This window comes from Streptomyces sp. NPDC088745 (assembly GCF_044751045.1).
In the GTDB taxonomy this organism is placed as follows: domain Bacteria; phylum Actinomycetota; class Actinomycetes; order Streptomycetales; family Streptomycetaceae; genus Streptomyces; species Streptomyces cremeus.
In genome coordinates this window covers 1-57,671 of sequence record NZ_JBIVLB010000017.1, presented here as the reverse complement: position 1 = coordinate 57,671, position 57,671 = coordinate 1, and the positions used below count along the sequence as shown (strand labels likewise).

41 protein-coding genes (1 of these 41 running past the window's edge) are annotated in these 57,671 nt (G+C 73.0%); 19 read left to right on the top strand and 22 right to left on the bottom strand.

Features of this window, described 5'->3' with window-relative positions; all coding sequences use genetic code 11:
* Nucleotides 1-681: the 5' portion of an aromatase/cyclase gene (locus ACIP93_RS32040; RefSeq protein WP_401764588.1), read on the bottom strand. Its footprint begins 300 nt before the window's first position; 681 of the gene's 981 nt are visible here — the first part of the coding sequence; the start codon lies at nt 679-681; the stop codon falls past the left edge of the window.
* 186 nt (nt 682-867) lie between these two features.
* On the opposite strand from ACIP93_RS32040, the gene ACIP93_RS32035 reads away from it, so the two are divergent.
* Nucleotides 868-1,332 carry a nuclear transport factor 2 family protein gene (locus ACIP93_RS32035; protein ID WP_345219946.1) on the top strand — a complete coding sequence of 155 codons (465 nt, stop codon included), beginning with the start codon at nt 868-870 and terminating at the stop codon, nt 1,330-1,332.
* A gap of 71 nt (nt 1,333-1,403) precedes the next feature.
* Here the strand turns inward: ACIP93_RS32035 and ACIP93_RS32030 are convergent, their stop codons facing one another.
* From ACIP93_RS32030 to ACIP93_RS31985, 10 genes are all read right to left on the bottom strand, one after another.
* On the bottom strand, nt 1,404-1,859 hold the full coding sequence (locus ACIP93_RS32030; protein WP_345219947.1) for an ester cyclase: 456 nt from the start codon (nt 1,857-1,859) through the stop codon (nt 1,404-1,406).
* A 40-nt stretch (nt 1,860-1,899) separates the two neighbouring features.
* On the bottom strand, nt 1,900-2,991 hold the full coding sequence (locus ACIP93_RS32025) for a zinc-binding dehydrogenase (RefSeq protein WP_401764584.1): 1,092 nt from the start codon (nt 2,989-2,991) through the stop codon (nt 1,900-1,902).
* On the bottom strand, nt 2,988-3,884 hold the full coding sequence (locus ACIP93_RS32020) for an NAD(P)H-binding protein (RefSeq protein WP_401764582.1): 897 nt from the start codon (nt 3,882-3,884) through the stop codon (nt 2,988-2,990). Before ACIP93_RS32020 ends, ACIP93_RS32025 begins: the two co-directional genes overlap by 4 nt.
* 90 nt (nt 3,885-3,974) lie before the next feature.
* A complete protein-coding gene (locus tag ACIP93_RS32015) occupies nt 3,975-4,901 on the bottom strand; it encodes a 4'-phosphopantetheinyl transferase family protein (protein ID WP_401764580.1) in 927 nt (308 codons plus the stop codon).
* Between the two features lie 14 nt (nt 4,902-4,915).
* Nucleotides 4,916-6,646, bottom strand: a complete 1,731-nt coding sequence (locus tag ACIP93_RS32010) for an acyl-CoA dehydrogenase (RefSeq protein ID WP_401764577.1) — start codon at nt 6,644-6,646, stop codon at nt 4,916-4,918.
* Nucleotides 6,643-7,575, bottom strand: a complete 933-nt coding sequence (locus tag ACIP93_RS32005; protein WP_401764576.1) for an SRPBCC family protein — start codon at nt 7,573-7,575, stop codon at nt 6,643-6,645. Before ACIP93_RS32005 ends, ACIP93_RS32010 begins: the two co-directional genes overlap by 4 nt.
* 117 nt (nt 7,576-7,692) lie before the next feature.
* The gene (locus ACIP93_RS32000; RefSeq protein ID WP_345219953.1) at nt 7,693-8,451 is read right to left on the bottom strand and encodes an alpha/beta fold hydrolase; all 759 of its coding nucleotides are present in this window, start codon (nt 8,449-8,451) and stop codon (nt 7,693-7,695) included.
* 42 nt (nt 8,452-8,493) lie between these two features.
* Nucleotides 8,494-9,315: an AfsR/SARP family transcriptional regulator gene (locus ACIP93_RS31995; protein ID WP_345219954.1), complete on the bottom strand. Its 822-nt coding sequence runs from the start codon at nt 9,313-9,315 to the stop codon at nt 8,494-8,496.
* A gap of 402 nt (nt 9,316-9,717) precedes the next feature.
* Nucleotides 9,718-10,554: a BTAD domain-containing putative transcriptional regulator gene (locus tag ACIP93_RS31990; protein ID WP_401764572.1), complete on the bottom strand. Its 837-nt coding sequence runs from the start codon at nt 10,552-10,554 to the stop codon at nt 9,718-9,720.
* 371 nt (nt 10,555-10,925) lie between these two features.
* Nucleotides 10,926-11,546 carry a ScbR family autoregulator-binding transcription factor gene (locus ACIP93_RS31985; RefSeq protein ID WP_401764570.1) on the bottom strand — a complete coding sequence of 207 codons (621 nt, stop codon included), beginning with the start codon at nt 11,544-11,546 and terminating at the stop codon, nt 10,926-10,928.
* A gap of 614 nt (nt 11,547-12,160) precedes the next feature.
* On the opposite strand from ACIP93_RS31985, the gene ACIP93_RS31980 reads away from it, so the two are divergent.
* Nucleotides 12,161-13,030 (top strand): ScbA/BarX family gamma-butyrolactone biosynthesis protein, encoded by an 870-nt coding sequence (locus tag ACIP93_RS31980; RefSeq protein WP_401764567.1) that lies wholly within the window; start codon nt 12,161-12,163, stop codon nt 13,028-13,030.
* A 96-nt stretch (nt 13,031-13,126) separates the two neighbouring features.
* A complete protein-coding gene (locus ACIP93_RS31975) occupies nt 13,127-13,822 on the top strand; it encodes a ScbR family autoregulator-binding transcription factor (RefSeq protein WP_401764564.1) in 696 nt (231 codons plus the stop codon).
* 31 nt (nt 13,823-13,853) lie between these two features.
* On the opposite strand, the gene ACIP93_RS31970 is transcribed toward ACIP93_RS31975, so the two are convergent.
* On the bottom strand, nt 13,854-15,362 hold the full coding sequence (locus tag ACIP93_RS31970) for an FAD-dependent monooxygenase (RefSeq protein ID WP_401764719.1): 1,509 nt from the start codon (nt 15,360-15,362) through the stop codon (nt 13,854-13,856).
* Between the two features lie 97 nt (nt 15,363-15,459).
* Nucleotides 15,460-16,098 (bottom strand): PadR family transcriptional regulator, encoded by a 639-nt coding sequence (locus ACIP93_RS31965; RefSeq protein WP_401764561.1) that lies wholly within the window; start codon nt 16,096-16,098, stop codon nt 15,460-15,462.
* A 171-nt stretch (nt 16,099-16,269) separates the two neighbouring features.
* Here ACIP93_RS31965 and ACIP93_RS31960 point away from each other — a divergent pair, with 171 nt between their 5' ends.
* The 4 genes from ACIP93_RS31960 (at nt 16,270) to ACIP93_RS31945 (ending at nt 21,622) form a co-directional block, all read left to right on the top strand.
* Nucleotides 16,270-17,208, top strand: a complete 939-nt coding sequence (locus ACIP93_RS31960; protein WP_345219961.1) for an ATP-binding cassette domain-containing protein — start codon at nt 16,270-16,272, stop codon at nt 17,206-17,208.
* Nucleotides 17,205-18,047, top strand: a complete 843-nt coding sequence (locus ACIP93_RS31955; RefSeq protein ID WP_401764558.1) for an ABC transporter permease — start codon at nt 17,205-17,207, stop codon at nt 18,045-18,047. The genes ACIP93_RS31960 and ACIP93_RS31955 overlap by 4 nt, the downstream gene beginning before the upstream one ends.
* Nucleotides 18,048-18,160: 113 nt before the next feature.
* Nucleotides 18,161-20,566: an ATP-binding cassette domain-containing protein gene (locus ACIP93_RS31950; RefSeq protein WP_401764555.1), complete on the top strand. Its 2,406-nt coding sequence runs from the start codon at nt 18,161-18,163 to the stop codon at nt 20,564-20,566.
* Nucleotides 20,567-20,788: 222 nt separating this feature from the next.
* Nucleotides 20,789-21,622 carry a N5-glutamine methyltransferase family protein gene (locus tag ACIP93_RS31945; RefSeq protein WP_401764552.1) on the top strand — a complete coding sequence of 278 codons (834 nt, stop codon included), beginning with the start codon at nt 20,789-20,791 and terminating at the stop codon, nt 21,620-21,622.
* Between the two features lie 120 nt (nt 21,623-21,742).
* On the opposite strand, the gene ACIP93_RS31940 is transcribed toward ACIP93_RS31945, so the two are convergent.
* The gene (locus ACIP93_RS31940) at nt 21,743-22,612 is read right to left on the bottom strand and encodes an NAD(P)H-binding protein (RefSeq protein WP_401764549.1); all 870 of its coding nucleotides are present in this window, start codon (nt 22,610-22,612) and stop codon (nt 21,743-21,745) included.
* Between the two features lie 170 nt (nt 22,613-22,782).
* Nucleotides 22,783-23,223 (bottom strand): helix-turn-helix domain-containing protein, encoded by a 441-nt coding sequence (locus tag ACIP93_RS31935; RefSeq protein WP_345219966.1) that lies wholly within the window; start codon nt 23,221-23,223, stop codon nt 22,783-22,785.
* Nucleotides 23,224-23,650: 427 nt separating this feature from the next.
* On the opposite strand from ACIP93_RS31935, the gene ACIP93_RS31930 reads away from it, so the two are divergent.
* The gene (locus ACIP93_RS31930) at nt 23,651-25,150 is read left to right on the top strand and encodes a phage/plasmid primase, P4 family (protein WP_401764716.1); all 1,500 of its coding nucleotides are present in this window, start codon (nt 23,651-23,653) and stop codon (nt 25,148-25,150) included.
* 408 nt (nt 25,151-25,558) lie between these two features.
* Here ACIP93_RS31930 and ACIP93_RS31925 read toward each other — a convergent pair whose 3' ends face one another.
* Complete coding sequence (locus ACIP93_RS31925; protein WP_401764546.1) at nt 25,559-26,662, bottom strand: hypothetical protein; 1,104 nt, start codon at nt 26,660-26,662, stop codon at nt 25,559-25,561.
* Nucleotides 26,663-27,453: 791 nt separating this feature from the next.
* A complete protein-coding gene (locus ACIP93_RS31920; protein WP_401764543.1) occupies nt 27,454-28,236 on the bottom strand; it encodes an aminotransferase class IV family protein in 783 nt (260 codons plus the stop codon).
* A gap of 159 nt (nt 28,237-28,395) precedes the next feature.
* On the opposite strand from ACIP93_RS31920, the gene ACIP93_RS31915 reads away from it, so the two are divergent.
* On the top strand, nt 28,396-28,623 hold the full coding sequence (locus ACIP93_RS31915; RefSeq protein WP_401764540.1) for a hypothetical protein: 228 nt from the start codon (nt 28,396-28,398) through the stop codon (nt 28,621-28,623).
* The gene (locus tag ACIP93_RS31910) at nt 28,620-29,348 is read left to right on the top strand and encodes a 4'-phosphopantetheinyl transferase superfamily protein (RefSeq protein ID WP_345219971.1); all 729 of its coding nucleotides are present in this window, start codon (nt 28,620-28,622) and stop codon (nt 29,346-29,348) included. The genes ACIP93_RS31915 and ACIP93_RS31910 overlap by 4 nt, the downstream gene beginning before the upstream one ends.
* On the opposite strand, the gene ACIP93_RS31905 is transcribed toward ACIP93_RS31910, so the two are convergent.
* From ACIP93_RS31905 to ACIP93_RS31890, 4 genes are all read right to left on the bottom strand, one after another.
* Complete coding sequence (locus ACIP93_RS31905; RefSeq protein ID WP_345219987.1) at nt 29,341-29,961, bottom strand: LuxR C-terminal-related transcriptional regulator; 621 nt, start codon at nt 29,959-29,961, stop codon at nt 29,341-29,343. The genes ACIP93_RS31910 and ACIP93_RS31905 overlap by 8 nt on opposite strands.
* A gap of 431 nt (nt 29,962-30,392) precedes the next feature.
* Nucleotides 30,393-33,284 (bottom strand): AAA family ATPase, encoded by a 2,892-nt coding sequence (locus ACIP93_RS31900; protein ID WP_401764537.1) that lies wholly within the window; start codon nt 33,282-33,284, stop codon nt 30,393-30,395.
* A 3-nt stretch (nt 33,285-33,287) separates the two neighbouring features.
* A complete protein-coding gene (locus ACIP93_RS31895) occupies nt 33,288-36,050 on the bottom strand; it encodes a helix-turn-helix transcriptional regulator (protein ID WP_401764534.1) in 2,763 nt (920 codons plus the stop codon).
* A 77-nt stretch (nt 36,051-36,127) separates the two neighbouring features.
* Complete coding sequence (locus ACIP93_RS31890; protein ID WP_401764531.1) at nt 36,128-38,995, bottom strand: ATP-binding protein; 2,868 nt, start codon at nt 38,993-38,995, stop codon at nt 36,128-36,130.
* A 306-nt stretch (nt 38,996-39,301) separates the two neighbouring features.
* Between ACIP93_RS31890 and ACIP93_RS31885 the strand changes: the two genes are divergently transcribed.
* The 9 genes from ACIP93_RS31885 to ACIP93_RS31845 all read left to right on the top strand — a co-directional run bounded on the left by ACIP93_RS31885 (nt 39,302) and on the right by ACIP93_RS31845 (nt 53,376).
* Nucleotides 39,302-40,699 (top strand): glycosyltransferase, encoded by a 1,398-nt coding sequence (locus tag ACIP93_RS31885; protein ID WP_345219975.1) that lies wholly within the window; start codon nt 39,302-39,304, stop codon nt 40,697-40,699.
* Nucleotides 40,700-40,737: 38 nt separating this feature from the next.
* Nucleotides 40,738-41,796 carry a DegT/DnrJ/EryC1/StrS family aminotransferase gene (locus ACIP93_RS31880; protein WP_401764527.1) on the top strand — a complete coding sequence of 353 codons (1,059 nt, stop codon included), beginning with the start codon at nt 40,738-40,740 and terminating at the stop codon, nt 41,794-41,796.
* A 32-nt stretch (nt 41,797-41,828) separates the two neighbouring features.
* Entirely contained in the window at nt 41,829-43,010 is a 1,182-nt protein-coding gene (locus ACIP93_RS31875) for a cytochrome P450 (RefSeq protein ID WP_345219977.1), read from the top strand.
* Between the two features lie 36 nt (nt 43,011-43,046).
* Complete coding sequence (locus ACIP93_RS31870) at nt 43,047-43,241, top strand: ferredoxin (RefSeq protein ID WP_401764524.1); 195 nt, start codon at nt 43,047-43,049, stop codon at nt 43,239-43,241.
* A 65-nt stretch (nt 43,242-43,306) separates the two neighbouring features.
* Entirely contained in the window at nt 43,307-44,062 is a 756-nt protein-coding gene (locus tag ACIP93_RS31865) for an alpha/beta fold hydrolase (protein ID WP_345219979.1), read from the top strand.
* Entirely contained in the window at nt 44,062-46,128 is a 2,067-nt protein-coding gene (gene pabB / locus ACIP93_RS31860) for an aminodeoxychorismate synthase component I (RefSeq protein WP_401764521.1), read from the top strand. Before ACIP93_RS31865 ends, pabB begins: the two co-directional genes overlap by 1 nt.
* 119 nt (nt 46,129-46,247) lie before the next feature.
* Nucleotides 46,248-51,401 carry a beta-ketoacyl synthase N-terminal-like domain-containing protein gene (locus ACIP93_RS31855; protein ID WP_401764520.1) on the top strand — a complete coding sequence of 1,718 codons (5,154 nt, stop codon included), beginning with the start codon at nt 46,248-46,250 and terminating at the stop codon, nt 51,399-51,401.
* Nucleotides 51,402-51,523: 122 nt separating this feature from the next.
* The gene (locus ACIP93_RS31850) at nt 51,524-52,528 is read left to right on the top strand and encodes an ATP-binding cassette domain-containing protein (RefSeq protein ID WP_401764517.1); all 1,005 of its coding nucleotides are present in this window, start codon (nt 51,524-51,526) and stop codon (nt 52,526-52,528) included.
* Entirely contained in the window at nt 52,525-53,376 is an 852-nt protein-coding gene (locus ACIP93_RS31845) for an ABC transporter permease (RefSeq protein ID WP_345219983.1), read from the top strand. Before ACIP93_RS31850 ends, ACIP93_RS31845 begins: the two co-directional genes overlap by 4 nt.
* Nucleotides 53,377-53,900: 524 nt before the next feature.
* On the opposite strand, the gene ACIP93_RS31840 is transcribed toward ACIP93_RS31845, so the two are convergent.
* On the bottom strand, nt 53,901-57,671 hold a 3,771-nt coding region (locus tag ACIP93_RS31840; RefSeq protein ID WP_401764514.1), incomplete at its 5' end, for an SDR family NAD(P)-dependent oxidoreductase.

Genomic DNA, 57,671 nt, shown 5'->3' with positions numbered 1-57,671 from the left:
GGTGTGCACCGAGCCGTCGGCCGTGCGGGTGTCCATCGACATGACCTGCACCCCCGGCGTCTCCTCGACCAGGTCCAGGCGGTCCACGTGGGGTACGCGCTCGGGCCAGTCGCCCACCCGGTACAGGAAGTCGTAGACGCGCTCGGCCGGCCCTTCGACGTGCACCGAGTCCTCGAAGGACAGCACCAGGTCGTCGAGTTCGCGCCAGCGTTCGGCGAGCGCCTTGAGGCGGCCCAGTTCCGAGGTGCTGTTGGTGTCGGTGGCGCGCTGCACCCACTCGACGTCCTCGGCGCGGTCGTCGGCCACGGTGAAGTCGTGCAGCAGCGTCAGCCGGGTGGCGAGCTCGCCGGTCTCCTCGACGATCCAGGTGCCGCCCATGCCGGTCAGCGGCGCGGCCGGGATCTCCTGGCGGAACTCGATGCGGCGCCGGCCCGGGTCCAGTTCGCGGCGCGAGGTCCACGTCTTCACCGTGCCGTTGGCGGTGGCCCACATCCGCAGCCGCTCCGTGCCCCCGCCGCCCTGTGCGCCGTCGGGGCCCGTGCCCTCCAGGCGTTCGACGTGAATGTTCGGGGGGAAGTACAGCGGCCACTTCCCCGTGTCCGCGATGATCCCGTAGACGACTCCCGCGGGCGCGGCGATCTCCACTTCGTGCGACGTGCGGTGCACCTTCTCAGCGGACACCTGTTCCACCCTTCTCTGCTCTGCTTGGCGGCTTCGACGGTCCCCGGACCCGCTGGAGGCCGGGCGGAAGGCGGCTGGAGGGCGGGCCCCGCCCGGTGCGCGCGGTCGCCGGTCGAGGGATCCTCCAAGGGGGTGCGACCCGCGGCGCACAGCATGGGGGCAGTCAAGGACCGAGAGGGAGAACCCATGACCACCGCGCCCGACCTCGCACCCGCAGCCCCCGCAGCCGCCGCCTGGAGTGCCGCGCTCCACGCCGAGGTGCAGCAGTTCTACGCCCACCAGATGCAGCTCCTCGACCTCGCCGAGGCACAGGGCTGGGCCGACACCTTCACCGAGGACGCGACCTTCGCCGTACCGACGCTGCCCGAGCCCGCGCGGGGCCGGGCCGCTCTGGTGGCGGCCACCACCCGCAGTCACGCCGAGCTCGCCGCGGCCGGTCAGCGCCACCGGCACTTTCTGGGGATGCTGGACGTGCGGCCGCGCCCCGACGGCGCGGTGGACGTCCGCTCGTACGCGATCGTGTACGTCTCGGACATCGGCGGCGCTTCCCGGGTGCACCGGGTGTGCGTCTGCGAGGACGTCCTGGTGCGGGACGCGGACGGTGGACTCAAGGTGTCGGCCCGTACGGTCGCCCGCGACGACCTGGCCTGAGGCTCCCGAGGGGCCGCGTGGAAGGGCCCGTGCCGCGAACCCCCGGGGTTGCGGCACGGGCCCTTCTGCGGTCACAGGACGTCGGCGGCGACGAGCCCCAGCTCCTTGAGCATCGGCAGGTAGTTGAAGACGTCGTGGTGCTCGATGATCTGCCCGGCGTCGTTGAACTGGAGTTCCTCCAGCATGAACCAGGACACCTTCTTGCCCGTCGGGGCCTTGCCGAGGAACTCGCCGAGGTGGGTGGCGGTCACCGTGATGCGGAGGATGACGCGGTCGCCCTCGGCGACGATGGACCGTACGTCCAGGTGCAGGTCGGGGAAGGCGGCGAGGCCCCCTCGCATGGCGGCGGCCATCTGCTCGGTGTCGACCGGGCGGTCCTCGGAGTAGTGCCGGATGTCCGGGGACCAGTGCGTGAAGATGCCGTCCAGTTCCCAGCGGTTCCAGGCGGCGGCGCAGGCGAGCGCGATCTCCTTGTTGCGTTCCTGCACGCCGGATGCGGCGGGACGCTCTTTCACCGGTGCGGTCATGGTGGGTTGTTCCCCTCGTCGTCTGCTGCGGGTCGGTGGCTCAGGGCGCGGTCGTCGGCCCGGGGGTCAGGACGTGTTTGCCGATGCTGGTGCCGTCCAGCAGGGCGCGCACCGCGCGGGCGGTGTGCTCCAGCGGGTGGCGGCCCGCGATGCGCGGGGTCAGGACGCCCGCCGTGGCGAGCCGGCACAGCTCGGTGTAGTCGGCGCTGAAGGCGGCGCCGGGTTTGACGTAGTACATGCTCATCCGGCGGCCGCCGGTCAGCCCCAGGTGGCGGGCGAAGAAGCGGGCCACGGTGCGGCGCAGGGCCGGGACGTGCGGCCGGAACCACTGGCCGGGCCGGTATCCGGCCACCGAGGAGTCGAAGGAGACCAGGGTGCCGCCGCGGGCGAGCATCGACCAGCCTGCGTCGAGTCCCCGGCCGCCGATGTGGTCGAAGACGGCGTCGACGCCGCCGGGGACCAGCGCGCGCACCTGGGCGGCGAGGTCGGGGGCGCGGTAGTCGAGCGGCTCCGCGCCCAGTTGGCGTACGGCGTCGTGCTTGGCGGCGGACGCGGTGGCGACGACCCGCAGCCCGTGGTGGACGGCGAGCTGGGTGAGCAGGGCGCCCACGCCTCCGCTCGCCCCGTGCACCAGAACGGTCTGGCCGGGGCGCAATCGGGTGAGCCGGTGCAGCATCTGGTAGGCGGTGACCCCGTTGGCGACCAGGGCCACGGCCACGTCCGCGTCGAGTTCCTCCGGGACCTCGGTCAGGTCCTTGGCCGGCAGGGCGACGTAGCGCTGCCAGGAGCCCGTGCGGGGCATCGCGGCGACGCGGTCGCCGGTCTTCCAGCCGGTGACGCCGGGGCCGACCTCGACGATCCGCCCGACGAGGTCGTAGCCGGGCACGAAGGGGAAGCGCGGCGGGAACGGGTGGAGGTGCTGGAGCATCTGGACCTCGGCGAAGGACACCCCGGCCGCTTCCACGGCGACCACGACACCGCCCTTGGCGGCCGCGGGCCGGGGGCCCGTCTCGGTCTGGATGTGCTCCTCGGGCGTTCCGCTGCCGGTCATCCGGACCAGGAGGTTGGCGGTGGCGGTGCCCGACGTGCCGGGTCCGCCGGTCGCGGGGCGCTCGGCGGGTGCCGCGCTCATGCCGCACCGCCCGTCGGCTGCGGGGCGCGGTCGGCGGCGTGGCCGGCGGCCCGCTCCGCCGCGAAGTCGGCGGCGTGGTCGGCGACCCAGCGGGCGAAGGTCAGCGCCGGGCGGCCGGTGACCCGCTCGACGGTGTCCTTGGGCACGGGCGGGTGGTCGACGGCGTCGGCGAGGTAGCCCAGCACCATCTCGACCACCGGCTGGGGCATGGCCCGGCCCATGGCCTTGCGCGCCTGCGCCGGGGTGATCTCCTCGAAGGCGAGGGGGCGGCCGAGCACCTGGGCGATCTGGCGGACCTGGTCGGCCTGGGTGATGGCCTCGGGGCCGGTGAGCACGTACGCCTGCCCGGTGTGACCGTCCGTCAGGAGGGCGGTGGCGGCGACGGCGGCGACGTCGTCCTCGTGGATGAGCACGCGTGCCGCGTTGCCGTAGGGGGCCCGTACGACGCCCTCGGTGCGGATGGAGTGGCCCCACTTCCACAGCAGGTTGGTGGCGAACTCGTCGGGGCGCACGAAGGTCCACTCCAGGCCGGACTGCTCGACGGCGCGCTCGACGGCGCGGTGGTACTCGCCGCTGTGGTTGTCGCCCGAGGTGTCCAGGACCGAGGAGGAGGAGAGGACGACGATCCGGCGCACCCCCGACTCCTTGGCCAGGGCGACGACCTCGCGGGCGGCCTCGGGCACCGGGAAGAGGTAGAGGCGCTCCACGCCGTCGAGGGCGGCGCGCAGGGTCTCCGGCTTCTCCAGGTCGCCCTCGAAGACCTCGACCTGTTCGGGCAGACCGGCGGTCGCCGGGGTGCGGCTGATCGCGCGCACCGACGCACCCGCCGCGACGAGCCGGGCGACCACGAGCCGGCCCACGGCTCCCGTCGCTCCAGTCACCAAGATTGTCACGTGCCTGCTCCAGCCTGTTGGGCCCCGGGCGTCCCGGGGACTTGGCGCTCGGTAGTGCTGCCCAGCTTCCGGCGTGCCGGTGGAGGGGCCTTAGAGGGCCCTTCGAGGCGGCCCGCCCGGCTCCCGGTGCCGGGCGGTGCGCACGGCACCGGTGAACTCGGGGTCGAGCATGGTGCGGGCGGTGAGGTCGTGGGCGGGGTCCAGTCCGGTGTCCTGGCAGGCCGTGCTCACCAGGTAGCGGCCGTCCAGCACCGGGTGGGTGGTGAAGGTCCAGTCGCCGCCGGGCGCCGGGGAGCCGTCGGCGGTGACGGGGGCGCCGTCGTCGCCGAAGCCGAACTCGGTGAACCCCAGCCGCATCCCCTGCCCGAGCGCCTTGGTGTAGGCCTCCTTCAGGGTCCACAGCCGCAGCAGCCCCCGCGCCTGCCGCTCGGGCGTCAGCCCGGCCAGCAGGGCCGCCTCGGCGGGGGTGCACATGCGCCGCCCCAGTACGCCGAAGGGGATCTCGCGGCCCACGGGTTCGGCGTCCACGCCGATCCGGCCGGTGCGGCTGACCGCGACGACGAGGAGGTCGCCGGTGTGGCTGAGGCTGACGTCGAGCTGGTCGAAGCCGCGCAGGAAGGGCCTGCCGCCGATCCGGTACGCGAGTTCCAGCGCGGCCGGGTCGGTGTCCAGGACCGCGGCGGCCGTGTGCTTGACGAGCATCCGGGAGGTGACGAAGCGGTAGCGGGCCACCGCGTTCCCGGTGCGCCGGTAGCGCTGCCAGTCGCGGCCCAGCAGGGGGCGCAGCGCGGGGTCGGTGAGCGCGGCGGACAGCCACTCGCCCCAGGTCGCGGTGACGACGGCATGTCCTTCCCGCTCCAGGCGTGCGCGCACCGTCTCCCAGGACCGGGCGGGTGCGGAGCCGGGCATGTGCAGGGGCGGCGCGGGCACGGTGGTGCTGTCGGCCGCGCCGGGGTGGGGCGTCTGGCTGGGGTGGGGCGTCTCGGTCGGGTGGTGCACGTCGCTCCGGTGGGACACGTCCCGCTCCCTCCTCAGTACGCGGGTGCGCCGCCGTCCAGGGCGCAGTCGCGGTCGCCGCGGCCGCGGCGGGCGAGTTCGTCCAGGACCTGCGTCACGCAGCTTTCGGGTGGTGCGGGCGCGGTGAGGCCCAGCCTTCTGGCCAGCCGGGACAGTGCCAGCACCGCCCAGGCGGGCTCGGCGAGGAAGGCGTCGGTGCCGTCCTGGGCCTCCCAGACGCCGAGCACCGCGGCCGCGCCCTGGAGCAGCGCGAACCGGTCGCTGAGCACCACGGCAGCCGGGTCGAAGACGTCGGGCAGGGCCGTGCAGCGACGGCGCAGTTCGTGCAGTTCGCCGGTGAACGCCTGGGCGAGAGCGGCCAGTACGGTACGGGCGCCGTCGGCGCGCGGAGCGTGGGACAGGCGTTCGACCGAGGCGAGCAGAGCGGCGGTGAGGAGGTCCCCGCCGTCGGCGGCCGACGGCAGCCGGTGCTTGAGCGCGGGCAGGTCCGCGCCCGTGCGGAAGAGTGCGGGTGGCGGTGCGGTGTCCCGGAACCAGGAGTGCGCGGCCAGTGCGCGCAGTTGGGGGACGATGACGGCGTGGCAGGCAGCCGTGCCGGTGTGGCCGAGGCCCGCGTGCGGCAGGTCGCGGACCAGCTTGTCGCGGGCCGCGTGCGCGCTGCCCGGTGAGTGGCCGTGCGTGCCCAGGACGCCGATCAGGTCCTCCAGGTTCTCCCGCAGTACGTCCAGGACGACCTGGCTGAGGGCGGCGGCCGTCAGGGGGGTGCGGCCGGCCGGCAGGCTCAGCGCGCGCAGGGCGACGGTGGCCATGCTGTCGCAGGCGAGCAGGTCGGCGAAGAGCGGGGCCAGCGCGGTGTGCCGCCGCCGGACCGTCCGGGCGTCACGGCCGGCGAACACGGTGTGCGCGGCGAGGCGCAGTACGGTCTCGGCGGCGGCGACGGCGGCGCCCGCGACGAGGCAGCGGTCGAGCTGGAAGGTGCGCAGGGCGAGCGCGGTCCCGTCGCCGGGGCGGCCGAGCAGGGTGTCCGCGGGCAGGGGGCAGTGCGTGAACTCCAGTGCGGACAGCGGGATGCCGCGCAGGCCGGAGGCGGGCGCCCTGGGCAGCGTACGCACGGCGTCGACGGGCAGCAGGCCGGGTTCCAGCAGGAATACGGAACGGCCGGGGCCGGATGCGGTGCGGGCGTGGACGACCCAGGCGCCCGCCCGGCGGGCGTCCCTGACGAGGTCCTTGCGGCCGTGGAGGATCCAGCCGTCGCGGGCCCGGCGGACGCTCGGCCCGCCCCGGATCAGGGCGTTGGCGTGGGCGAGTTCGCCGGGCACGACGGTCAACCGGCCGCCGCCCAGGAGCAGTTGTGCGGTGCGCCGTCGTTGCCGGGCGTCACCCACCGCCCACACGGGCGCGGCGGCGGCCAGCGGTGCGGCGCCGAGGCCGAGGGCGAGATCGCGGCGGAAGACCGGGCGCAGCGCGGCCAGGAGCAGGTCGGCACGGGTGAACAGGCCGCCGGACGCGACCGGTACGCACTCGGCTCCGACGCCCGCCTCGCCGAGCAGGGCCTCGGTGGGCTCCGGGGGCACGCCCCGGGTGTCCGCGGCGGCGAGGGCGGCCTGCGAGTGCGGGTTGGCCGGGTCGCGGGGGTCGCCGAGGAGGGCTTCGAGCCGGGCCGCGCGCTGCCGTGCGGCCGCCAGGGGCCGTGCGCCGCCTTCGGGGCGCCCCGGCCGGGGGGTGGTGAGGGGTGGCCGGTTCACAGGGTGCGGACCGCTGTTTCCGCGTGCCGCTTGGCGCCGTTCAGCACGGCCCTGCTCTGCCCCCGGAGCAGGTCGCGCGCGTGGGCGCGGACCGCGGCGGTGGCGACGTGCGGGTCCTCGCGCAGCAGCACCTGGTGGTGGGCGAAGGCGGTGACGTCCCGTTCGCCGGGCACCACCGACCACTCGGTGGTGTGCGCCTGGAACGGCTCCTGCGGCGCGGTCTCCTTGGCGATGATCCGCAGGGCGTGCGGGAAGCAGACCCGGACCGTCTCGGTGCTGCGCACCCGGGCGCCGCACCGGGTCTCGGCGCGGACGTGCTGCACTCCGGGCCGCTCCTCGGCGACCCGGGCGCTCAGCAGGTGCGGGACGCGGCCCGGCCAGTCGGCGATGGAGCACAGGAAGGAGTAGACGAGTTCGGCGGGGCCCTTGATGCGTACGGACTCCTCGAAGGAGAGCAGCAGTTGCTCCAGCCGGTCCCAGCGCTCGGCGACGGCCCCAAGGCGGGCCAGTTCGGCGGCGCTGCGGGCGTCGGTGGCCCGCACCGCCGCATCGGCGTCCCCGGGGCCGCCCCGGTCGAGGGTCATGTCGTGGTCCAGGGCGAGCCGGCAGCGTCCGCCCGCCCTGGTCTCGACCCGCCAGCTTCCGGTGTGGGACAGGACCGGGTCCGCGGGCGCCTCGTGGTGGAAGTCGATGCGCCGGGCCCCGGCGTCGAGGGTGCGGCGGACCAGGCAGGAGCGGACCGTGCCGTACTGCTGGGTCCAGGCCTGGAACCGGTCGTGGACCCCGTCGAAGTCGAGCCGTTCGACGTGGATGCTCGAACGCAGGAACAGCGGCCAGCGGGGGCTGTCGGCGAGAGTCGCGTAGACCGCACCGGCAGGGGCGTCCACGTCCACCGAGTACGTTCTGTGCTGCACGCGTGCAACCGCCATCGGCCCCGTCTCCTTCCGACGTCCGCTGCGGCGTCTGCGTCGAGGTTCACCGGGAGGCCCGGAGAACCCCTCGAACCTTCCTCGACCGGCACCGGTGCGGACGTGCCCGGAGCAGGGCTAGTGCCGCACGGAGCGCTCCACGATCCGGCAGGCCCTGCCCAGCAGTCGTGGCAGGTCGTCGTCGCGGACGAAGAAGTGGCCGCCGGGCAGGGTGCGGTGGACGAAGCGCCCGTCGGTGAAGGCCCGCCAGCCGCGCACCGTCTCCGTGGGCACCAGCGCGTCCGTGCTGCCGCCGACGGCCAGCAGCGGCAGCGGTACGGGTCCGCCGGTGGCCGGGGCGAGGGCGGCGGCGCGCAGGTCGGCGGCCAGCCGCAGGTCGTCGCGGAGCACCGGCAGGACCAGCCGGTGCCACACGTCGCCCGGCACGGTGTCCTCGGGCACCGCCTCGAACTTCTCCAGCACCCGCAGCAGTTCGTGGTCGGGGGCCTCGGCGGCGGAGATCAGTTCGCCCGCGTCGCCCGGCGGCGGGCAGGCGCCGACGGCCAGCAGGGCCGGCAACGGCAGCCCGGCCGCGTGCAGGGCTCGGGTGAGGGTGTAGGCGATCAGTCCGCCCAGGCTGTGCCCGTACAGGACGTACGGGCCCGCCGGCTGCGGCGAGAACAGGTCGTGCAGGTCGGCGAGGAGGGCCTGACGGGTGGTCACCCGCAGCTCGCGGCGCCGTGCTTCGCGGCCGGGCAACGGCCTCGGCTCGGGGCGGGCCGTGCCGGCCAGGAGGGTGTCCCAGCGGCGGAACGCCGAGGTTCCCGCTCCCGCGTGCGCGAAGCACACCAGCCGTACGCCCCGCTCTCCTGCCGTGTCCGGCCCTGGCTCGTGCACCGTCGTCCTCCCTCTCCGCCTCTTGTGTCCGGGCACCGGCCCTCAGGCCGCGTACAGGTCGAACGTGGAACCCCGCCGGGCGCCGCCGAGCACGTCCAGTGTCGGGTCCACCGCGAGCATCGCCTGGTGGAGCCGCTGGAGCTGCGGCGAGGGCTCGATGCCGAGGTCCTCGATGAGCCGGGTGCGCAGCCTGCGGTAGACGTCCAGTGCGGTGGCCTGGCGGCCGGACCGGTAGAGCGCCACCATCGCCTGCGAGTGCAGGCCCTCGTGCTGGGGGTGACGGGCGACCAGTTCGGTGAGTTCGGCGAGGAGTTCGGAGTGGCGGCCGAGCCGCAGGTCGACGTCGATGCGCCGCTCGACGGTCACCATCCGGCTCTCTTCGAGCCGCATGACGTCGATCTCCAGGATCGGACCCACGCGTACGTCGACGAGGGCCGGGCCCTTCCAGAGCGCGAGCGCCTGCCGCAGCCGGGCCGCGGCCAGCGGGTCGTCGCCCGCCTCGATGGCGCTCTGCCCCTCGGCGACCAGCCGCTCGTACTCGTGGACGTCCACGCTGGACGCGGGGACCTGCAGCAGGTAGCCGCCGTGCCGGGTGGCGAGCACCTCCTTGGCCGCGCCCGGGTTGCCCGGCCCCATGGCAGTGCCGAGCCTGCGGCGCAGCTGGAGTATGTAGGTCTGCAGCGTGGTCAGCGCGCTCTGCGGCAGCTCGGTGCCCCACACCTCCTCCATCAGGGTCGGTACGGGCATCACCCGCCCCGGGTAGAGCGCGAGCAGCGCCAGAATCTGACGCGGCTTGCCGGCCGTCGGAACAATCGAACCCTCGTTGACCTCAGCGCTCAACGGACCCAGAACCTGAATCTGCACGGTTTCCTCAGCTCGTTGTCGAGTTCACATGGATAAAGCCTGCGACGGAGGCACAGTAGCGGGACCCGAGGGGGCCCCTCGAATTCCTTGAGCGCGTATCGAGTCCGTCTCCAACAAGGCACGTCCGCCGATTTCCTGAACTGCTGAGATCCATGATCCCAGCAGGTCGCCACGGCCTGGAGCTGCACGCTCGGCACCTTTCACGCCCCGGATTTTTCGGGCATGCCGAGGAATCACCCTCGGTGAAATTCCGCTCAAGGTGCGCTCCAGTGGAATTCCGGCCGCAGCTGATGCACCGCAGGGGCGAAGTCGAATTCCACGCCGAAGAAACGCGAAGGAGACGCGAAGAGAGGGCGAAGGGAAGGAAAGTTGAAGAGAGGAATACCGGCGGGAAGGCGCGTTTCAGCCGACGCGGTCCCCGTGGAACTCCGCAGCGCCGAGCGGGGCGTCGGGACCGGCCATGAGGATCGACCGCTGCAGCCTGCGCAGGACGGCCGAGGGTTCCAGCCCGAGTTCGCGCGCCAGGGTCTGGTGCAGCCGCTGGTAGACGTCGAGGGCCTCGCCCCGGCGTCCGGACCGGTGCAGCGCCAGCATGAACTGGCCGTGCAGGTTCTCGTGGGTGCGGTAGCGGCCGGCCAGCACGGTCAGTTCCGCCAGCAGTTCCCGGTGCCGCCCGATCCGCAGGTCGGCCTCGATGCGCTGATCGAGGGCGCACAGCCGGGTCTCCTCCAACCGCCGCGCCTCGGTCTCCAGTTGAACACCGCTGTCCACGTCGGCGAAGGCCGGTCCCGACCACCGGGACAACGCCTCGCGCAGCAGCCGGGCGGCACCGGGGAAGTCGCCCGCGTCCATCGCCTGGGACCCCCTGACGACCAGCCGGTCGAACTCCCGGACGTCACTGGTGCCGCCCCCGCTGTGGAGCAGGTAGCCGCCGGGCAGCGTGAGCAGCACGTCCTTGGCGGTGCGCCGGCCCGGCACGCCCTCCTGCCCCTTCTCCTGCCCCTGTTCCAGGGCCGCCGAGATCAGGGACCGCAACTGCAGTACGTACGTCTGGAGCGTGGTGCGGGCGCTGCGCGGCGGTGTGCCCGCCCACAGTTCCTCGATCAGGGCCGGGACCGGGACGACCTGATCGGCGTGGAGCGCGAGGAGCGCCAGCACTTGCCGCGCCTTGGGGGCGGTGGGGGTGATGGAGTAACCCTGCTCCCTGACCGCCAGAGTGCCCAGTAGTGCGATGTCCACGAGATTTCCCCTGTCCAAGGCCATGGATGAGCGACCTCAGTAAAAAACAGGGCCAACGGTTTGTCAACAAGAAACCGACCGCACCGTCCTGTTAGCGCTCACCTCCCCACAGCCCCTTCCTTACTGCCCTCACCTGCACCTTTACTAAACCTCGACACTTCCGGAAAAGCGCGGGATCAGGCCATGATCCATTGACCGCAGGCCGATACCCCGCGCAAACAGACCCTCGGGTCTCCTTTGTGTGGCCCATGCACGCAAAAGTCCGGGCAGGCACGCGTTCGGGCAGGTACGCGTTCGGGCACGCAAGAGTCCGCGCACGCAGAAGGCCCGGTGCCGCGCACGTGCGCGGCACCGGGCCCGGCCTCGAAGCCCTACCGGGGCCCGGTGCCGCCCGCGTCGAGCCGCGCCAGCAGGGGATCGGGCGCGACGGACGGCAGCAGCACCCGCCAGATGCGGCTCACCGTCCCCTCCGAGAGCCACTCCGCGTCCCGCGCACCGAGCACTTCGAGCCCCACGGTGGCGGCCGTCACGGTGGTCGCCACGTCCCGGGCCGCGACCCCCGGGCGCAGCTCCCCCGCGGCCTCGGCCTGGACGAGCTCCTGCTCCACCCAGTCCCGCCAGTGGTCCCGCAGATCGGTTCCGGCCGGGTGGGGCAGCTCGCAGCCCAGGGAGAATCCCGTACGGAGCACCACGTCACGGCAGAGCGCGTCGGCGAGCCGGTGCGTGGTGTCGACCAGCAGCTGCACATGGCTCGCTTCGGCCGGGAAATCGGCGCGGATGACGGCCCGCAGCCTGCTCAGCGCCTCCGCCTCGACGACATCGGCCAGGGCGGCCTTGCTCTCGAAGTGGAAGTGCAGTGCGCCGGCGCTCACCCCGGCACGCGCGCAGATCGCGGTGAGCGAGGCCCTGGAGAAGCCCTCGCGGCCGAAAACCTCCGCCGCGGACCGGATCAGGGTTTCTCGTGTACGCGCCGCCCGCTCCTGTTTGACCATCGACCGCTCCATCACTGCAAGGGGGGGTACCGGGTCCGCCGAAGCGAGGGTGGAGAGGCGGAGAACCACGGCACTTGTCGAAAAGGGCCGGGGTCGAGGCGTACGAGCACACCCCACCACCGCGGCCGCCGCCACGGTGCGGCCCCCCTTGCGAGCCAACATAACAAACCGCACGTGCCGTTTCTACCGAACGGCCGGCCCCGCGCACATCCGCGACCGAACCTCCTCACGGCCCGCCGCCGAAAACGCGGAAGAATGCGCCAGCCTCTCAAGGACCGCTCGAGAAACGCTGGAGGACGGAGGCCGCCGAGCCACACAAGCCCCGCATTCACCGCCTCGGGAACCTGCCCCCACCAGGGCGGACAAGCGAACCGGAAGGGACGCGTCCGGCGAAATCCACTGCTCTGGTACACATCCCGGTCGGTCGATATCTTTCGACCGGACGCCACTCGGACACATCGCGCACCATTCCAGGGGGAGCAGTGCCGGCGAGCACGTTTCAGGACGAACTCAGAGCGTTCGACGCACCGGCGGGAAGGTGCTGCGCGGATTCCGTACTCCGTCCGGACCGCCCCCGTCCCGCGACGCTGACCAGCACCGTCCCGCGCGAACTGGTGCACAGGTCCGCCGTGGCCGAAGTGCTGCTCACCGGCTGGCGGCGGGTGGACGACACCCGCTTCGTGATATCCGCCCAGTGGCCGCGGGGCCACAGCTTCTTCACCCCGGTCGCCGACGGCCGCTACGACCCGCTGATCGGCTGCGAGACCCTGCGCCAGATCGGCATCCTGCTGGGGCACGCGGAGTTCGGTGTGCCGTTCGGCCACCAGTTCCTCATCCAGGACCTCCACTTCGCCGTCCGGCCGCAGCACCTGGAGGTGGGGTACGAACCTGCCGCGCTCAGCATCTCCATCACCTGCACGCAGGTCGTCCGGCGGGGCGAGAACCTCGCCCGCATGCGCTTCGAGGCCGTCTTCCACCGCGACGGCCAGGTCGCCGCGACGGGCGGCGGGTCCTTCTCCTGCCTCGCGCCGAAGGTATACCGGCGGCTGCGCGGCGCGCACCTGCCGGCCGGCGGTCGCGGGCCGTCCGCCCCGGGTCCCCCGACGGCCCCTGCCCGGGTGGGGCGCCTCTCGCCCATGGACGTCGTCCTGTCCCCCACCGACGCGCGCGACCGCTGGCTGCTGCGGGCCGACACCCGCCATCCCGTCCTCTTCGAGCACGCCGTCGACCACGTGCCGGGGATGGTCCTGATCGAGGCGGCCCGGCAGGCCACGGCGGTGGCGCTGGACCGCCCCCGCTACCTTCCGATGAACCTCGCCTGCGAGTTCGCACGCTACACCGAGCTGGCGCAGCCCTGCACGATCGAGGCCCGGCCGCTGCCCGCCCCCGCCCCGGGAGGCGGCCGGAGCGTCCTGGTGACCGCGGTGCAGAGCGGCGTCCCGGTCTTCACCTGCACCGTCACGGCCGCCCCGGACGGGGACTGACGTCCTGAGGGGCGACCTCGGCGGCACCCCACCGTAAGATACGGACTGAGCGGTTTTTTTGGCCACTCGAACCACCCCGAGGAATCAGGAGGCGCCGTGGCCGAGCAGGTCCGAGCCATTCGTACCCGTCGCACGATCCTGACCGCGGCGGCCAGAGTCTTCGAGGTGCACGGGTACCAGGCGGCCACGATCGCCCAGATCCTCAAGGAGGCGGGCACGACCAAGGGCGCCCTGTACTTCCACTTCGTCTCCAAGGAGGACCTGGCCCAGGCCGTCCTGGCCGAGCAGGACCACAGCATCCAGGTTCCGCACCGCGTCTCCAAGGTGCAGGAGATCGTGGACATCGTGATGCTGCACGCCCATCGCCTGCAGACGGACCCGATCGTCCGCGCGGCGGTCCGGCTGACGATGGATCAGCAGTCGGAGGGCCTGGACCGCAGCGGCCCGTTCCTGCGCTGGGTCGGGGTCGGCGTCCCGCTGCTGGAGGAGGCCCAGGCCAGGGGCGAACTGCTGCCCCACGCGGTGCCCTCCGAGACGGCCGCCGTCATCGTGGGCTCCTTCGCCGGCATCCAGTCCATGTCCCAGGCCATCTGCGAGTACCGCGACCTGGTCACCAGGGTCTCCGCCATGCTGCGGCACGTGCTGCCCAGCGCGGTGGCCCCCTCCATCCTCGCCTCGCTCGACCTCGCCGAGAGCCGGGGCGCCAGGGTCTACGAGGAGGCCGTGCATGCCTCCCTGGAGCAGCAGGCGCACACCGCCCGGACGCAGGAAGCGCTCGACACCGTCGGCTGAGGGCCGGGGCCCGGCCCTTCCCGGCGCCCCGTCAGGGGCGGCCCGTCCCGGCGTCCTCGGCGACGTACGCCGACAGTGCCGTGCCCAGGTCGCCGCCGTCCGACGTCCAGGCCAGGTAGCCGTCGGGCCGTACCAGCGCCGCCTCGTACGCAACGTCGGGTACGGGTGCGGCGCGGACCACTTTCAGCGTCCGGCCCCAGGCGCGCGCCCGGTCGAGGTGGCGGGCGCCGGCGTTGCCGAGGAGCAGCAGCAGCGGTCTGCCGTCCTGGAGCAGTTCGACGACGTCGGTGTCTCCCGTCTCCGTGGTGAGGGCCAGGTTGGCCAGGAACGTGCCGGCCGCCGGGCCGCCGTCCCCGGCGGGGGCGGGCAGCACCGTGTCCTGGGCGCTGATGAGGTCGCCGAGACGGCGTCCGCTCTCCTGGCCGGTGAGCAGCAGCGAGCGGAACACCCCGCGCAGGGCGTCGAGTTCGGGCCCCGGGCGCATCAGCGCGAGCTGGGCCCGGGTGTTGTCGATGACCTGCTGGGCCGACGGGCGGCGTTCCGCGTCGTAGGTGTCGAGCAGTCCGGCGCCCGCCCTGCCCCGCACCGCGAGCGCCAGCTTCCAGCCCAGGTTGAGCGCGTCCAGCACTCCGGTGCTCAGACCCTGTCCGCCGATCGGGAAGTGCACGTGCGCCGCGTCGCCCGCCAGGAAGACGCGTCCCGCACGGAAGGTGCGGGCGAGTCGGGTGACATCGCTGAACCTGTCCAGCCAGCGCGGCTGTGTCATGGCGATCTCCCGCCCGGCGATCCGGGAGACCTCCCGGCGCAGTTCCTCCAGGGTGGGCGGTGTGTGCCGGCCTGGGTGCGCGCCCCGGCAGTCGAGTGTCCGTACGTGCGTGTGGCCCCCGGCGTCGCGCTTGGCGACGATCCAGCCGCGTGCGGTGTGCTGCCAGCCGTCGGGCAGCGCTCCGGGGTCGGTGAGGGCGACGGCGCCCATCAGGGCGGACACCGTGGCCGGTCCGGTGTCGGAGGTGATGGCCGCCTGTTCCCGCACCGCGCTGCGGGCTCCGTCGGCCCCCACCACGTACTGCGCCTCGACGCGCACCCCGCGGCCGTGCGGGCCCTCGGCCTCGATCCGTACGCCGCCGTCCCGTTCGGCGACCTCGGTGACCCGGTGCCCCCGCAGGATGCGGGCGCCCGCCGTCCGGGCCCGCTCCTCGAAGCCCCTTTCGAGCTGTGCCTGGGGGTACTTGAGGAGGGGCTGGGGTTCCCGGTCGGGGGCGGTGATCACCAGTCCCGGCAGGCCCGCGAAGTGGAAGGGCAGGCCCCTCGCGCCGCGGGCGGGACCTGTCGCGGGGCCGGGCAGGTGGCCCCGCCTGGCCAGGCACTGCACCGCCCGCGCGTGCAGGGTGTTCGCCTTGGGCCGCTCGCTGACGTCGTCCCGTGCTTCCAGGAGTACGGTGCCGACCCCGTGGCTCGCCAACTCGGCTGCCAGCAGCATGCCGACGGGTCCTCCGCCGACCACCGCCACCTGCGTACGCAACCGACCGTTCTCCTGCACAGCGGCGCCCCCCTCGGCCCTCGGCACGGTGCGGAATATACCGGTCGTCCGGTTTCTTTGCCATCCCGAGAGGTGCCGAAGCGTCTCCGCCGCCCCGCTAGTGCACCCCCTTCGGCTGCCGCTCCGGCGCGAACGGGTTCGGCTCGTCGTCGGCGAGTACGCCCACGAAGGGGTCGCCCTCCCCGGCGAAGGTGTAGGCGCCGCTTTCGATCCTTTCGATCAGCCCGCGGGTCCAGCGCACACCGGCGTCGGCGGAGTGGACCCACAGGTTCATGATCTCGCCGATGTGACCGAGCTGTTCGGGCCCGGCCTCCGGCGTGTAGTACCCGGTGACGGCGGACCGCCACTGCTCCAGCCCGGAGACCCGCTCCTTCAGCAGGGCGATGGCCTCGCCGCGGGGCAGGTCGACGATGAAGCCGAGGCCGGCGGAGAGGTCGTCGGACTTCTGCTCGTGCGAGCTCAGGGCGTCGCGCAGCAGTCTGAAGTACTCCGCGGTGCCCTGCTCGTTGAGCTCGTACTCCACGCGGGGCGGGCCGCCTGCGGTGCTCGGCGCGATCTCGTGGGCGATGAGCAGCCCCTGCTTCGTCATCTGCTTGAGGGCGTGGTAGATCGAGCCCGGCTTGGCGCTCGACCACTCGTGGGCCCCCCAGTACTCAAGATCATTGCGCACCTGATAGCCGTGCGCCCGTCCGTGCTGGCGGACCGCGCCGAGAACCAGCAGCCGGATCGGTGACATGGGCGTCCTCCTTCTCCTCGTACACAGTTGTGCCCGGATGAGTTCTATCCAAGTTTGACTAGTCCCAAATCTACGGTACCTTCATCGCGACTAATCAAGTTTGACCAAACGGTGGTGAGGCCCTATGGTGGCATCACTAGTCAAGTTTATCCACTGACTGAGGAGGGCGCTTTGTCTGACCGCGATCTGGCGATCGTCGTCGAAGGCCTGCGCAAGAAGTACAAGGACAAGCAGGCTCTCGACGGCCTCGACCTCACGGTGCGGGCCGGGACCGTCCAGGGGATCCTCGGCCCCAACGGCGCCGGCAAGACCACGGCCGTCCGCATCATGTCCACCCTGCTGCGCGCCGACGAGGGACGCGTCGAGGTGGCGGGCATCGACGTGCGCACCCGCGCCGACGACGTGCGCTCGCAGATCGGGCTGCTCGGCCAGAACGCCGCCGTCGACGAGGAACTCAGCGGCCGCCAGAACCTGGAGATGTTCGGCCGCCTCTACCACCTCGGCGCCCGGCGCGCCGGAGCGCGGGCGGCCGAGCTGCTGGAGCAGTTCGGCCTCACCGAGACCGGCACCAAGGCCGTCAAGCAGTACAGCGGCGGCATGCGGCGGCGACTGGACCTGGCCGCGTCGCTGATCTCCCGGCCGCAGGTGCTCTTCCTGGACGAGCCCACCACCGGGCTCGACCCCCGCGGCCGCACGGAGGTGTGGAACGCGGTGCGCTCCCTGGTGGGCGGCGGTACGACCGTACTGCTGACCACGCAGTACCTGGAGGAGGCCGACCAGCTGGCCGACCAGATCGCGGTGATCAACCGCGGGCAGGTCATCGCCGAGGGCACCGCCGACGAACTGAAGACCAAGACCGGCGGCGACCGCATCGACGTCATCCTGCACGACGTGGCGCAGCTGGAGCGCGCCGCCGCCCTGCTGCCCGGCGCCGTGGACAAGGACGAGGACCGGCGGATGGTCAGTGCCTCGATCAGCAACCGGATGGCGGCCCTGACCGAGACGGTACGGGCGCTGCAGGAGGCCGGCATCGAGGCGGAGGACATCGCCGTGCGCCGGCCGACCCTCGACGAGGTCTTCATGCACCTGACGAAGGAGGAGGCGGCATGACCGCGACCCACCACGCACCCGCCACGGCCCCGGTGAGCACGACGCACGGGAGTGGTTCCAAGCTGAGCTGGGCGCTCGCCGACTCCTGGACGATGACCCGGCGCGAGCTGGCGCACTGGGCGCGCCAGCCCGTGCAGGTGGTCGTCGGGCTGGTCTTCCCGGTGATGATGCTGCTGATGTTCGGCTTCCTGATCGGCGGCGGCAAGGGCGTCGAGGGGGACTTCACGTCCTACCTGGTGCCCGGCATGCTCACCATGACCATGGCCTTCGGCCTTGAGGCGACCATGCTCTCGGTCACCCAGGACCTCGGCAAGGGCGTCATCGACCGGTTCCGTTCGATGCCGATGAACTCGGGCTCGATCCTGGTGGGCCGGAGCATCGCCGACATGTTGCAGTCGGTCGTCGGTCTGGCGGTGATGATCGGCGTCGGCGCCGCGATCGGCTGGCGCTGGAACAACGGCTTCGCCTCCTTCATGGGGGCCGTGGGCCTGCTGCTCCTGCTGCGGTTCGCGATGCTGTGGATCGGCCTCCACCTGGCGATGGTCGCGGGCAAGCCGGAGATGGTGCAGGCCGTGCAGATCCTGGTCTGGCCGATGGCCTTCCTCTCCAACGCCATCGCCACGCCCGCCTCGATGCCCGCCTGGCTCGGTGCGGTCGTCGAGTGGAACCCGATGTCGGCGACGGCCACCGCGGTGCGCGAACTGTTCGGCAACCAGAGCGCGGCCGGCGGCTCCTGGGCCGCGACCCACGCGGAGCTCCTGGCAGTGGCCTGGCCGCTGCTCCTGGTCGCGATCTTCTTCCCGCTGGCGGTCAAGAGGTTCCGGGACCTCAGCCGCTGACCCATGACCGGCCCCCCGGCCCTGCCCCCCGTCGGGGCCGGGGGGTCGCTTCCCGCGGTGCCACCGCCGTACCGCCCCTTCGGCCGCACCACAGCCTTGGAGAAAACAGGAACATGCCCCACACCTCCGCCACGTCCTCGCCCGTGCCGCACGCCGCCGACAGCCACGACCTGATCCGCGTCCACGGTGCGCGCCAGCACAACCTCAAGGACGTCAGCATCGCCCTGCCCAAGCGCAGGCTGACGGTGTTCACCGGGGTCTCCGGCTCGGGCAAGAGCTCGCTGGCGTTCGCCACGATCGCCGCCGAGTCCCAGCGGCTGATCAACGAGACCTACCCCTCGTTCGTACAGAACCTGATGCCCAGTCAGGCGCGGCCCGAGGTCGACGTCCTGGAGGGGCTGACGGCGGCGATCATCGTCGACCAGCAGCGGATGGGCTCCGACCCGCGCTCCACGGTGGGCACCGCGACCGACGCCAACGCCATGCTCCGCATCCTCTTCAGCCGTCTCGGCGACCCACACATCGGACCGCCGAGCGCGTACTCCTTCAACACCGCGTCGATCAGCGGAAGCGCCTCGATCACGGTGGCGGGCGGCGGCAACAAGACGGAAACGGCCGACTTCAGCCGCACCGGCGGCATGTGCACGCAGTGCGAGGGCCGGGGCACGGTCTCCGACATCGACCTCACTCAGCTGTACGACGACTCCAAGGCGATCGCCGAGGGCGCGTTCACCATCCCCGGCTGGAAGTCCGACAGCTGGTGGACGGTGCGCACGTACGCCGAATCCGGCATCCTCGACCCGCACAAGCCGATCCGCGAGTTCACCGAGCAGGAGATGCAGGACTTCCTGTACCGGGAGGCGACCAAGGTGAAGGCGGGTGACTCCACCGTCACCTACGAGGGACTGATCCCCAAGATCCAGAAGTCGTTCCTGTCCAAGGACCGGGCGTCGATGCAGCCCCACGTACGGGAGTTCGTGGACCGCGCGGTCACCTTCACCACCTGCCCCTCCTGCGAGGGGACCCGGCTCAGCGAGGGGGCCCGCTCCTCGAAGATCGGGCAGATCTCGATCGCGGACGCCTGCGCGATGGAGATCCGCGACCTGGCGAAGTGGGTGCGCGACCTGGACGAGCCCTCGGTGGCCCCGCTCCTCGACGCCCTGCGCCAGACCCTCGACTCGTTCGTGGAGATCGGGCTGGGCTATCTCTCGCTGGACCGGCCCTCGGGCACTCTCTCGGGCGGCGAGGCGCAGCGCGTCAAGATGATCCGCCACCTCGGCTCCTCGCTCACCGATGTGACGTACATCTTCGACGAGCCCACCGTCGGGCTGCACCCGCACGACATCCAGCGGATGAACGACCTGCTGCTGCGGCTGCGCGACAAGGGCAACACCGTCCTGGTCGTCGAGCACAAGCCGGAGACGATCGCCATCGCCGACCACGTCGTCGACCTCGGCCCCGGGCCGGGCTCGGCGGGCGGCACCATCTGCTTCGAAGGCTCGCTCGACGGGCTGCGCGCCTCCGACACCGTCACCGGGCGCCACCTCGACGACCGGGCCGCCCTGAAGGACACCGTCCGCACGCCCACCGGGGCGCTGGAGATCCGCGGTGCCACCGCGCACAACCTCCAGAACGTGGACGTCGACATTCCGCTCGGCATCCTCACCGTCGTCACGGGTGTCGCCGGTGCCGGCAAGAGCTCCCTGGTCCACTCCTCCATCCCCGCGGGCAAGGGCGTCATCTCGATCGACCAGAGCCCCATCCGTGGCTCCCGGCGCAGCAACCCGGCCACGTACACCGGTCTGCTCGAACCGATCCGCAAGGCCTTCGCCAAGGCCAACGGCGTCAAGCCCGCCCTGTTCAGCGCGAATTCCGCGGGCGCCTGCCCCACCTGCAACGGTGTCGGTGTCATCACCACCGACCTGGGCATCATGGCCGGTGTCTCCACTCCCTGCGAGGACTGCGACGGCAAGCGGTTCCAGGCCTCGGTCCTCGAACACCGCCTCGGCGGCCGCAACATCAGCGAGGTCCTCGCGATGTCGGTGACGGAGGCGGGGGAGTTCTTCGCCGCGGGCGAGGCCCGGCTTCCGGCAGCGCACAAGATCCTGGAACGCCTCGTGGAGGTCGGGCTCGGCTACCTCAGCCTCGGCCAGCCGCTCAACACGCTGTCCGGCGGCGAGCGGCAGCGGCTGAAGCTGGCCACGCACATGGGCGAGACCGGTGGCGTGTACGTCCTGGACGAGCCGACCACCGGGCTGCACCTGGCGGACGTCGCCCAGCTCCTGGGCCTGCTGGACCGGCTCGTGGAGTCCGGGAAGTCGGTCGTCGTCATCGAGCACCACCAGGCGGTGATGGCCCACGCCGACTGGATCATCGATCTGGGCCCCGGCGCGGGCCACGACGGCGGCCGCGTCGTCTTCGAGGGCACCCCCGCCGACCTCGTCGCCGCGCGCTCCACCCTCACCGGCGAGCACCTGGCCGAGTACCTCGCGGGGGCCGCGCAGGACGACCGGGCGTAGGGCGGCTCCGTGCCGCGGTCCTCGCGGGGGCCGCGGCACACCGTACCGGTGCACATCCGACAAGCGAAGGACAGGTCTGCTCGCGGGGCCGGCACGCACCGGCCCCCGCCACCCAGAGGGGATTGCCGTGACCGTACAGACATCCGGAACGTCCGAGGGACGGGAGCGGACCGGCCGGAACACCGTCCGCGCGTCTCGCGCCCGTGCTCGCGCGGTGCGGTCGTGACGACGGTGCTGCAGGAGCACGAGGCCTGTGAACGGGCCCGCACCCGCCTGACCGAGGCGGGCGTGTGGGACGTCGAGGGCGACCTGACCGCACTGCGAGCACGTTTCCTGACCGAGGAGTCGCCCCTGGCGCTGGCCCGCTTCGAGACCGCGGTGGCCGAGCGCTGCCGTCGCATCCCGCTCGGGCACCTCATCGGCGCGGTGCCCTTCGACGGTCTTGAACTCGTCGTCGGGAGCGGGGTGTTCGTGCCCCGGCACGAGAGCACCAGCGTGGTGGAGTGGGCGGCGTCCGAGGCGACGCTGCCGCGCGGCGGGAGAGTGCTGGACCTGTGCTCCGGCGTCGGGGCGCTGGGTCTGGCCCTGTCCAGGCGCCGCCCCGACGCGTCGGTGACGTGCGTGGAGCGCGACGACACCTGCTTGCAGTACCTGGCCCGCAACGCGGCACGCAACGAGTCGGTGCTGGGCCCGCTCTTCGTGCAGGCAGCCGATCTCACCGAGCCCGGCTGCCTGGACGCCCATCTGGGCGTCACCGACGTGGTCATGGCGAACCCGCCCTACGTCTCCCCGCTGTGGCGGCTGCTGCCCGAATGGTCCGAGCACCAGCCGCGGAGCGCCGTCTACAGCGGGGCCGACGGCCTCCTGCTGATCCGGCGCATCGTCGAGCTGTCGGCGGCGGTGCTGCGCCGGGGCGGGTGGCTGGCGATCGAGCACGACAAGGCACAGCCGGAGCAGGTGGGCGCGCTGCTGCGGGGCGACTTCTTCGAGGAGGTCACCACGCTTGCCGACACCGCGGGCGAACCGAGGATCACGGTGGCGCGGCGGGCCGGGTGAGCGGGGTGGGTCGTACGGGGTGAGGTCCGGGGACCGTACGGCGGTGACGGCTGAGCGTCGCGGACCGTACGGCGGTGACGGGTGCGCGCTGCGGATCGGATCGTACGGCAGCACCCGCCGTCAGCCGGACCGGAAGGCCCCCAGGTGGTCGGCGGCCCAGGTGCGGAAGTCCCCGGCCGGCCGGCCGAGGAGTGCGGGGGCCGTGCCGTCCACCTCGCTCTTGCCCCCCGCGCGCCCGCGTTCCGCGCTCTCCACCAGCGCCCCGGCGATCTCCGCGGAGTACCGTGCGGTCAACGCGGTACGCGCCTGCTCGACGTCCAGTTCCTCGAACCGGAGTGCACGGCCCAGCAGTTGGGCCAGTTGCCGCGTCCGGTCGACCGCACTGAGTGCCTCCGGCCCGGTCAACTGGTAGGCCATGCCCTCGTGTTCGGCCTTTTCGTGCTCGGCCCCGGCGAGCACCCGCACCGCCACCTCGGCGACGTCGCGCGGATCGACGCAGGCGTTGAGCGAGGTCCCGTACAGGGCCCGGACGGTGTTGTCCGTACGGATCGAGCGCGCCCAGGACAGGGTGTTGGACATGAAGGCGCGCGGGCGCAGCAGGGTCCAGGCCAGGCCGCTGTCGACCAGCAGTTGCTCGTTCCGGCGCTGCCACCGGGTGATCAGGTCGTCGGCCCCTTCGTCGGCAACCGCGGCCGCCGACAGCTTCACCACGTGCCGTACCCCGGCCGCCGCCGCCTCCCGCAGGAAGACCGCGTCGCCCGCTGCGGAGGGCACGGACAGCAGCAGGACCCGGCGCACTCCGCGCAGGGCCCCCGCCAGCGAGCGGGCGTCGGTGAAGTCGCCGCGGACGATCTCCGCCGACGCCGGGGCACCCGAGACCCGTGCGGGCTCCCTGGCCATGACACGCACCGGCAGTCCGGGGGCCAACTCGGGGAGCCTGCGGAGCACTTCCCTCCCGACGGTTCCGGTCGCTCCGGTCACCAGCAGCACGAGGTCGCCCTTCCGCCCAAGACTTTCCGCCCACAGACCTTCCGTGGCGACGCGACCGAAGTGATCCCGAGCGGTCCGAGTTGATCGGATCAGCGGAACCGGATCAAGGTCCAGACGATATCCGGACAACGGGAGGCACACAAGGAAGCCACCCGTGCGGTCCTCCCGCGCTAGCCCTTGTGCGTCAGGGGCGTCGGGGGCAGGCCTTCCAAGTCCCGTACGAGATCGATCACTTCGTTGATCGACTTGATGCTCTTCTGCGACAGTCCCGCGGTGCCCAGGGCGACATGCTGAACCTGGGCGTCCCGGAGCACGCCCAGCATGCCGGGGTCCACGTCGACGGTCTTGGTCACGGCGTCGTCGAAGAAGTACGCCGGGGACACGCCGAAGAAACGGGCCAGGCCTTCGAGGTGACGCAACGTCGGGTTGGCCCGCTGGCCCTTGCGCAGCAGCCAGATGTAGCTGCTGGAGATCTTGACGCCGTTCGCGGAGATCGCGCGGGCGACTTCCTCGGTGCTGTACGGAGCGTTTCCTGCTGGGACGACGACACTGAACAGATGGTTCAGTTTGTCGGCCAGCGATGAGCCCACCTCATCGCTTGCAGTGGTCACGGGGTCTCCCCTCTCGCACACATCACTTTATTCATCGTGCGGTGCGCGCGTCGAGTTCTGGAACAACGGGCACGGGTTGACTGCCCTGCCGCGCATTGCCTAGCGTGACGCTTCATCAACTGATGTGGACGTTGCGCCTCCAAGGTTTGCCATGCCAGTCGGAATCGACTGGCTGACGCGGCTGGCGAGGCCTTCGCGTTCTGACTGGGCTGGGGGGCAGGCCGGTGGGTGCACCTTGAAAGCTCCCGCTTCGGACCCATCGTCACCGGCAAGCGCGCACACGGGCGCGGAGCCGACGCGCTTCGACGCCCAGGCTGCCGCGCAGCAGACGTGCTTCGAGACCCAGGCGGCTCCGCCGCAGACGCGCTTCGACCCCCAAGTCGCCGCGCCGCAGACGCGCTTCGACGCCCAGGCTGCCGCGCAGCAGATGCACAGGCACCTGAGCAGTCCCGCGTCTCTCCCGCCGGTGGTCCGCTTCCCGTCGGCCCCTCTCGACGCGCAGTCCGCTCCGGCGGCCGCGACTGGCGGGTTCATGCCGGACGCGCTGACCGACCGGGGCAACGCGAAGCTCTTCGCCCGGCTGAACGCGCACCGGTTCCGCTACGTCCTGGGCATGGGCTGGCACATCTGGGACCAGTACCGGTGGAAGCGGGTCGGCGGTACGGAGGCCGCGGTGTGGGCCGCCGGCGACATGGCCGAGGGCATCCCCGAGCACGACCCCTACAACCGGTTCGACGACCGTTCCATCGCGGCACACCGCCGGTATTCCGCCTCCACCTCCGGGATGAAGGCGATGCTCTACCAGGCGCAGGCGGCTCCGGCCCTCCGGCTGGACCCCGGCCTCCTCGACGGCGACCCCTACGCCCTGTGCACCCCGGCCGGCACCGTCGACCTGCGCTCCGGTGAACTGCGTGCGCCGGACCCGCTCACGGACATGCACTCCCGTGCCACATCGGTGGCTCCGCAGAAAACGCCGACCCCCCGCTGGCACCGCTTCCTCCATGACACCTTCGGGGACGACGAGCGGGGTCTGGAGACGATCCGCTTCCTGCACCTGCTGCTCGGCTACTCGATCACCGGGGACGTCGGGGCGCAGGTCCTGCCGTTCCTGTACGGGCTGGGCGCCAACGGAAAATCGGTTCTGCTGGAGGTGCTCACGAGCCTGCTCGGGGACTACGCGAACGCGGCGCCCCCCGGCTTCCTGATGGAGAAGGGGAGGTTCTCCGAGCACTCCACGGAACTCACCGAACTGCACGGCAGACGCATCGTCGTCTGCTCCGAACTCAAGCCGAACGACAAGTTCAACGAGGCCCGGGTCAAGCTCCTCACCGGCGGCGACACCATAACCGCCCGCCGGATGCGGCAGGACTTCTTCACCTTCACCCCCACCCACAAACTCTGGCTGCTGGGCAACCACCGCCCCGAGGTCGGCACCGGCGGGTACGCCTTCTGGCGGCGCATGCGGATCATCCCGTTCGAGCGGCAGGTCCCCAACGACCGCAAGATCGACAATCTGGCCGCCGAGCTGGTCCACGACGAAGGCCCCGGCATCCTGTACTGGCTCATCGAGGGAGCCATGCAGTACCTCGCCACCCGGGACCCGCTGACGGGGCCCGCCACGGTCCGGGTGGCCACCGCCGCCTACCAGGCCACCGAGGACCACATCGGCCGCTTCCTCCAGGAGTGCTGCCGGCGGGGCAACGGCCAGGAGCTGCGTGTCGAGCAGAAGCTGCTGTACGAGACCTACGGGCGCTGGTGTTCCGAGGAAGGCATCCGCCCCTCGACGAGCAGGGCCTTCGCGAGCCGTATCCGGCAGGAGATCGGCCTGGCCTCCCCGTCCGGAATGATCAAGAACAACGTCACGAAGCTCTACCCGGGGCTGGGCCTGCTCGGCGCGTACGCCCGCACCCGGGACCAGGCCCCGTAACCGTCCGTCCCGGCCCCGTCCCGGACATCCTGGCTGCTTGCCCGACGCCGGCCCCGTCCTGCTGGGGTTGACGCGACCGTTGGGGTTCACGGGACCGACGGGACCGACGGGACTCAACCTGCCGTTATGAGCCACTGAGCACTGCACGCTCCTTGTGGCTTCCTCATGTGCGCGCGCGTAAGGACACAGGGGCTGTGCGGCTGATAAGTGCAACCTTGAGTCCCGTCAGTCCCGTTCAGGCCGCCGCGTATGCGTTGACCTGGGCTTTTGGTGACGGGACCGGCCCGGCGGGACCGGCCCGGCGGGACCAGGGCCGCCGCGACCGGGCCGCCCGCCCTCCGGCGCGCCACACTTCCGGCAAATCCGTGGGCGAGTCCCGTCGGCCCCGTTCAGCCCCGTGAGGCCCCGTCAGCTCCGTTCAGCCCCGTGGGCCGGCTGATCCGGGAGGGGCTCCGCCGTGACGGCGCGCCGCAGTTGCTCCATCCTGGTCGGCATCGGTTCCCACCCGCGCTCTCCGGCCATCACCCAGTTCAGGGCGGTCATTCCGCGGGCGAAGGCCTGGGTCAGGCCTTGCGGGCGCAGGGTGATGCCCGGCGGTCCGGCTTTGGTGGGCACCAGGGTCACCCACAATCCGGTCTGGCCCCCCTGCAACGGCCCCGAGTCGATCAGTTGCCGTCGAACGTCGAGCCAGCGTCGTACGGCTGCCTGCGCCCCCTTCCCGAGGGCGTACCACTCGACTTCGGGCAGGGGATCCACCGTGTTCCGTGCCGCCACGATGCGTTGGCGGGTGGCTTCGGAAACCTGGTGGCGCTGCCCCCACAGCACCGCGCGTACGGACGCGGGGCCGGCCTCGGCGAGTTCGGCGATCTTCTCCGCCTGGTTCGGCGGGCCCTTCTGCTGCCTGCGACGCAGTCCCACGGCCCGCTCGCCGGAAGCCAGGTCGGTCAGTCGCAGGGCGGCCAACTCGCCGGACCTGGGGGCGGCCGCAAGCACGATCGCGACCATGGCCAGCAGCCGCGTACGGTCTTCGAAGGTCAGCGCAATGCCGTCCCGCTCCAGTGGCCCCGCCGCGGCCAGGTCCGCCAGCCGCGGGTAGAGCGTGCCGAGTGCTTCCGGGCGCACCGAGGGCTTGAGGTCGCTCTGGGGTATCGACGGCAGCCACACATCCGTACGGTCGGGTGCCGCCAACTGGGAGAGGATCTTCAGGCAGTCCCGGACGATCCGCTGTGTCGCGAGCGGCAGTTCGGCGGGCCGCCCGTGCTCCGGTGCGAGCTTGCGAAGGCTTCCGTCCTGAGCCAGCTCCCAGAACGTGCGGAGCGCCGGAGTGGTGAAGAGCTGTGCCGCCGTACGGTGGGCGTGTTCGGGGAACTGTCCGTGGCCCAATGCCCGGTCCCACATCCCCACGACCATCCACAGCTGACGGGCACGTCCCTGGGAGACCTTCACCGGAACACCGACCGGCCCGATCACGGGTTCCCTGGCTTCCCAGAGCTCGGCACTGCGTGGTGCCACGCGCATGAGAGCTTCGGCCAATTGGGACACGGACCGTACCCGGTACGGATGTTGCTGCATGAGCACCTCCTGACCCACCCCATTCTCCTTACCCCTCTCCCCCTCTCCCCCACTCCCCAGTGACGTTTCACCTGGACGGTGGGCCCAGGGGGAACGCGGAGCGTTCCCGGTGAACAACGGAGTTGTTCATGGGCCGGCGGAGCCGGCCAGGGCTGGCCGCGCGGAGCGCGGGAAGGCTTTCCGCCGCGTAGCGGCGGCGCGTCGTGTCGGCGGAGCCGACCGCGCGCAAGAAGGAGGGAGCTGTCCGACACGACCGGGCTGTCCCCCGGCGGAGCAAGGTCATGTTATTTAAAGAGGAAATCGCACACGCTCCCGCCTGGGCCGCGGAAGGTCACGTCTCGACCGCCCCCGGCCCTGCGGCGATCCTCAGCTCGTGGTCGAAGACGTCAGTTGCACACGACGTTCGGCCGCGCCGGCAGGCAGCGTCCAAGCGGTGTCGAACGGGTGGAGAAGCTGCGCGTCCAGCTCCCCCGCGCCGAGGGCTCGGCCCTGCCTTCGCCGTCCTCGCAGCCGAGTTCCTCGGCACTGCGTCACCGCTCACCAGGTGACCGCCCCGAAGGCCGACGCGGATGCGGCCTCGCTCTCCCGGGGGGGGCGGGGCATCGGGAGGGCTGATCCCCGAGGGAGCATCACCCGGCAAGGCCCACGCAGAAGCCGCGCACCAGCCCGTCCCACCCCGCCGCGCGACTTCCACGTGGGCGTCCACGGCTGAATCAACGCATGGACAGGTACTACAGCGTCTCGCCGGGAATGGCCAGATAACTCTCACGGAGCAGCCTCAACACCTCTTCCTCGCCGGGCAGTTCGACGTCGTCCACTGCGGCAACAGGGCGCACGCCGATGCTCGTGTTCGTCGCGAACGCCGCCACCGCGGCTTTGGCAGCCGTCAGGGAGACATCGGCGACCCGATGATCGTGGTGTCTTTGGAGCAGGGCCATGGTCACTCCGGGCAGCACCGGGGCCTGCGGCCAGATCACGGTCCCGGAGTCATCGACGAAACCCACGTTCCAGGTGCTGCCCTCACTGACGAACCCGTCGCGGCCGACGAACAACGCATCGTCGAATCCGGCGGTCTGCGCCATGCCGCGGGCGTGCAGGGACCCGAACAGACCCACGTGCTTGACCTCGGGGAGATCGCGTTCGTACGGCACGCTCATCACCCGCAGCGGCGTCGTGGGGAACTCCCCCGCACCCCGTACGGATACCAGGATGCGCGGGTGGTCCGCGTCCGCCGGGCGCCCCAGGTCGACGCCGGGGTCGTAGACCGTCACGCGCACGGTGCACGGTCCGCTCCGTCCGTCCAGGCACTGACGGGCGTAGTCCCGGACGCGTTCGCGGTCCAGCTCGGCGCCCCACACGATGCGGCAGTCCTTCACGAGGCGTTCCAGGTGGCGGGAGAGACCGCGGACCCGGCCGTCGGCGTCCACGCGCATGGTCGTGAAGTGGCCCATGTTGACCAGGGCCAGGGGGAGCAGATCGTCGGCGGACACGGGTCTTCCGTTCAGCGTCATCATGCCGCTCAGCATGTCAGGGGGGTGAAATGCCGTGCACAGGGGTCCTGTTGGGGTTCTTCGCTCCCGCGCGCCGTCCGTCGGCCCGCGGAAAGTCCCTACGGGTTTCACTAGCCCGGCGTCCGTAGCCTCGAAGCCTGGTGACGGGTGAGGGGTGAGGTCATGGTGTCGAACGGGTCGACGGGCGTGCACGGGCTGCTGGCCTGGGTCGGCGACCTGCATTCGCTGAACTCCGTGCTGGCGTGGGAACCCGTCCCGGACGCCCCGGCCCGGAGCCCGGCGGGGGTCGGACCGACGGCCGACACCCCGCAGTGGGCCGCCGTCCTGACTGGCTGCTGGCCGCGGATGGACCGTGCGGTGTCCGTTCCTACCAAGACAGGTTCCGCATGATCGAGCGCGTTCTCCCCGGGTCGGCAGTCGGCGTCGAAACGTTCGGCGACCTGACCGATGCCCTGCTGCATCCGTTGGAGGCCTTGGTCGTACGGCAGGCGACCGGTGCCCGGCGGAGGGAGTTCGCCACCGGGCGGTGGTGCGCGCGGCAGGCGCTGATCGGGCTGCACGTCCCCGAGGGGCCGTTGCTGCCCGGTCGGCACCACGCTCCCTGCTGGCCGTCGGGTGTGGTGGGGAGCATCACGCACTGCGCCGGGTACCGGGCGGCTGCCGTGGCGCGCAGCTCGGAGGTGCGCATGCTCGGTGTCGACGCCGAACCCCACGCGCCCCTGCCCGAGGGGGTGCTGGAGAGCATCGCGCTCCCGGAGGAGCAGGCGATGGTGGACGAACTGGGTGTCGTCGCACCGGACGTGCACTGGGACCGGCTGCTTTTCAGCCTCAAGGAGACCGTGTACAAGGCATGGTATCCGGCGACCTCCCGCCGCCTGGAGTTCGAGGACGCGCGCATCTCGATCGACGCTCCCGCCTCGACGTATTCCGCACGCGTTCTCGTGCCTTCGCCGCTGCGGCAGTCCGGGCGTCCGCTCGACCGGCTGGACGGCCGCTGGCTGGTCAGCGACGGCCTCCTGGTGGCAGCGCTCGCGGTGCCCGCGGAGGACGCGGCCAGGGCGGCCGGGCCTTGCGGCACCGACTGCTCCCGGCACGCCCCGGCAGCGACTACTTGACGAAGTCCTCGACCACCCTGGGGGGCCACACGCCCACCTTCAGCACGCCCATGGAGTACGCCCGCGAGACCAGCGCCGCCCGGTTGGGCACCCGCAGCTTGCGGAACAGGCAGGTGACGTGGTACTCGACGCCCTGGCGGCTGAGGTAGAGGCGAGCGGCGAGCGGCACGGTCGAGACGCCGGCCGCGATTCCTTCGAGTATCCGGGCGTCGACCTCGCTGAGCATCTTCTTCCGGCTCGGCATGACATCGATGTCTACGGGCTCGTCGGAGGTCATCATCACCCAGATCGCCGACACGTCCGGGGTGCTGCTGCGCACCGCGCAGGCCGAGAGGGAGGCCGTGAAGGCCTGGCCGTCGCGTCCGACCGCGAGCATCTCACCGGTGAAGCGGTCGCGTCTGCCCTCGGTGAGCCCGGAGAACTTGCGCAGCAGCGGTTGGTGCGCGCTGGGATGCACCAGATCGGCGAACGGGCGGCCGCAGGGCTGCGCCGAGTCCCCGCCGAACCGTGCGAAGAACTCCTGATTCGCCTGCTGCACCGTCAGGTTTCGGTCGAGGCAGACCATGGAGACACCCGGTTGGTCGAACAGCGGCCCCTCCCCGGGCGGGATCATCGGGGCGGCCAGGCCCTGCGCCGTGGTCTGCGGCGCGTGTGTCGGCGCGAGTACGGAAGTCGCCATGGAAATCTCTGTCCTTTCATGGCGTGAGATGGTGCGAAACGACTGGGTGAAATCCCCCTGAGTCCATGCGGTCCCGATATCGAGGGGACCTGCCAGAACTGAACTCTGTTGAGAACGTTAATTAGTTGACTTCACACCGGTCAACGCTCCGGGGCCGTCGGCGGTCAACACTGTGGTCCTCGCGCCGGAGGGTGCGGTACGGCTTCCGCGCTTCGGTGGTTCGGTACGGTACGGTCCCGTCGCACCGCAGGTCAGCAGAGCGCAAGGCATATGGCGGGGCCTCCGGGTGCCGAACCGGGCGGGCCACCGAAGCGGGTGCGCCGGGCACCGCACCATGGGACGGGGACCGCAGTGCACCGCACCGCTCAGGCACGCGCGGAAATCTTCCCCGCACCCGCCATGAGGGCGAGCAGTTGTACGCGTCCTGAAATCCCCAGTTTTCGATAGGAGTTCGTCAGATGTTTCTCCACCACTCGGCAACCGACGCCGAGTTCGGCGGCGATGGCTTGATTGGTCAGACCGCTGCCCGCCAGAGCGACCACCCTCGATTCGGTGGGGGTGAGGGTCGGTTCGGGCTGCGGGCCGGCCGGACCGGGCCGGTCCTGCTCGGCCTTCCAGGGCACCCCGCAGGCCATGGCGAGCGTCGCTGACTCGCACTGCAACTCGCGCGCCTCGGCACCCACCCGCACCGCACGGGCCAAGGCCCGCAGCGCCCTCGCCAGTTCCAGCTCGTGGGCCGACCCCCGCAGCACATGCACCGCGTCGCGCAGCAGAGCCGTACCCTCGCTGCCGCCACGCAGGCCGCCGCGCAGTTGCTGGGCGCGGCCGATCGCGACGGGCGCGCCCAGGATGCAGGCCTGCGCGTACTCCTCCTCGGCGAGCGCACGGGCGGATTCCAGGTCGCCGCGGCGCTGCATGAGCCGGATCGCGCGGGGCCGCCACGGGAACAGCACCGGGTTCCGCCAGCCGACCGCCTCCAGTCGGCGTCCGCAGGCGAGAACGGTGTCCAGCGCCACGGCGAACTCGCCGCGCGCGGAGTGCGACTGAGCCTCCGTCAGGCGCAGCAATGTGGTGCAGACCAGGTCGTCCGCCGTGCGCCGGCCGCCGGCTCCGGCCCGTACCCGCTCGCCGAGGGCGATGTCCCCGGACTCCAGGGCCACGGCAGCGAGCGCGGCGACGGCGCTCGCGGCGCTGTCCCCGTGCCGATCGCTCATGGCGTACTCGAAGGCCGACTCGGCATGCTCGCGCGCGTGCGTCAGCCGACCCCTGGCCAGAAGGACCGTGGCGAGTCCGACGTGGCTCACGGGGTCCGTCGCTTCACCGGCCGTGCGCCGGTGACGCTCGCGGGCGGCCAGCCAGTCGGCCAGGACGTCGATCCGGTCGGCACCGGTGAACACCGCCGTCAGCAGCGGCAGTACGGCCGGGACTCCGGGGCCGGTGGCGGGCACCCGCTCCAGGACGCGCGCGGCCTGCCGGGCGGCCTCGTGCGCGGGCAGCCGGCCGCTGAGTGCGGCCGCGTGCAGGAGGACGGCGAGGAGCTCGCGTTCGGCGCCCGTACCGACGGCCGGTTCCTCGGGCCGCTCGCCCAGCCGGCGCACCGCAGCGGCGAGTTCGGCGGGGTCCTGCCGGGCGCTGTGCCGCAGCCGGGCCTCCAGCCGCAGGGCCGTTCCGCGTGCCGGGTCGGCAAGCCGGTCCGCGGGGCCGAGGCCCGCGGCGGCCTGCCGGAGGATCTCGACGCCTGTGGGGCTGACCGCAGAGAGGAAGTCCGGTGCGATCCGCAGTGCGGCAGCGGCCCGGTCGTGCGGTGTTTCCAGCAGGGCCACCGCCTGGCCGATGTGGCGTTCGCAGGCGGCGCTGTCGTAGGCGTTCTCCGCCGTCGCCAAATCGATCAGCAGGAGCGCGCGTTCCTCGCCCTGCTCGGGGCTGTCGAGCAGGGGGCGCCGCAGGAAGCGGGCGGCCTCCTGCGGGGCTCCCCGGCGCAGGGCCGAGTCCGCCGCGGTGCGCAGGACGGTGCCGGACCAGCCGTCGCCGAGGGTGTTGGCCGCCAGGAGCTGGACGGCGACCTCCTCGGCCGGGTGTCCCACCTCGTGCAGCAGCAGGGCCGCACGCGCGTGCCAACTGCCGTACTCTGTCATGGACATGATAGCCTTGGCCGCGTCCCTGACCACCGGGTGGACGAAGTCGGGAACGCCCTCGGCCGCGAGCAGTCCGAGCCGGTGCAGGACGCCCAGGGCGCAGGACTCGCCGACCTCGTCGAGGCCGGCCAGCCGGCCGGCGAGCCCGGGGGCGGCCGTCCCGCCGAGTACCGCCATCGCGGCGGCGAGATCGCGGACCGGCGTGGCCTGCGCACGCAGACAGTCCGCGAGCCGTTCGCGCAGCGGCGCGGGTCTGAGCGCCGCGACCGCCCCGGCCTGCGTCGCGCGGGGCCGCGCCCCGGCGGCGTCCAGAGCCGGCAGCAGCGCGCGCAGGAATACCGGATTCCCGCCGGACGCCCGGTGGCAGGCCCCGAGGAACTCCTCCTCACCGCTCTCGCCGAACTGTTCGCGCACCAGCTGTCCGGTGGCCGCGGACGACAGTGGGGCCAGCCGCGTCACCTGCGTGGCGGCATCGGTCACCGCGCACACCAGCGGGTGCCGGGCGCGCGGGTCACCGTCGCGCAGGGTGCAGACGAGGACCGCCCGCACGTCGTGCAGGCGGCCCGCGAGGTAGGACAGGAGCTCCAGCGACCGGGCGTCGGCCCACTGGAGGTCGTCGACGAGGATCAGAAGGGGCCGTGCCCGGCCGAGCCGGGTCAGCAGCGTGCGCAGGTCCGGCAGGATGGAGTCGAGCGGCGCCGACGGATCGTCCATGCCTGCGGGCAGCAGGTCTTCGGGGCGGGGGCCCTCGTCGGGCGGGAAGGCGGGTGCTTCCCCGGCCGGGGCGTCGTACCCGGCCAGGGCGCCGGGCGGCACCGGCGCACCTGGCTCACCCGGATCGCCGGATGCGTGAGAGGCATCCAGATCGTCCGAAGCGTCCAGGGTCAGGCTGTCGAAGAGCTGGTGCACCACGCCGAAGGCGAAGTCCTGTTCCATGACCGCCGCATTGGCGCGCATGACGCGCACGTGCTGGACGTCGAGCCGTCTGGGCAGCTCTCGCAGCCAGCTGGATCTGCCGATGCCGAGGGGTCCGGCGAACAGAAGGAGCGAGGACCTCCCGTCTGCCGCGGCGTGCAGGGCTTCCTGCACCGAAGCCGTCTCGGACGTCCGTTCGAGGAGCATGGGTCATCGTCCTTCCATGTCGCGCACGAGCACGCGGAGTTCTTCCCGGCCGCCGATCCGCAGGGTGCGGTAGACCCGGCTCAGCCGAAGCTCCACGGCGCGCCGCGAGAGGGAGAGGAGCGCCGCGATCTGGGTGTTGCTGTGTCCGTGGGCAGCGAGCGTCGCCGTCCGGGCGTCCGGGGGCGACAGCTCGGTCCAGGCGGCGGGCGGGGCGGCGCCGGGGCGCAGTCCTGGCGACAGCTCCGCCCCGAGCAGCCGGGCGCTCCGGGCCATCGGGCCCCCGGGGTGGGTGGCGGTGAGCGCCCTGAGTTCGGCCACGGCCGCCGCGGCGGCGGCTCTGCTGCCGTCCTTCGCGAGTTCCGCCGCGGCCAGGTCGGCGAGCGCGCGCTGGTAGAGGGGGCCCGCGGGCCCGCGGCCGAGCAGGCCCGCCGCGTACCGGGTACGGGCCGGGCCGTCGTCGGCAGCCGGTGCGGCATTCAGCTCCGCCCAGCCGACCGGGCCCGGCGCGCCCCATCCGCGGGCCAGTCGAAGCTCCTCCGCGGCCAGCCGGTGCGCCTCGGCCGCCCGCCCGGTGGAACGCAGCACCCGGGCGGCGGTGGAGCGCCAGGGCAGCACTGCGGGGTTGACGTGGTTGCGGTGCAGGAGCAGGCGACCGCATTCACGCAGCAGGTGCACGGCCTCGGCGGGGTCGTGGGCGGCGCACACCAGGGCTTGCGCGAAGAGGAGCTGCGGTCCGTACGCGCTGTGCCGGGCGGCTTCGGGGACCGGTTCGGCGGCGGCCGCCGCGGCCCGGGCGGTGTCCCCGCGTTCGAGGTCGACAACGATGCGGACGGCTCGTAACTGGGCCGTCACGACGTGCGGTGTGCTCGGTGCCGGCAATGCGCGTTCGGCGGCGTCGATGTCCTGTTCGGCCGCCGCCAGCAGGCCGCGGAGCAGGTTGAGTTCGGCGCGTGCGGCGAGGATGCGGGGGACCGCGACACGTCGTCCGTCGGCTCGTGTGCCGGTGAGCAGAGCGCTCAGTCCCGCGTCGGCCTCCTCGTGGTCCCCGGTCAGACGCAGCGCCTCGCAGGCCGCGAGGTACGGCAGGACCAGGGCGTCGCGCGCCGGCCTGGCGAGGGCGGTGCGGGCGAGGTCCCGCGCCGTCGTCAGCCCCTCGCCGGCCAGGGCCAGTTGCCGGGCACGGGACCCGGCCTGGACGGCGCAGGCCGGGTGGGCGGGCAGCGGGGGCATGCCGGGGACGAGGTGTTCGGCGTGCTCCCGGTCGGCGGGATCGGCCGCCCAGAACAGGGCGACGAGGGCGCGCTGTTCCTCGCTGCCGGCTGCCGGACGGGCCTCGGCGGCGGCCCGGCGCATCCCGTCGGTGTCTCCCGCCGCCAGCCCCAGGTCCAGCGCGTGCAACCGTACGGCGGGGTCCGTGCGCAAGCGGGTCCGGGCGAGCGCGGCGAGCCGCCGGACGCCCGCCTGCGGCACGGTGAGGAGTTCGGCGCCGGCCAGCTCGAGTGACGTACGGGCGTGCGCCTCCTCGTCGAGCGGTTCGTGCAGGGCGCGGGCCAGGAACGCCGCCGCCCGGACGTGGTCGCCCGCGTGCCGGGCCGCCGCGCCGGCGCGTTGCAGTACCTGGGCGCCCCAGAGGGCGTCGACGGGCCGGGCGTGCAGCAGGAGCGTGCCGACCTCCTGGTCGGTGGCGCCTGTCCGGTGGGCGAGGCGGGCGGCGGCGGCGTGCAGGCGGGCGCGTTCGGCCGCATCCGTCCCGGCCAGGACGCGCAGACCGGCCTCGGCGCAGATGCGGGGGTCCGCGCCGGTCGTGCGGACGAAACCGGTGGCGTCCAGGACGGCGCGCAGCCGGGTCTCCTCCAGGTGACCGAGTCCTGCGAGGGCGCACACCGCCGGGAAGTCGAGCACCGGGCCGGCGACGGCGAGGACGCGCAGCGCGGCGACCGTCTCGGGCGGCAGGCCGCGCAGCACCCGGCCGATGTGGTCGTCCAGCACCACCCGGCAGGCCGCCTCCAGTTCGGCGGTGCGGGAGGCCAGTGGAGGGTGGCCCCGGCGGGTGAACTGCCGCAGCGCCGCGTGGAGTACGGCCGGAATCGCCGCCGATTTCCGCAGGGCGGCGGCGGTGAACTCGGGCTCACCCTCGGTACCGCAGACGGTGCGCACGGTGCGGGCGGCGTCCGCGACGGTCGGCGGTTCCAGGAGCAGTGGGTGGGCGCTGTCCGGATCGGGGGAGGCGGAGACCAGGCCGCGCCAGCCGGGGCCGCGTACGGCGGTGTCGCTGCCACTGGCCAGCACCGCCAGCGGGGCGGTGGCGGAGCGTCGTACGAGGGCGAGGAGGAAGTGGAGGGAATCCGGGTCGGCCCATTGGGCGTCCTGCACGACCAGCAGCAGGGGCCGCCGGCGGGCGGCACGCAGCACCGGGGCCGGTCCGCCGTGGGCGGGCGCACCGAGGCCGTTGAGCAGTTGGGCCGCCACTCCGTGACGCATCCGGGACTCGGAGGGAACCGCTCGGGCGCTGAGCACCCGCAGGCCACGCGACCGGGCGAGCCGGGCGGACGAGCGGGCCAGGGCGTTCTGGCCGTGGCCGGGGCGTCCGGTGAGCGTGACGACGCAGGAGCGTCCGTCGGCAAGGCCGTCGAGCAGGTGGCTCAGGGTCTCCTGCTCACGGCTGTGGTGCGGTAACAGACCGGCGGCACGCGACGGTTCGGGTTCCGGTGCGGCGCTGCGGAAGTCCGGAGCGGCGCGGCGGGGCGGGGTGGCCGATGGTGACATGGAGGTGACCGGGTTCCGGGGGTCGGTGGCGGGTGAAGGACGCTGTCGGCGCGGACTCCTGCGGTCCGGTGCCGGAGTCAGCCGCCCCAGGCCCGTGCGCGGGCGGCCGGGGCGCGGAGGGTGGCGGCCAGGGCCGCCCGGCGCTGGACGCCCAACTTGCGGTAGGCGCTGGTGAGATGGGTCTCGACGGTGCGCAGGGTGACGCACAGCGACTGGGCGACCTCCCGGTTGCTGGCGCCGTTCACCACGAGGCCCACGACCCGGCGTTCGGCTCCGGTGAGCAGGTCCTCCCGCGCGCCGGTGAGCTCCGGCATGCGCCCGCCCGCGCTGAGGAGCAGCCGCCGCGCGTCGGTGGCGAGGGGCAGCGCGCCGCAGGTGTGGGCGAGGTCGGCGGCGGAGCGCAGGTGCGACCGGGCCTTGGCCCGCTCCCCCTCGGTCAGCAGGCGGCGGCCGAGGGCGAAGCCGGCCCGCGCGTGGGCGGTGCGGGCGGGTGAGGCGGCCAGTGCCTCGACGGCCTCCCCGAGCAGTTCGAGGCCCGCCCGGCCCGGGGTGATGACGCCGCGGGCGAGGGCGGCGGTGCCCAGGGCGTGGGCGGTGCCCCAGCGCCGGGCGAGTTCGCCGCCGTACTCGGCGTGGACGTGTGCCTCCTGCGGGCGCCGCAGGGTGGCGAGGAGGTGGCAGGCCTCGGCCCACCAGGGGGCGAACACCGGGTTGGCGAGGCCGGCTTCGCGCTGTGCCCGGCCGCAGGCGAGCAGCAGGCGCAGCGCCCCCTCGCGGTCACCGAGGGCACGGCGGACGCGGGCGCGGACCATCAGGTGGAGGTGCTGCTCCACGACGGGCCCGGCCGGCGGCTGCGGGTCGGTCCCGGCGAGGAGGTCTTCGGCTCGGGCGGCCTCGCCGCTGTCGCACAGGGCCGCCGCGAGGACCAGCCGGGGCAGTACGAGGCGTGACGAGGACGGGCCGGCCGCGGTGAGGGCCGCGCGGGCGTCCGCGGTCGCCTCGGGGATCGCGCCGGTGCCGTGCAGGACGAGGCCGCGGGCCGACAGGGCGAGGGCCTCGGCCCAGCCGCCCGTCGTCTCGCCGGCCCCGGTCACCGCCTCGTTCAGCGCGGTGAGGGCTTCGACGCTCTCGTCGGCGAGGGCGAGCACCGTGCAGGAGGTGAGCACCGGCCAGGAGGCGCGGGGGCCGGGGGCGCCGACCGCCCGGCGGGCATGGTCCTTCGCGGTGTCGCGCGCGGTGTCGTAGAGGGCGGCTGCCAGGGCGCTGACGGCTTCCGCATCGGCCTCCGGGGACGCCGGGCGGGGCGCGGGCGTGCGGTTCTCCGCGGGCGGCGCCGGGGCGCCCGTGCGTTCGGTGCAGCCGGTCAGGCGCAGGGCTGCTTCCAGGGCCAGGGCCCGTTCCCGCAGGCCGGGCGCGCCGGTCGCGGAGCGCAGTTCGGCCAGGACCCGGGTGGGGGCGCGGCCGGGGGGAGGGCTCTGCCCGGCGGCCAGGCAGGCGGTGGTGTACCGCAGGGCCGCGGCGGCACGCGTCCTGAGGTCGGGGGCCCGGTCGAGGGCGTCGCGCAGCAGATCGCGGGCGGCGTCCGGGTCGGCGGGCACCAGGAGGCCCGCGAGGCGGAGCCGCAGCGCGTGGTCGTCGGGCGTGGCGTCGAGTACGCGGCGCAGGTAGCGCGCGGCGTCGGCGGGGGCGCCGCGCTCCTCGGCGGCGGTGGCGGCGTCCGTCAGCAGGGAGGTCATCCAGGGCCGGGGGGTTCCGGGGATGGCCACCAGGTGTCCGGCGACCTCTTCGGACGGGCGGCCCGCGTCACTGAGCAGTTGGGCGGCCCGTGCCCGGAGCCGGGTCAGCGCGGGGGCGTCGAGCGGTTCGAGGACCGCGGCGCGTATGCGGTCGCTCGCGAAGTCGGTGCGGCCGGGGGCCAGGACCTCCGCCTGGCGCAGGATCCGGACGGCGTCCTCGGCCTGGGCGGCGGAGACGTCCGCCAGTGCGGCGACGTGGTCGCCCGGTGCGTCGCCGAGGACCGCCATCGCCGTGGCGACGGCCTCCACCCAGCGGGGTCTTCTCCCCAACAGGCTCCGGACCGAGCCCGCTACGAGGCGTCCGCCCAGTTCGCCGGCGTGCCGGGCGCCGTCGAGGTCGGGCCGGACGCCGGCGTCGCGCAGTTCCGCGACGAGCCGGACGGCGGTGCCGGGGTTGCCGCCGCTGACGTCGGCGAGCCGTGCCGCGAACGCGGGTTCGACCGGGCAGCCGAAGGCGTCGCGGGCGAGTTCGCCGACCGCGGCCGGGCTCAGCGGCCCCAGGGGCACGGTGGTGCACGAGGGGTGGGCGGCGAACCGCGCCCATGGGGTGCTGTCGGCGACCGAGGCCCCGGTGCTGCGGGTCAGGACGAGCAGCAGGGGCAGCCCGTCCGCCCTGCGCAGCAGGAAGTCGAGCCAGCGCAGCGTGTACGCGTCGCACAGGTGGGCGTCGTCCAGGGCGAGGACGAGGGGATGGCGTGCGGCGAGGTGGGCGGTGAGACTGTACAGGCCCTGGAGCACCGGGTAGTCGGCGTCGAGCGCGAAGGGCGGGCGGTCCGTTCCCGGCATCAGCGCGGGCAGTGCCCGGCGGGCGGTGCCCCGCAGCAACGGGTGGCCGGGGGCGCCCTCCCCCACCAGGCCGAGCGGACGCAGGAGGGCGCGGACACCTTCGTACGGGACGGTGGAGGCGTCCTCGGCACACGTTCCGCGGAGCGCGGTCAGGCCCCGTGGTCCGCCGGGATTTCCGTCGCCGTCGCCCTCCAGAAACGCGGCGAGGAGACTGCTCCTGCCGATACCGGGCGGTCCGGTCAGGACCACGATTCCGGAGTGCCCGGCGCGGGCCGCCGCGGCCCGCGCGGTGAGCACAGCGATTTCTCCGGCGCGGCCGAATACCGCTCCGCTCGTGCCTGACGACCCTGATTGGTCAGACAAAGACGCCCCCTACATGGAACGGAAAGAGCCGAACCCCCATCAGGCCCAATTTCCGCGGGAATACGAACGATCATCCTGTGGCAGCGTACCGGAGTCAACCGGTCCGATACGCGTGGAATCCAGCCAAGGACAAGAAAGACAACGCTGCCTTGACGGAACCGAACGGCCCGCCGAACAATCCGCTCCCCACGCGCCCCGCCCCGGTCCACGGGCCCCCGGCCGCCGAGTCTAAGGATTTCCCGGTACGGGCCGTGAGACCAAGTAGGGGTGAAGCCAACACCACCGGACGATGCCCCCAGGAGCGCGATGAGTCCCACCCAGAGCACCGCGCAGCGGCCCGTCCTCTTCGTCAGCCTGCCGGAGAGCGGCCTGGTGAACCCGCTTCTCGTCCTCGCGGCCGAGCTCTCGCGGCGGGGCGTGCCCGATCTGTGGTTCGCGACCGACGAACCCCGGCGTGCCGACGTGGAGGGCCTGACGGAAGGCTCCGGCGTCGGGTTCGCGTCGCTGGGGGAGGTCTTCTCCGAGCTCTCCGCGGTCAGCTGGCCGGACGAGGTGTACCGCGAGGTGACCCAGGCCTCGCGCTTCAGGGCGCACCGCGCGGTGGTCCGGCAGTCCTACCGGCCCGATCTCCAGGCTGAGAAGTTCAAGCGCCTGAATTCCGTGGTCGAGAAGGTGCGGCCGGCCCTCATGGTGGTCGACTGTGTCGCGTCCTTCGGCATCGATGTGGCACTCACCCACGACATTCCGTTCGTCCTCAGTGTTCCCTTCCTGCCGACGAATGTCCTCACTTCACTCAATCCCTTCGGACCGTCCGGGACTCCCCGCGACTTCCCCGTTCCGCATTCCGGTTTCCCTTATCCGATGAGTTTTTCCCAACGGGTGCGCAACGAGCTGTTCAAATACCGCACCCTCGGCATGTTCTTCCATCCGGCCATGGGCAAAGTACTGTCCGAGGACGCACGTCTGCGCAAGGAACTCGGCCTGCCGAAACCCAGTCCGATGACCAGGGTCGACCGGGCCGAGCTGGTGCTGTGCAATTCCGTCGCCGAACTGGACTATCCGTTCACCGTGCCGGAGCGGATGGAGCTGGTCGGGGCCATGGTGCCGCCGCTGCCGGAGGCCCCGCGCGGCGAGGACGACGGGGGGCTCGCCGACTGGCTGGACGCCCAGTCCTCGGTGGTCTACATGGGCTTCGGCACCATCACCCGGCTCACCCGGGAGCACGTGGCCGCGCTGGTCGAGGTGGCCCGCCGCCTCCAGGACCGCCATCAGGTGCTGTGGCGCCTGCCCTCCGAGCAGCAGCACCTGCTGCCCGCCGCGGACACGCTGCCCGGCAACCTGCGGATCGAGAGCTGGCTGCCCTCCCAGCTGGACGTGCTCGCGCACCCGCACGTGCGGGTGTTCTTCACCCACGGCGGCGGAAACGGCTTCAACGAGGGAATGTACTTCGGCAAGCCGATGGTGGTGCGACCGCTCTGGGTGGACTGCTACGACCAGGCGGTGCGCGGGCAGGACCTCGGTCTGAGCCTGACCCTCGACCGGCCGCGGGACGTCGACCCCGAGGACGTCGTCGACAAACTCACCCGGGTCCTCGGCGAACCCGGATTCCGCGAACGCGCGGAACGCATCGGCGCCCTCCAGCACGCGGCCGGCGGGCGCGCAAGAGCGGCCGACCTGCTCCTGAAGCTGCCCGCGCTGTCCTGACCCGTCCCCCTGCCCTCCCCACTCAGACCGAGGACGACATGTCCATCAAGTACCCCGTTTCCCGGCCCAGTCTCAAGGGCCGGGAACTCGCCTACGTCACTGAAACGATCACTGACGGCTGGATATCCTCCCAAGGGCCGTATGTCCGGCGCTTCGAGGAGGCATTCGCCGCGTACTCCAAAATCGCGCACGGCGTCGCCTGTTCCTCCGGAACCACGGCCCTGACGCTGGCACTGCGCGCTCTGGGCATCGGCCCCGGCGACGAAGTGATCGTTCCGGAATTCACCATGGTGGCGTCGGCCTGGGCCGTCAGCCACACCGGCGCGACCCCGGTGTTCGTCGATTGCGCCGACGATCTCAACATCGACCCGGCGAAAATCGAGGAGAAGATCACCAGCCGGACCAAGGTGATCATGCCCGTCCACGTCTACGGCCGCCGGTGCGCCATGGACGCGATAATGAATATCGCGCACGACTACAACCTGCGCGTGGTCGAGGATTCCGCGGAGGCGCACGGCGTCCCGCCGGTGGGCGACATCGCCTGCTACTCGCTCTTCGCGAACAAGATCATCACCTCGGGCGAGGGCGGCATCTGCCTCACCAACGACCCCCGGCTGGCCGAACAGATGGCGCACCTGCGCGCGATGGCGTTCACCGAGGACCACAGCTTCCTGCACAAGAAGCTGGCCTACAACTTCCGCATGACCGCGATGCAGGGCGCCGTGGCGCTCGCCCAGGTGGAACAGCTCGATGACTTCCTCGCCCTGCGCCGCGAGATCGAACACCGTTACGACGAGGGCCTGAAGGACATTCCGGGCATCACCCTGATGCCGCCGCGCGACGTCCTGTGGATGTACGACCTGCAGGCGGAGCGCCGGGACGAGCTGCGCTCCTTCCTGGCCGCCGAGGGCATCGAGACCCGGGTGTTCTTCAAGCCGATGAGCCGGCAGCCCGGCTACCACGACCCCGTCTGGCCGTACCTCAACGCCAGCCGGTTCAGCGAGAACGGGCTCTACCTGCCCACGTACACCGAACTGACCGCCGAGGACCAGGAATACGTGACCGGCAAGGTCCGCGCCTTCTACGACGCGGCCTGAGCCCGCGCCACCACCGACGGAGAACGAGGGCCATGACCGGCACCGCCGAACCGAAAACCGTCCCCTTCCCGCTGCGGGTACCGGGCGAACCGTTCCCCCCGCCCCGCTACGAGGAGTACCGCCGCCGCGAGGGGCTGGTGCCCACCCAGTTGCCCAACGGCAGCCGGGTCTGGCTCGTGACCCGGCACGCGGAGGTACGCGCCGTCCTGACCAGCAAGAAGATCAGCGCGAACCCCGACCGCGAGGGCTTCCCGCACATCAGCGACACCATGGGCGTGCCCCGCCAGGAGCAGATCCCCGGCTGGTTCGTCGGGCTCGACTCGCCCGAGCACGACCGGTTCCGCAAGGCCCTGATCCCGGAGTTCACCGTGCGCCGGGTGCGCGCGATGCGCCCGGCGATCGAACGCACCGTGGACGAGCTGATCGACCAGATGCTCGCCGCGGGCGACTCCGCGGACCTGGTGGCGGACTTCGCGCTGCCGGTGCCCTCCCTGGTGATCTCCACGCTGCTCGGCATACCGCCCGTGGACCGCGACTTCTTCGAGTCACGCACCCGCACGCTGGTTTCCATCCGCACCTCCACCGAGCAGCAGCGCGACACCGCCGCCAAGGAACTGCTCCGGTACATCAACCGGCTCGTGGGCATCAAGGCGCAGTGGCCGGGCGACGACCTGATCAGCAGGCTCCTGGCCACCGGCGGCATCAGCGCCCAGGAGATGACCGGCGTGCTGATGCTGCTGCTCATCGCCGGTCACGAGACCACCGCCAACAACATCGCCCTCGGGGTGGTGTCCCTCCTCCTCAACCCGCAGTGGATCGGTGACCAGCGGGCGGTCGAGGAGACGCTGCGCTTCCACTCGGTGGCCGACCTGGTGTCCCTGCGCGTCGCCGTGGAGGACGTCGAGATCGGCGGCCATCTGATCCGCGCGGGCGAGGGCGTCATCCCGCTGGCCGCCGCCGCCAACCACGACGAGTCCGCGTTCGCCTGCCCGCACGCCTTCGACCCGGCCCGCACCGAACGCCACCACGTGGCCTTCGGCTACGGCGTGCACCAGTGCCTGGGCCAGAACCTCGTCCGGACCGAGATGGAGATCGTCTACCGGCGGCTCTTCGAGCGCATCCCGACCCTCGCACTCGCGGTGCCGGTGGAGGAACTGCCCCTGAAGTACGACGGCGTCCTGTACGGGCTGCACGAACTGCCCGTCCGCTGGTAGCCGTTGCCCACCGTCCGCCCTCCCGAAAGAGAACCGATGCGCATCACCGTGGACTCCGAGCTCTGCGTAGGCGCCGGACAGTGCGTGCTGTCCGCGCCCGAGGTGTTCGACCAGGACGACGACGGGCTGGTCGTGGTACTCGAACCCCACCCGGCCCCCGGCGAGCACGACACCGTGCACCAGGCGGGCGATCTGTGCCCCGCCCACGCCATCACCGTCCACGAGGACTGAGCCCGCCCGGCGGCCCGCGCCGCCGCCCGGACCCCGTACCGCCGTTTCCCAGAAAGGACCGCACCTTGAACAGCACGGACCACTCCTCGGCCCTGTGGCTGCGCCGCTTCCACCCGGCCGCGGACCGCCCCGTCCGGCTGGTCTGCTTCCCGCACGCCGGCGGCTCCGCCAGCTTCTTCCACCCGGTGTCGGTGCGGTTCTCCTCCGCCGTCGACGTCATCGCCCTCCAGTACCCCGGCCGACAGGACCGTCGGCACGAGCCCTGCGCCCCGGACCTCGCCACCCTGGCCGACCGCATCGTCGACGAACTGCTGTCCCTGGACGAGAAGCCCACGGTGTTCTTCGGCCACAGCATGGGCGCCGTGCTCGCCTTCGAGACGGCCTGGCGACTGGAGCACAAGGGCGTCCACGCGCCGAGGTCCGTCATCGCCTCCGGGCGCCGCGGCCCCTCCACCGTGCGCACCGAGACCGTGCACCGCCGCGACGACAACGGCATCATCGAGGAGCTGAGGCTCCTCAACGGCACCAACCCCGATCTGCTCGGCGACGAGGAGATCCTGCGGATGGCGCTGCCGGCCATCCGCGGCGACTACGAGGCCATCGAGAAGTACGAGTGCCCGCCCGACCGCACGCTCCGCTGCCCGATCACCGTGCTCACCGGCGACGCCGACCCGCGCACCTCGTCGGCGGAGGCGCTGGCCTGGCAGCAGCACACCGAAGGCGCCTTCCGGATGGAGGTGTACCCCGGCGGTCACTTCTTCCTCACCGACCACATCAGGGCCGTGGGTGACGAGATGGCACGCGAACTCGGGATCCTGTGATGCGCACCCTCCTCGTCGACAACTACGACTCCTTCACGTACAACCTGTTCCACTACCTCGCCGAGATCAACGGCCGGGAACCCGAAGTGATCCGCAACGACGACCCCGTCTGGCGGGCGGGGCTGCTCGACGGGTTCGACAACGTGGTGCTGTCTCCGGGGCCCGGCACCCCGCACCGCCCGGCCGACTTCGGTCTGTGCGCGCGGATCGCCGAGGAGGGCCGGCTGCCGGTGCTGGGCGTGTGCCTCGGGCACCAGGGCCTGGCGCTCGCGCACGGCGGTGAGGTCGGTCCGGCCCCGGAACCCCGCCACGGGCGGACCTCGGCGGTCCGGCACGACGGCACCGGACTGTTCGAGGGCATCCCCGACCCGCTGGAGGTGGTGCGCTACCACTCGCTGGCCGTCACCTCGCTCCCGCCCGCCCTGGAGGCCATCGCCCGCAGCGCGGACGACGGGGTGGTGATGGCGCTGCGCCACCGCGCCCTGCCGCTCTGGGGCGTGCAGTTCCACCCCGAGTCGATCGGCACGGACAGCGGACACCACCTGCTGGCCAACTTCCGTGACCTGACGGCCGCGTACGGCCGGCGCAGACGCACCCCGGCCCCCGCCGCCACCCCGGAGCAGGCCCCGACCGCCCCGCCGCGGACGGCTCCGGTCCGCAGGCTGCGGGTCCTGGCCGAACAGCTCGACACCCGCTGGGACGCCGAACCGGCCTTCGACCGGCTCTTCCGCACCGGCGAGCACCCCTTCTGGCTGGACAGCAGCCGCACGGACGCCGTCCTCGGCCAGATCTCGGTCATGGGCGACGCCTCAGGCCCCCTGGCCCGCACCGTCACCGCCGACGTCGGCGAAGGCACCGTCAGCGTCACCGCGAACGGGCACACGCACAGCGTCCGCAGTCCGTTCTTCGACTGGCTGGAGCACGACCTCGCCGGGCTGCGCACCGAAGTACCGGAACTGCCCTTCGAGTTCGCACTGGGCTGGGTGGGCTGCCTGGGCTACGAACTCAAGGCCGAGTGCGGCGGCGAGACCGCCCACCGCTCCCCCGACCCGGACGCCGTGATGGTCTTCGCGGACCGTGCCGTCGTACTGGACCACCGCACCGGCACCACCTACGTCCTCGCGCTCGTCGAGGACGGCGACGAGGCCGCCGCCCGCGCCTGGCTGCGCGGCACCACCGCCGAGCTGGCCCGGCTCGCCGGGCGCACACCCGAGCCCTGCGCGCCGCCCGCCGGGCTCACCGGAGCGGACCTGCGCCCGCGCCACGACCGCGACGCCTACCTCAAGCTCATCGACGTCTGCCACGAGGAGATACGCGCGGGCGAGACGTACGAGGTGTGCCTGACAAACATGATCGAGGCGGAGACCTCCCTCGACCCCTGGCACGCCTACCGCCATCTGCGCCGGGCGAGCCCGGCCCCATTCGCCGCCTTCCTCGGCTTCGGCCCGCTGGCGGTGCTGAGCACCTCGCCCGAACGGTTCCTGCGCATCGACCGGCAGGGCGCCATGGAGTCCAAACCCATCAAGGGCACCCGGCCGCGGCACCCCGACCCGGCACAGGACGCCCTCCTCGTCGCCGACCTCGAACAGAGCGAGAAGGACCGCGCCGAGAACCTGATGATCGTCGACCTGGTGCGACACGATCTCAGCCGGTGCGCCGAGGTCGGCACGGTGATCGCCGATCCGGTCTTCCAGGTCGAGTCCTACGCCACCGTGCACCAGCTCGTCAGCACCGTACGGGCACGGCTGCGCACCGGCACCAGTGCGGTGGCGGGCGTCCGCGCGGCGTTCCCCGGCGGGTCCATGACCGGCGCTCCGAAGATCCGCACCATGCAGATCATCGACCGGCTCGAAGGCGGCCCCCGCGGCGTCTACTCGGGGGCGATCGGCTACTTCTCGCTCACCGGCGCGGCCGACTTCAGCATCGTCATCCGGACGGTGCTGCTGGGCGGCGGCACCCTGCGCTACGGGGTGGGCGGCGCGGTGATCGCCCTGTCCGACGCGGAGGCCGAGTACGAGGAGACCCTCGTCAAGTCGGCGCCGCTGCGCGCGCTCCTGCGGGAGTAGGGCCGGGGCGGCCGGCCGGGCGGGCGCACGGCGACCGGTGCACATCTAGGGCTTTTCCCGGTAGGAGCGGAGTCAGCATGGAGCCGCAGCACCCCCAGCGGCCGGCCTTATCGGGAGTAATGGTGTCCGTCCATGTCGATGACTACGCGGTCCAACCGACCGCCGACCCGAGCGGAGCGCTGCGCGGGCTCACCCTGCCGGCCGTCTTCCGCTCCGCCGCACGGCAGGACCCGGAGGCCGTGGCGCTGAGCGACGGCGACCGGCACCGGACCTGGCGGCAGTGGGCCGAGGACGCCGACGCGCTCGCCAGGGCCCTGCAGGAACTCGGCGTCGGCGTCGGCGACGTGGTCGCCGTCCAACTGCCCAACTGCTGGGAGTACCAGACCCTGCACCTCGCCGTGGCCGCTGTCGGCGCGGTCATGATGCCCGTCCACCAGGGCCACGGCAGCGCCGACGTGCTGGCGCTCGTGCAGCGGGTGGCCCCGGCGGTGATGGTGCTGCCCGCCGACTCCGCGCACGCCGCCGGCCCGCAGGCCCTCGCCGCGCTGCGGGCGGCCGTGCCCTCGCTGGGCCCGGTCCTGGTGGCGGGCCCCGGCTCGGCGGACCTCCCCGGCGTCGACGCGCTGCTGGAGCGGTGGACGGGCACCGTCCCGCATCCCGTCGACGTACGGCCGGAGATGCCCTTCGTGCTGCTGCCGTCCTCCGGGACCACCTCCGCCCGGCCCAAGATCTGCCTGCACAGTCACGACGGGCTGCTGTCCAACACGGCGGCCGTGACCGAGGAGGCCGCCGGGTCCTTCGACGGCGCGGTGCTCACCGCCTGCCCGCTCACCCACCTCTTCGGCCTGCAGTCCCTGCATTCGGCGCTGTTCGCCCGCTGCCGGCAGGTGCTGCTGCGCGGCTGGGACCCGGACCGCTTCCTGGAGCTGGCCCGCGCGGCCCGCCCCGGCGTGGTCTTCGCCGTACCCGCCCAGCTCCACGACGTGGTCGCACGGATCACCGAGACCGGGACCGCCGCCGGTTTCCGGCCGCACGAGGTGCGGACGGCCGGTGCCGCCGTTCCGGCCGCACTGGTCACCCGGGTGCGCGAACTCCTCGGCAGTCCGCTCGTCGTGGTGTGGGGCATGTCCGAACTGGGCACCGGCACCTGCACGTCCGCCGCCGACCCCGCCGAGGTGGCCGCCCGCAGCGTGGGCCGGCCGACCTTCGGCGCGCAGGTACGCGTCGTCGGTGAGGACGGCGCCGAGTGCGCGCCCGGCGGGACGGGCGAGCTCCACTACCGCAGCCCCGGCATGTTCCGCGGCTACCACGGAGAACCGGAACTGACCGCCGCGGCCGTCACCGCGGACGGCTGGCTGCGCACCGGAGACCGGGCGAGCCTGGACGCCGACGGCCGGGTCCGCTTCGCCGGCCGGTCCGCCGAACTGATCAACGTCGGTGGCCGGAAGTTCGACGCGACCGAGATCCAGGGACTCCTCGCCGGCCTGCCGGGCCTGGGACCCGCGGCCGTCGTCGCCCGGCCCGACCGGCGGCTGGGCGAGTACCCCTGTCTGGTGGTCACCGGCCGCGCCGAACGCGCCGTCACCCTGACGAAGGTGACGGACTTCCTGCTGGAACGCGGTGTCGCCGAGTACAAGATCCCGCTGGAGCTGGTGACGGTCGACGCGCTGCCGCGCACCCCGGCGGGCAAACTGCACCGACGGGCCCTGGAGGCCCTGCTGGCCGAGCGCGGACCGGAGGCAGGAGGCGCCGGGTCCGTTCCCGCGTCCCACACGGCGGCCCTGGCGCTGGTCCGCGCCTGCGTCACCGAGGCACTGGCACCGGCCACCGAGACGGCCCCCATCGGTGCGGCCACCACCTTCCGCGCACACGGTCTGGACTCCGTACGCAGCATCCGGCTGCGCAACCTGCTCGCCGGGGCGACCGGCCTCACCCTGCCCGCCTCCCTCGCCTTCGACTTCCCCACGCCCGATGCCGTGGCCCGCCACCTGCGCGGCGAGACGGCCTCCGAGGCCGCCGCCGAGTCCCGGGCCGCGGCGGACGACGATCCGGTCGCCGTCGTGGGAATGGCCTGCCGGCTGCCCGGCGGGGTGCGCGGCCCCGAGGACCTGTGGGCCCTGCTGGCGGACGGCCGGGACGTCATCGGGCCGTTCCCCGAGGACCGCGGCTGGGACCTCGGCCGGCTCTTCGACGAGGACGCCGAACGCCCCGGCACGTCGTACACCCGCCAGGGCGGGTTCCTCCGCGACGCGGGCGCCTTCGACGCGCCGTTCTTCGGGTTCTCCGACCGGGAGGCCCTGGCCGCCGACCCCCAGCAGCGGCTGCTCCTGGAAACCGCGTGGGAGGCCCTGGAGCAGGCGGGCATCGACCCGGCGACCCTGCACGGCTCGCGCACCGGGGTCTTCGCGGGCGCCATGTACCACGACTACGCGCCCTCCGCGTCCGGCGACGGCGGGCCCGAACTGGAGGGGCTGCTGGCCCTCGGCACCGCCGGAAGCGCCCTGGCCGGCCGGATCTCGTACTCCTTCGGCCTCCAGGGCCCCGCGCTGACCGTCGACACGGCCTGCTCGTCCTCGCTGGTGGCGCTCCATCTGGCGTGCCGCTCGCTGCGGTCGGGCGAGTCCTCGATGGCACTGGCGGGCGGCGTCGCCGTGATGGCGACCCCGGCCTCCTTCACGGAGTTCTCCCGGCTGCGCGGGCTGGCCCCGGACGGCCGCTGCAAGTCCTTCGCCGACGCCGCCGACGGCGCGGCCTGGTCGGAGGGGGTCGGCCTGCTGGTCCTGGAGCGGCTCTCCGACGCCCGCCGCCACGGGCATCCGGTGCTCGCCCTGGTCCGCGGTTCGGCGGTGAACCAGGACGGCGCCTCCAACGGGATCACCGCCCCGCACGGCCCCGCTCAGCGGCAGGTGATCCGGCAGGCCCTCGCCGACGCCGGGCTGGGCCCCGCCGACGTCGACGCGGTGGAGGCGCACGGCACGGGAACGACGCTCGGCGACCCCATCGAGGCGCAGGCCCTGCTGGGCACCTACGGCGCCGCCCGCGCGCCCGAACGGCCCCTGTGGCTGGGCTCGGTGAAGTCCAACATCGGGCACGCGCAGGCCGCCGCCGGGGTGGCGGGCATGATCAAGACCGTGCTGTCCCTGCGCAACGGCGTACTGCCCCGCACCCTCCACGTGGACGCGCCGACGTCTCACGTGGACTGGTCGCCGGGCACCGTACGACTGCTCACCGAGGCACGGCCGTGGCCCCGGGAAGCCGGGCGGGCCAGACGGGCCGCGGTGTCCTCCTTCGGGATCAGCGGCACCAACGCGCACGTGGTCGTGGAGGAGGCGCCGCCGGAGCCCGTCGCCGAGCGGCCGGCCGCCGGGACCGGCCCGGTGGCCTGGGTACTGTCCGCGCACGACGCGCCCGCCCTGCGCGACCGGGCCCGCGGCCTGGCGGGGCACCTGGAGTCCGGGCCGAACCGGCAGGTGCGGGACGTCGCGTACTCGCTGGCCGCCTGCCGTACCGTACGCCAAGGGGCCCAGGCGTACGTCGTCGGCGCGGACGAATCCGAACTCCTCACAGCGGTGAGGGAGTTGGCCGACCGCGAGTTCCCGGCGGGTGTCCCCGCCGACGGCGAGCTGGCGTACGTGTTCGCCGGGCAGGGCAGCCAGCGGCCCGGCATGGGGCGTGGACTGGCGCACGCGTACCCGGTGTTCGCGAAGGCACTGCGCGAGGTGTGCGACGCACTCGATCCGCTGCTCGACCGGCCGCTGACCGACGTCATGTGGGCGGTCGACGGCCCGGACGCGACGCTCCTGGGCCGTACGGAGTACACCCAGCCGGCGCTCTTCGCCCACGGGGTGGCCCTGTACCGGCTGTTCGAGTCGTGGGGGGTGACGCCCGGCCGGCTGGCGGGGCACTCGGTGGGCGAGATCGCCGCCGCGCACGTCGCCGGGGTGTTCTCCCTCGCGGACGCGGCCCGGCTGGTCACCGCCCGGGGGAGGCTGATGCAGCGCCTCCCGGAGGGCGGCTCGATGCTGGCCGTACGGCTTCCGGAGGCCGAGCTGGGCCCGTGGCTCGCGGACCTGTCCGGTGGACCGGTGGCGGTGGCCGCCGTCAACGGGCCGCGTTCGGCGGTCGTCTCCGGTGCGGAGGGAGCGCTCGCAGAACTGGCCGGGAGACTGGCGGCGGCCGGTCACCGGACGAAGCGCCTTGACATCAGCCACGCCTTCCACTCCCCGCTGATGGACCCGATGCTGGACGCGTTCCGCGAGGTGGTGACCCGTCTCGGCCTCGCCGCCCCCGTCGTGCCGGTCGTCTCCTGCCTGACCGGGGCGCCGCTCACCGCCGCCGAGGCGTGCGATCCGGAGTACTGGGTCCGGCACGTCCGGGAGCCGGTCCGCTTCCACGCCGCCGTGGAGGGGCTGCTGGCCAACGGCTCCGGCGCGTTCCTGGAGCTGGGCCCCGAGTCGGTGCTGGCGCCGATGCTGGAGGAGTGCCTGGCCGTGCGCCCGGCCGGCGGGGCGGTCGTCCCGGTCGGCGGGGCGGACGAGGAGCGCGCGGTGATGGCGGCGGTCGCCCGGCTGCACCTGTCCGGGGTGCCGGTGGCCTGGAGTGCGGTGCTGCCCGGCGCACGGGCGGTCCCGCTGCCCACGTACCCCTTCCAGCACCGCACCTACTGGGCCGCGGGCACCGCCCCCGTACCGATCGGCGCCCCCCGGCCGGCGGGCTCGACCGGCACGGCCGGCGCGGCCGGGTCCGCGACGTCGGCGCCCGAGCGGCCGCTGCTCGCGGGGCGGCTCGAAGGGCTGGGCGGGGCCGAGCAGCAGTCGCTGCTGGTCCGGCTGGTGCTGGAGGAGACCGGGGCCGTGCTCGGCGGCCGGACGCTGTCCGAGGCGGACGCCGACGTGTCCTTCTCCGACATGGGCATCACGTCGGTCGGCGCGGTCGAGCTGCGCAACCGGCTGCGCGCGGCCACCGGGGCGCGGCTGCCCGCGACCGTGGTGTTCGACCATCCGACTCCGGCGGCGGCGGCCCGCCTGGTACGACAGGACCTCACCGGGGCCGCGGCGCCGGACGACCGGACGGTCGCGGACCTCGTGGCCGAGCTGGACGCACTGCTGTCGGCCGGATCGGACCTCGACCGGGACAGCGCGGCCCGCCTGCGGTCCCTCGTGCGCGACCGGGGTCCGGCCGCCCCGGCCGCCCGCGCGGCGGGCGACTCCTTCGACCTCGACACCGCGTCCGACGAGGACCTGTTCCGACGCCTGGACGGCGTCGACCGCTGACGGACCGTCCCGGTTCCACGCCACAGCCGACCGGCACACACACCGGTCGGCTGTTCCCTTTCCCTTCCCCTCCTCTCCCCCGCCCCCCTTTCGAGCAACCCCGACGACCCTGGAGAACTCCCATGAGCGGGCTCCCCATCGAACCTCCCGAGACCATGATCGAGGCACGGGACCTGAGCAAGACCTTCGGCACGGTGCGCGCCCTGGACTCGGTGCACCTGGCGGTGCCCCGGGGGTCCGTCCTGGGCCTGCTGGGCCACAACGGCGCCGGCAAGACCACTCTGGTGGGCATCCTCACCACCGCCCTCGCTCCGACCTCCGGCACCGCGACGGTCGCCGGGCACGACGTGGTGGGCCGGCCGCACGAGATACGCCGACGCATCGGCCTGACCGGGCAGTTCGCCTCGGTGGACGGCCGGCTGACCGGCCGGGACAACCTGCTGCTGATCGCCCGGCTGCTGGGCGCCGGACGGCGGGCGGCGCGGGCGCGCGCGGACGAACTGCTGGAGCTGTTCGCGCTCCAGGACGTGGCCGGACGCCGCGCCCACACCTACTCCGGCGGGCTGCGCCGACGGCTCGACCTCGCGACCAGCCTGGTCGGCCACCCGGAGGTGGTCTTCCTCGACGAACCCACCACCGGCCTGGACCCCGAGGCCCGGCTGGGCCTGTGGGAGATCGTCGAAGGGCTGGTGGCCGAGGGCGCCACCGTACTGCTCACCACCCAGTACCTGGAGGAGGCCGACCGGCTCGCGGACTCCATCACCGTCCTGTCCGGCGGCCGGGTCATCGCCGACGGCACGGCTGCGGAGCTGAAGGCGGCCGTCGGCCGCCGCACCGTCACCGTCACGCTCGACCCGGCGGCCGACCGGGAGAGCGCGGTCGGGGCCCTGCGCCGGGCCGCCCTGGAACCATCGGTGGCCCCGCAGAGCGACTGCCTCGTCATCCCGATCGACGCGTCGAAGGACGTGGCGACGGTGATCCGCGCCCTGGACCAGGTGGGGGCCGAGGCCTCCGAGCTGTCCTTCGGCGAACCCACGCTCGACGACGTCTACCTCGCCCTGGCCGGTCGGACCCACGCACCCGCCCTGTCCGGCTCGCTCGCCCTGTCCGGAGGACCCGCCGCATGACCGCCGCCGTCACCCCCGCGACCACCGTCGAACCGGTCACCGCCGCCGCGCCGCCGCGGCAACAGTGGCCGGACAGTTCGGTGTTCCTCCAGATCCGCGTGCTCACCGCGCGTTCGCTGCGCTCGATGGCGACCGACCCGGGTGTGGTCCTGTTCGGACTGCTCCAGCCGGTGATCATCCTGTTCGTGCTGACCCAGGTGTTCAGCAAGATGGGCGCCCCGCCCAACTTCCCCGCCGGCATCACCTACCTCGACTTCATCCTGTCGGCGGTGCTGGTCGACAACGCCGTGCAGTCGGCGGTCCAGTCGGGCGTCGGGCTCGTCGACGACCTGAAGAACGGGGTGGTGGCCCGGCTGCGGTCCCTGCCCATCATGCCGTCGTCGCTGCTGATCGCCCGCAGCTTCGCCAACCTGGTGCGCAGCGCGGTGCAGGCCGTGGTCATCCTCGCGCTGGCGTTCGGCGTGCTCGGTTACGCGCCGTCCGGCGGGGCGGCCGACGTGGCGGCCTCGGTCGGGCTGACCCTGTTCATGAGCTGGGCACTGGGCTGGGCGTTCATCGCGGCCGGCGCCTGGCTGCGGCGGGCGGAGCCGATGCAGAACCTCGCGGTGATCGCGATCCTGCCCCTGATGTTCGCGTCCAGCGCCTACATGCCGGTCCAGGACCTGCCGGGCTGGCTGGCGGCGGTCGCCGGGGTCAACCCGCTGACGTACGCGATCGACGCGACCCGCGCGCTGGCGCTGGGCATCCCGGGCGCGGACGCGATCGTGCCGGCACTGGTCATCGGCGTGGTGATCGCTGCCGTGGGCGGCGTCCTGGCGGTACTCGGCTTCCGCCGCCCGCTGCGATGAGCGCCGCGTCGGCCGCTGCGTCGGGCGTCGCGCACTGCGGCCAGGGAGCTCCCGGCTCCCGGCCGGGGGTTCCGGCGCTCGGCAGTCCCTGGCTCCTGGCCGGGGGTTCCGCACTCTGCGGGACGGACCACACGTAGCTGCCGGGCCCTGACCACACGTGCCCCCGGGCCAGGATCACACGAAGCCCCCGGGCCCGGACTTCCGAGGAAGTCCGGGCCCGGGGGCTTTCCGACGAGCTGCGGTCCGTGGTGCTCCTCCGGCTCCTGGGCCTCCTGGGCCCTTGGCCGGCCTGCGGTCCGCGGCTCGTGTCCGGGGCCGGGGCCGGGGCCGGGGCCGGGGCCGGGGTCGGGGTACCGTTCCAGGCCCTTGTCCGGGACGTGTGGCCGGACCGCGGGTACCGTCCAAGCGCTTGTCCGGGCCCGGGGGGCACAGTCCCGGTTGCCCGGCCGGCCCCGGCGGGCGGCTGTTCCCACCACGCGCCAGGACCGGCCGTCACGGTCCGGACTGTCCGTCCGGAGCCGCCGTCACAGCCCCAACTGCTTGTCCAGCAGGTCGAACACCTCCTCGTCGGAGGCCGCTTCGAAGTCGAACTCGTCCTTCTCCTCGGTGGCTTCACCGGTACCCGCGGCACGCAGCGCCCCCCACTTCTCCTTCAGTACGTCGAGCCGCCCCGCGACCTGTTCGAAGGCCTCGTCACTCACCTCCGCCCCGGTGAACGCCAGCTCCAGCCGAGCCAGTTCGGCCAGCAGGGCGGCCGACGCATCGGGCTGCGCCTGCGGCCCCAGGTCGAGGAGCGCGTACAGGTGGTCCACCAGTTCCTGCGTCGTCGGGTAGTCGAAGACCAGGGTGGCGGGCAACCGGGTCCCGGCCAGGGCGCCGAGCCGGTTCCGCAGCTCGATGGCGCTCAGCGAGTCGAGACCGAGGTCCTGGAAGGAACGGTCCGGGTCCACGTCCGCGGCCCCGGCGTGGCCGAGGACCGACGCGGCCTGGCCACGCACCTCGGCGAGCAGGGCGTCGTACCGTTCGGCCTGCGGCAGGGCCGCGAGCCGTTCGGCGAGCCCGCCGCCCGCGCCGTCCGCCGAGGCGGCGCGGCGCACGGTCGTACGGATCAGGCCGCGCAGCAGGGCGGGCACCTCGCCACGGGCACGGAACGCGGCCAGGTCCAGCCGGACCGGCAGCACGGCGGGCTCAGCGCCTCCCACCGTGGTGTCGAACAGTTCGAGCCCCCGTTCCGGAGTGAGCGGCGGGAGTCCGGCCCGCGCCATGCGTTCGGCCTCGGCCGTGGAGAGTTCACCGGTCATGCCGCCACCGGTGCGCGTCCACGGGCCCCAGGCCAGCGAGGTTCCCGGCAGGCCCCGGGAGCGGCGGTGCCGGGCGAGAGCGTCCAGGTAGGCGTTGGCAGCGGCGTAGTTGGCCTGGCCCGCGTTGCCGAGGGTGCCGGCCGCGGAGGAGAACAGCACGAACGCCTCCAGCGGCAGACCCTTGGTCGCCTCGTGCAGGTTCCAGGCCGCGTCCACCTTGGGGCGCAGCACCTCCGCGAGCCGCTGCGGGGTCAGGGAGCCGACGACCCCGTCGGCCAGCACACCCGCGGTGTGGACCACGGCGCGCACGGGGTGGCGGGCGACCAGCCGCGCCACCGCCGCCAGGTCCGCGACGTCGCACGCCTCGACGGCCGTACGGGCGCCGAGCCCGGCCAGTTCCTCGATGAGTTCGGCCACGCCTTCGGCCTCGGCACCCCGTCGGCTGACCAGCACCAGTTCGCGGACGCCGTGCTCGACGACCAGGTGCCGGGCGACCACCCGGCCCAGGCCACCGGTACCACCGGTGATCAGGACCGCGCCCTCGCCCGCCCATACGGGGACGACCGGAGCGGACGGAGCCGGGCCCGACCTGGACGGAGTCCCCTGCGCCGCACCCGACGGGGACGGCTCAGCCTGGGCCGGGTCGGCGACCCGGGCGAGCCGGGCCGCGAGGACCGTGTCGCCGCGCAGGAGGACCTGCGGCTCTGCGGTGGCGAGGGCGCGCGGCAGCAGGGCCGCCGCCTCCACGCCGTCGAGGTCCACGAGGCCGAAGCGGCCCGGGTTCTCGGAGATCGCCGAGCGCACCAGCCCCCAGACGGCCGCCGCCGCGAGGTCGTCGCCCGAGGCCGCGCCCCGGGTGAGGAACACCAGGCGCGCGTCGGCGAAACGCTCCTCCGCCAGCCATGCCTGCGCCAGCTCCAGGACCCGGACCGTCTGCCCGTGCACCGTTTCCGGAGCCCCGCTGTCCGGGCCGGGAGCCGACAGCAACGGTACGAGGACCACGTCCGGAACCGGCTGCGTCCCGTCGGCGGCCAGCTCGGCGAGACCGGTGTACACCGGGTGCGCGCCCAGAGACGCCGGGTGCTCGCCCAGGACCGCCGCGGCCGGGCCGGCCGGTGCTGCGCCCGGGGCGCCGCCCGCGAGTGTTCCGCCCCGCGTTCCGCCCGAGGTGGCGGTGGCGAGTACGGCCATACGCAAGGTCCCGCCGCCCTCGCCGCCTCCCGCGACGGGCGTCCAGTCCAGGCGGAACAAGGAGTCCCGGTGGACACCGCCGGGAGCCCCCGACTGCTCGGCGTTCAACGGCCGTACGACCAGCGACTCGACGGAGGCCACCGGCGCACCCGTGGCGTCACTGAGCGCCAGGGACACCGCGCCGCCCGTGCCGGACCTGCTCAGCCGTGCTCGTACCGCGGAGGCACCGGAGGCGTGCAGGGAGACACCGGTCCAGGAGAACGGAACTCCGCCGCTCCGCACCCCGGCGTCGCCGTCCACGCCGCCCGAGAGCGCGAAGGCGTGCAGCGTCGCGTCGAAGAGCGCCGGGTGCAGGGCGAAGGCCGAACCCCCGGTCCCTTCGGGCAGGGAGACCTCGGCGTACACCTCCTCACCGAGTCGCCAGGCCGCCCGCAGTCCCTGGAACACCGGGCCGTACTCGAACCCGGCCTCGGCGAACCGCTCGTAGACGTCCGCCACGTCGAGGGCCCGCGCTCCGGCGGGCGGCCAGACCGGGGCGTCGAGCGGCGCACCGGCGTGGGCGGGGCCGCTCGCGAGGACACCGTCGGCGTTGCGCGTCCACGGCTCGTGGACGCCGCCGGCGGCGGGCCGCGAGTGCACGGTAAGGGTGCGCCGGCCCGAGCCGTCGGGGGCGGACACGGCCACCTGCAACTGCACGGCGGAGCCCTGTCCGGGCAGGACGAGCGGTGCGGCGAGGGTCAGTTCCTCGACGGTGGTGCAGCCGAGTTCGTCGCCCGCCCGGACGGCGAGTTCGAGCAGGGCCGTGCCGGGCACCACGACCGAGCCCATGACCACGTGGTCCGCCAGCCACGGATGGGTGGAAACCGAGAGGCGTCCGGTGAACAGGAACCCGTCCGATCCGGCCAGCTCCACCGCCCCGGAGAGCAGCGGATGTTCGGCGGAGCGCAGGCCGAGCGCCTCCGCTCCGCCGCGGACCGCGGCAGTGCCGGTGGGCCAGAAGCGGCGGTGCTGGAAGGCGTACGTCGGCAGGTCCACCGTACGGGCACCGGTACCGGCGAAGAGGGCCTCCCAGTCGACCTTCCCCCCACGCACGTGGAACTCGGCGAGCGCCCGGAGGGCGGACGCCTCCTCGTCGTGGTTCTTGCGCAGGACGGGGAGGAGGACGACGTCGTCCTCCTCCGGCACGCAGTCGGCGGCCATCGCGGACAGCACGCCGTCCGGCCCCAGTTCCAGGTAGCGGGTGACGCCCGCTTCGGCGAGGGCGCGGATGTCGTCGGCGAAGCGGACGGCGTCACGGACGTGCCGCACCCAGTACTCCGGGTCGCACACCGCCTCGGTGCCCGCCACCAGCGGGATAGTGGGGGCGGAGAGGGAGAGCCCCGACACCACCGCACGGAACTCGTCCAGCATCGGGTCCATCAACGGCGAGTGGAAACCGTGCGACACCCGGAGGCGGGTCGTCCTGCGGCCGAGTGCATCGAAGTGGGCCCGTACGGACTCCACCTGCTCCGACGCACCGGACACCACCACCGACGACGGACCGTTGACCGCCGCGACCGAGACCGACTCGCCCAGCAGCGGCAGGACTTCGGCCTCCGTCGCCTGCACGGCCAGCATCGCGCCGCCCTCGGGCAGTGCCTGCATCAGCCGCCCGCGCGCCGCCACCAGCGTGCACGCGTCGGCCAGCGAGAACACCCCGGCCACATGGGCCGCAGCCACCTCACCGATGGAGTGACCGGCCACGAAGTCGGGCTTCACGCCCCACGACTCGACCAGGCGATACAGCGCGACCTCGACGGCGAA

Bases quoted from the DNA above. Each gene is read 5' to 3' on its own strand.
- ACIP93_RS31955 (WP_401764558.1), top strand. From the start codon at position 17,205: ATGACCGCGACCCACCACGCACCCGCCACGGCCCCGGTGAGCACGACG.
- ACIP93_RS31985 (WP_401764570.1), bottom strand. From the start codon at position 11,546: ATGGTCAAACAGGAGCGGGCGGCGCGTACACGAGAAACCCTGATCCGG.
- ACIP93_RS31870 (WP_401764524.1), top strand. From the start codon at position 43,047: ATGCGCATCACCGTGGACTCCGAGCTCTGCGTAGGCGCCGGACAGTGC.
- ACIP93_RS31915 (WP_401764540.1), top strand. From the start codon at position 28,396: ATGGTGTCGAACGGGTCGACGGGCGTGCACGGGCTGCTGGCCTGGGTC.
- ACIP93_RS32025 (WP_401764584.1), bottom strand. From the start codon at position 2,991: ATGAGCGCGGCACCCGCCGAGCGCCCCGCGACCGGCGGACCCGGCACG.
- ACIP93_RS31850 (WP_401764517.1), top strand. From the start codon at position 51,524: ATGAGCGGGCTCCCCATCGAACCTCCCGAGACCATGATCGAGGCACGG.
- ACIP93_RS31880 (WP_401764527.1), top strand. From the start codon at position 40,738: ATGTCCATCAAGTACCCCGTTTCCCGGCCCAGTCTCAAGGGCCGGGAA.
- ACIP93_RS31965 (WP_401764561.1), bottom strand. From the start codon at position 16,098: ATGTCACCGATCCGGCTGCTGGTTCTCGGCGCGGTCCGCCAGCACGGA.
- ACIP93_RS31910 (WP_345219971.1), top strand. From the start codon at position 28,620: ATGATCGAGCGCGTTCTCCCCGGGTCGGCAGTCGGCGTCGAAACGTTC.
- ACIP93_RS32030 (WP_345219947.1), bottom strand. From the start codon at position 1,859: ATGACCGCACCGGTGAAAGAGCGTCCCGCCGCATCCGGCGTGCAGGAA.
- ACIP93_RS32005 (WP_401764576.1), bottom strand. From the start codon at position 7,575: ATGGCGGTTGCACGCGTGCAGCACAGAACGTACTCGGTGGACGTGGAC.
- ACIP93_RS31875 (WP_345219977.1), top strand. From the start codon at position 41,829: ATGACCGGCACCGCCGAACCGAAAACCGTCCCCTTCCCGCTGCGGGTA.
- ACIP93_RS32035 (WP_345219946.1), top strand. From the start codon at position 868: ATGACCACCGCGCCCGACCTCGCACCCGCAGCCCCCGCAGCCGCCGCC.
- ACIP93_RS31895 (WP_401764534.1), bottom strand. From the start codon at position 36,050: ATGTCACCATCGGCCACCCCGCCCCGCCGCGCCGCTCCGGACTTCCGC.
- ACIP93_RS31930 (WP_401764716.1), top strand. From the start codon at position 23,651: ATGCACAGGCACCTGAGCAGTCCCGCGTCTCTCCCGCCGGTGGTCCGC.
- pabB (WP_401764521.1), top strand. From the start codon at position 44,062: ATGCGCACCCTCCTCGTCGACAACTACGACTCCTTCACGTACAACCTG.
- ACIP93_RS31855 (WP_401764520.1), top strand. From the start codon at position 46,248: ATGGTGTCCGTCCATGTCGATGACTACGCGGTCCAACCGACCGCCGAC.
- ACIP93_RS31885 (WP_345219975.1), top strand. From the start codon at position 39,302: ATGAGTCCCACCCAGAGCACCGCGCAGCGGCCCGTCCTCTTCGTCAGC.
- ACIP93_RS31950 (WP_401764555.1), top strand. From the start codon at position 18,161: ATGCCCCACACCTCCGCCACGTCCTCGCCCGTGCCGCACGCCGCCGAC.
- ACIP93_RS31920 (WP_401764543.1), bottom strand. From the start codon at position 28,236: ATGATGACGCTGAACGGAAGACCCGTGTCCGCCGACGATCTGCTCCCC.
- ACIP93_RS31900 (WP_401764537.1), bottom strand. From the start codon at position 33,284: ATGCTCCTCGAACGGACGTCCGAGACGGCTTCGGTGCAGGAAGCCCTG.
- ACIP93_RS31845 (WP_345219983.1), top strand. From the start codon at position 52,525: ATGACCGCCGCCGTCACCCCCGCGACCACCGTCGAACCGGTCACCGCC.
- ACIP93_RS31905 (WP_345219987.1), bottom strand. From the start codon at position 29,961: ATGATCCCGCCCGGGGAGGGGCCGCTGTTCGACCAACCGGGTGTCTCC.